At 66.5% G+C, this 44,053-nt stretch carries 39 protein-coding genes, 2 pseudogenes and 1 riboswitch; of the genes and pseudogenes, 22 read left to right on the top strand and 19 right to left on the bottom strand.

From position 1 onward, the window contains the following. The 4 genes and pseudogenes from RSO01_RS31290 to RSO01_RS31280 all read right to left on the bottom strand — a co-directional run. The coding region (locus RSO01_RS31290) for an autotransporter-associated beta strand repeat-containing protein (RefSeq protein WP_246158951.1) at positions 1 to 803 on the bottom strand (803 nt) is incomplete at its 3' end. A gap of 18 nt (positions 804 to 821) precedes the next feature. Continuing rightward, positions 822 to 1,004 (bottom strand): annotated as a pseudogene (locus RSO01_RS49990) (hypothetical protein); the annotation flags it as partial. A gap of 46 nt (positions 1,005 to 1,050) precedes the next feature. Continuing rightward, a pseudogene (locus tag RSO01_RS49985) lies at positions 1,051 to 1,419 on the bottom strand (autotransporter-associated beta strand repeat-containing protein); the annotation flags it as partial. A 761-nt stretch (positions 1,420 to 2,180) separates the two neighbouring features. Further along, entirely contained in the window at positions 2,181 to 3,791 is a 1,611-nt protein-coding gene (locus RSO01_RS31280; protein WP_170303500.1) for a tannase/feruloyl esterase family alpha/beta hydrolase, read from the bottom strand. Between the two features lie 144 nt (positions 3,792 to 3,935). Then, positions 3,936 to 4,055: riboswitch (TPP riboswitch) on the top strand. A 41-nt stretch (positions 4,056 to 4,096) separates the two neighbouring features. Between RSO01_RS31280 and thiC the strand changes: the two genes are divergently transcribed. Continuing rightward, a complete protein-coding gene (thiC, locus tag RSO01_RS31275) occupies positions 4,097 to 5,920 on the top strand; it encodes a phosphomethylpyrimidine synthase ThiC (protein ID WP_373867968.1) in 1,824 nt (607 codons plus the stop codon). Between the two features lie 136 nt (positions 5,921 to 6,056). Here the strand turns inward: thiC and RSO01_RS31270 are convergent, their stop codons facing one another. Next, entirely contained in the window at positions 6,057 to 7,358 is a 1,302-nt protein-coding gene (locus RSO01_RS31270; protein ID WP_147154483.1) for an OprD family outer membrane porin, read from the bottom strand. Positions 7,359 to 7,434: 76 nt separating this feature from the next. Continuing rightward, complete coding sequence (locus RSO01_RS31265; protein WP_147154482.1) at positions 7,435 to 8,217, bottom strand: 2-keto-4-pentenoate hydratase; 783 nt, start codon at positions 8,215 to 8,217, stop codon at positions 7,435 to 7,437. Between the two features lie 415 nt (positions 8,218 to 8,632). Here RSO01_RS31265 and RSO01_RS31260 point away from each other — a divergent pair, with 415 nt between their 5' ends. From RSO01_RS31260 to RSO01_RS31245, 4 genes are read left to right on the top strand one after another with little or no spacing between them, the layout of a single operon-like run. Further along, positions 8,633 to 9,925 carry an MdtA/MuxA family multidrug efflux RND transporter periplasmic adaptor subunit gene (locus RSO01_RS31260; protein WP_147154481.1) on the top strand — a complete coding sequence of 431 codons (1,293 nt, stop codon included), beginning with the start codon at positions 8,633 to 8,635 and terminating at the stop codon, positions 9,923 to 9,925. Between the two features lie 13 nt (positions 9,926 to 9,938). Then, entirely contained in the window at positions 9,939 to 13,103 is a 3,165-nt protein-coding gene (locus RSO01_RS31255) for a multidrug efflux RND transporter permease subunit (RefSeq protein ID WP_147154480.1), read from the top strand. Continuing rightward, positions 13,100 to 16,390, top strand: a complete 3,291-nt coding sequence (locus RSO01_RS31250) for an efflux RND transporter permease subunit (protein ID WP_147154479.1) — start codon at positions 13,100 to 13,102, stop codon at positions 16,388 to 16,390. The genes RSO01_RS31255 and RSO01_RS31250 overlap by 4 nt, the downstream gene beginning before the upstream one ends. Then, positions 16,387 to 17,952: an efflux transporter outer membrane subunit gene (locus RSO01_RS31245; RefSeq protein WP_147154478.1), complete on the top strand. Its 1,566-nt coding sequence runs from the start codon at positions 16,387 to 16,389 to the stop codon at positions 17,950 to 17,952. The genes RSO01_RS31250 and RSO01_RS31245 overlap by 4 nt, the downstream gene beginning before the upstream one ends. 3 nt (positions 17,953 to 17,955) lie before the next feature. Here RSO01_RS31245 and RSO01_RS31240 read toward each other — a convergent pair whose 3' ends face one another. From RSO01_RS31240 to RSO01_RS31230, 3 genes are read right to left on the bottom strand one after another with little or no spacing between them, the layout of a single operon-like run. Then, a complete protein-coding gene (locus RSO01_RS31240) occupies positions 17,956 to 18,927 on the bottom strand; it encodes a Bug family tripartite tricarboxylate transporter substrate binding protein (protein ID WP_147154477.1) in 972 nt (323 codons plus the stop codon). Then, positions 18,912 to 19,241: a DUF4387 domain-containing protein gene (locus RSO01_RS31235; RefSeq protein WP_147154476.1), complete on the bottom strand. Its 330-nt coding sequence runs from the start codon at positions 19,239 to 19,241 to the stop codon at positions 18,912 to 18,914. Before RSO01_RS31235 ends, RSO01_RS31240 begins: the two co-directional genes overlap by 16 nt. A gap of 2 nt (positions 19,242 to 19,243) precedes the next feature. After that, positions 19,244 to 20,611, bottom strand: coding sequence for an acyclic terpene utilization AtuA family protein (locus tag RSO01_RS31230; protein WP_147154475.1), 1,368 nt, complete (start codon positions 20,609 to 20,611; stop codon positions 19,244 to 19,246). 46 nt (positions 20,612 to 20,657) lie between these two features. On the opposite strand from RSO01_RS31230, the gene RSO01_RS31225 reads away from it, so the two are divergent. From RSO01_RS31225 to RSO01_RS31215, 3 genes are all read left to right on the top strand, one after another. After that, positions 20,658 to 21,317 carry a GntR family transcriptional regulator gene (locus tag RSO01_RS31225; RefSeq protein WP_170303499.1) on the top strand — a complete coding sequence of 220 codons (660 nt, stop codon included), beginning with the start codon at positions 20,658 to 20,660 and terminating at the stop codon, positions 21,315 to 21,317. 10 nt (positions 21,318 to 21,327) lie between these two features. Next, positions 21,328 to 22,404 (top strand): DNA polymerase IV, encoded by a 1,077-nt coding sequence (gene dinB / locus RSO01_RS31220; protein WP_147154473.1) that lies wholly within the window; start codon positions 21,328 to 21,330, stop codon positions 22,402 to 22,404. Positions 22,405 to 22,550: 146 nt separating this feature from the next. Further along, positions 22,551 to 22,865 carry a GIY-YIG nuclease family protein gene (locus RSO01_RS31215; RefSeq protein WP_147154472.1) on the top strand — a complete coding sequence of 105 codons (315 nt, stop codon included), beginning with the start codon at positions 22,551 to 22,553 and terminating at the stop codon, positions 22,863 to 22,865. A gap of 32 nt (positions 22,866 to 22,897) precedes the next feature. Here RSO01_RS31215 and RSO01_RS31210 read toward each other — a convergent pair whose 3' ends face one another. Next, complete coding sequence (locus RSO01_RS31210) at positions 22,898 to 23,806, bottom strand: aldo/keto reductase (protein WP_373867967.1); 909 nt, start codon at positions 23,804 to 23,806, stop codon at positions 22,898 to 22,900. A gap of 1 nt (position 23,807) precedes the next feature. After that, the gene (locus RSO01_RS31205) at positions 23,808 to 26,444 is read right to left on the bottom strand and encodes a hypothetical protein (RefSeq protein ID WP_147154471.1); all 2,637 of its coding nucleotides are present in this window, start codon (positions 26,442 to 26,444) and stop codon (positions 23,808 to 23,810) included. Between the two features lie 338 nt (positions 26,445 to 26,782). Here RSO01_RS31205 and RSO01_RS31200 point away from each other — a divergent pair, with 338 nt between their 5' ends. Continuing rightward, positions 26,783 to 27,178: a hypothetical protein gene (locus RSO01_RS31200; protein ID WP_147154470.1), complete on the top strand. Its 396-nt coding sequence runs from the start codon at positions 26,783 to 26,785 to the stop codon at positions 27,176 to 27,178. A 45-nt stretch (positions 27,179 to 27,223) separates the two neighbouring features. Then, positions 27,224 to 27,499, top strand: coding sequence for a hypothetical protein (locus RSO01_RS31195; RefSeq protein WP_147154469.1), 276 nt, complete (start codon positions 27,224 to 27,226; stop codon positions 27,497 to 27,499). On the opposite strand, the gene RSO01_RS31190 is transcribed toward RSO01_RS31195, so the two are convergent. Beyond that, positions 27,433 to 28,128 carry a helix-turn-helix transcriptional regulator gene (locus RSO01_RS31190; protein WP_147154468.1) on the bottom strand — a complete coding sequence of 232 codons (696 nt, stop codon included), beginning with the start codon at positions 28,126 to 28,128 and terminating at the stop codon, positions 27,433 to 27,435. The two genes, RSO01_RS31195 and RSO01_RS31190, sit on opposite strands and share 67 nt — an antisense overlap. 46 nt (positions 28,129 to 28,174) lie before the next feature. On the opposite strand from RSO01_RS31190, the gene RSO01_RS31185 reads away from it, so the two are divergent. The 3 genes from RSO01_RS31185 to RSO01_RS31175 all read left to right on the top strand — a co-directional run bounded on the left by RSO01_RS31185 (position 28,175) and on the right by RSO01_RS31175 (position 30,151). Then, the gene (locus tag RSO01_RS31185) at positions 28,175 to 29,065 is read left to right on the top strand and encodes a DMT family transporter (RefSeq protein WP_147154467.1); all 891 of its coding nucleotides are present in this window, start codon (positions 28,175 to 28,177) and stop codon (positions 29,063 to 29,065) included. Beyond that, entirely contained in the window at positions 29,062 to 29,523 is a 462-nt protein-coding gene (locus RSO01_RS31180; protein ID WP_147154466.1) for a RidA family protein, read from the top strand. The genes RSO01_RS31185 and RSO01_RS31180 overlap by 4 nt, the downstream gene beginning before the upstream one ends. 73 nt (positions 29,524 to 29,596) lie before the next feature. Next, entirely contained in the window at positions 29,597 to 30,151 is a 555-nt protein-coding gene (locus tag RSO01_RS31175; RefSeq protein WP_147154465.1) for a carboxymuconolactone decarboxylase family protein, read from the top strand. 30 nt (positions 30,152 to 30,181) lie between these two features. Here RSO01_RS31175 and RSO01_RS31170 read toward each other — a convergent pair whose 3' ends face one another. Then, on the bottom strand, positions 30,182 to 31,147 hold the full coding sequence (locus tag RSO01_RS31170) for a LysR family transcriptional regulator (RefSeq protein ID WP_281291546.1): 966 nt from the start codon (positions 31,145 to 31,147) through the stop codon (positions 30,182 to 30,184). Positions 31,148 to 31,263: 116 nt separating this feature from the next. Between RSO01_RS31170 and RSO01_RS31165 the strand changes: the two genes are divergently transcribed. After that, positions 31,264 to 32,241 (top strand): Bug family tripartite tricarboxylate transporter substrate binding protein, encoded by a 978-nt coding sequence (locus RSO01_RS31165; RefSeq protein ID WP_147154463.1) that lies wholly within the window; start codon positions 31,264 to 31,266, stop codon positions 32,239 to 32,241. 149 nt (positions 32,242 to 32,390) lie between these two features. On the opposite strand, the gene RSO01_RS31160 is transcribed toward RSO01_RS31165, so the two are convergent. From RSO01_RS31160 to RSO01_RS31150, 3 genes are all read right to left on the bottom strand, one after another. Next, positions 32,391 to 33,293 carry a hypothetical protein gene (locus tag RSO01_RS31160; RefSeq protein WP_147154462.1) on the bottom strand — a complete coding sequence of 301 codons (903 nt, stop codon included), beginning with the start codon at positions 33,291 to 33,293 and terminating at the stop codon, positions 32,391 to 32,393. A 4-nt stretch (positions 33,294 to 33,297) separates the two neighbouring features. After that, entirely contained in the window at positions 33,298 to 33,657 is a 360-nt protein-coding gene (locus RSO01_RS31155; protein WP_147154461.1) for a peptidoglycan-binding domain-containing protein, read from the bottom strand. A 133-nt stretch (positions 33,658 to 33,790) separates the two neighbouring features. Next, positions 33,791 to 35,176, bottom strand: coding sequence for a L,D-transpeptidase scaffold domain-containing protein (locus tag RSO01_RS31150; protein ID WP_147154460.1), 1,386 nt, complete (start codon positions 35,174 to 35,176; stop codon positions 33,791 to 33,793). A 615-nt stretch (positions 35,177 to 35,791) separates the two neighbouring features. Here RSO01_RS31150 and RSO01_RS31140 point away from each other — a divergent pair. The 6 genes from RSO01_RS31140 to RSO01_RS31115 all read left to right on the top strand — a co-directional run bounded on the left by RSO01_RS31140 (position 35,792) and on the right by RSO01_RS31115 (position 39,980). Next, a complete protein-coding gene (locus tag RSO01_RS31140; protein ID WP_147154459.1) occupies positions 35,792 to 36,370 on the top strand; it encodes an N-acetylmuramoyl-L-alanine amidase in 579 nt (192 codons plus the stop codon). Positions 36,371 to 36,446: 76 nt separating this feature from the next. Beyond that, positions 36,447 to 36,656 carry a TOBE domain-containing protein gene (locus RSO01_RS31135; protein ID WP_147154458.1) on the top strand — a complete coding sequence of 70 codons (210 nt, stop codon included), beginning with the start codon at positions 36,447 to 36,449 and terminating at the stop codon, positions 36,654 to 36,656. Positions 36,657 to 36,669: 13 nt separating this feature from the next. Beyond that, positions 36,670 to 37,167, top strand: a complete 498-nt coding sequence (gene tsaA / locus RSO01_RS31130; protein ID WP_147154457.1) for a tRNA (N6-threonylcarbamoyladenosine(37)-N6)-methyltransferase TrmO — start codon at positions 36,670 to 36,672, stop codon at positions 37,165 to 37,167. Beyond that, complete coding sequence (locus RSO01_RS31125) at positions 37,164 to 38,207, top strand: iron ABC transporter substrate-binding protein (RefSeq protein WP_147154456.1); 1,044 nt, start codon at positions 37,164 to 37,166, stop codon at positions 38,205 to 38,207. The genes tsaA and RSO01_RS31125 overlap by 4 nt, the downstream gene beginning before the upstream one ends. After that, entirely contained in the window at positions 38,164 to 39,213 is a 1,050-nt protein-coding gene (locus RSO01_RS31120) for a FecCD family ABC transporter permease (RefSeq protein ID WP_147154455.1), read from the top strand. Before RSO01_RS31125 ends, RSO01_RS31120 begins: the two co-directional genes overlap by 44 nt. A 2-nt stretch (positions 39,214 to 39,215) precedes the next feature. Further along, the gene (locus RSO01_RS31115; protein ID WP_308933104.1) at positions 39,216 to 39,980 is read left to right on the top strand and encodes an ABC transporter ATP-binding protein; all 765 of its coding nucleotides are present in this window, start codon (positions 39,216 to 39,218) and stop codon (positions 39,978 to 39,980) included. Here the strand turns inward: RSO01_RS31115 and RSO01_RS31110 are convergent. Continuing rightward, positions 39,974 to 40,273 carry a hypothetical protein gene (locus tag RSO01_RS31110; RefSeq protein WP_147154454.1) on the bottom strand — a complete coding sequence of 100 codons (300 nt, stop codon included), beginning with the start codon at positions 40,271 to 40,273 and terminating at the stop codon, positions 39,974 to 39,976. The genes RSO01_RS31115 and RSO01_RS31110 overlap by 7 nt on opposite strands. A 150-nt stretch (positions 40,274 to 40,423) precedes the next feature. Further along, complete coding sequence (locus RSO01_RS31105) at positions 40,424 to 40,825, bottom strand: winged helix-turn-helix domain-containing protein (RefSeq protein WP_147154453.1); 402 nt, start codon at positions 40,823 to 40,825, stop codon at positions 40,424 to 40,426. A gap of 210 nt (positions 40,826 to 41,035) precedes the next feature. Here RSO01_RS31105 and RSO01_RS31100 point away from each other — a divergent pair, with 210 nt between their 5' ends. Beyond that, entirely contained in the window at positions 41,036 to 42,334 is a 1,299-nt protein-coding gene (locus tag RSO01_RS31100) for a DUF2325 domain-containing protein (protein ID WP_147154452.1), read from the top strand. Here the strand turns inward: RSO01_RS31100 and RSO01_RS31095 are convergent. Next, positions 42,271 to 42,813 (bottom strand): DUF2478 domain-containing protein, encoded by a 543-nt coding sequence (locus RSO01_RS31095; RefSeq protein ID WP_147154451.1) that lies wholly within the window; start codon positions 42,811 to 42,813, stop codon positions 42,271 to 42,273. The genes RSO01_RS31100 and RSO01_RS31095 overlap by 64 nt on opposite strands. Before the next feature lie 200 nt (positions 42,814 to 43,013). Between RSO01_RS31095 and RSO01_RS31090 the strand changes: the two genes are divergently transcribed. Further along, the gene (locus RSO01_RS31090) at positions 43,014 to 44,009 is read left to right on the top strand and encodes an aldo/keto reductase (protein ID WP_174825969.1); all 996 of its coding nucleotides are present in this window, start codon (positions 43,014 to 43,016) and stop codon (positions 44,007 to 44,009) included. Positions 44,010 to 44,053: the final 44 nt, after the last annotated feature.

The raw sequence follows: 44,053 nt of genomic DNA, 5'->3' as shown, positions 1-44,053 counted from the left end.
CTGAGGGACACGGCGTTGCCGAGCGTCACGCCGTCGGCCGCGGCCTGCAAAGTCGTGCCATTGCCGAGGCTGAGTGCGCCCGTGCCCAGCGCTGTGTTGCCGGCGACGCCCAGGGTGGTACCGGCGCCCGACACCGTTGTGCCGCCGCCGTAGGAGTTGGTGCCGGTGAGCGTCACCGTGCCGCCGCCCTGCACCGTGACGGCGCCGGTTCCGCCGATGTTGTTGGCGACCGTGACGCCGTTGCTGCGATTGAAGGTGAGCTGCGCGTTGTTGGTCACCGCGCCGCCGCCCAACGTGCCGGTGGTGCCGCCATTGCCGACCTGCAGCGTGCCGGCCGACACCGTCGTGGTGCCGGCGTAGGTGTTGTCGGCGGTGACGATCAACACGCCATCGCCGCTCTTGACCAGGTTGCCGGTGCCGCCGACGGCGCCATCGGAGATCATCGTCGTGCCGGTGGCGGTCTGGATCGTGCCGGTGCCGGTCAGCGTGATGCCGCGGGTCATGCCGAGCGTCGCCGTCGTCTGCAGCGTGCCGCCGCTCAGCGTCAGCGCGCTGGAGCCCGCGCCGAGGTTGTTGTTGGCCGAGATCGCGAGCGTGCTGCCGCCCGACACCGTCGTACCGCCTAAGTAGCTGTTGGCCCCCGAGAACGTCACCGTCCCGCCGCCGGTCACAGTCACGGCGCCGCTACCCGACATGGCGCCGGCGTAGGTGCCGTTGCCGGCCTGGTTGAAGCTGACACTGGCGTTGTTGGTGATGGCGCCCTGCAGGCTTGTCGTCGTGCCCTGCAAGGTGCCGGCCGACACCGTGGTGCCGCCAGCGTAGGTGTTGGTGCCGCCCAGGATCAGCGTGCCGGTACCGGTCTTGGTGAAGCCGGCGCCGCCGTCGATCGCGCCGTTCAACGTCAGCGTGTTGGCCTGGCTGTCGATCGTGGCGCCGCCGTTCAGGGTGACGGCGTTGCCCAGCGTCACCGAAGCGGCGGCCTGCAGGGTGGTGTTGGCGGCCATGGGTGAGGCCGCCGGTGCCGAGCGCATTGTTGTTGCCGACGCCCAGGGTGCCGGTGCCGAGCGTCGTGCCGCCGCTGAAGTCGTTGTTGCCGGTCAGGGTCAGCGTCCCGGTGCCTTGCTTGACGATGGATCCACTTTCACGGATTCGTCCGCTGAAGGTGGTCGATTGATTGTTGCCGCCGATGGTCAGTGTCTTGGCCGCGGACGTAATGGTGTCCTGCAAGAACACCAGTCCCGACCCCGAAAGGGATCCGATCGTCGTGCCGGCGCCGGTATAGCTCTGGAAGCGTATCTCGCCACCGCTGGCCAGCGTGACGGCAGCCTGGCCGCCGCTCGACGTGTCGTAGAACCGCACCGACGTGCCACCGCCGCTCACCGTCACATTGGCATTCGCCAAGGTGGAATTGGCGCTCATATTCACCAGTGAGCCATCGGATACGCTGATGGTCGCGGTGCCGGCGCTCGAAGTCTCGTTGAAATTGACGTTGGAGCCGGCCGAGGTGATCGTGGCGTTGCCGGCAGTGGCATTGAACCGGAAGCCAATGGATCCGCTGTCTCCGGCAGTGATGGTCTGGGCAACCGCCGAGTTGTTCACGATGCCGCCGCCGCGGAATTCCAGCTCGCCGGCGCCGCTCAGGGTGAACGTGTAGGATTGCGCGTTGTTGTTGAACTGGAACGTCCCGACGCTCATGGCGCTGGTGATCGCAATGCCGGTGGCGCCGGTATTGGCAAATGTCGCAGTAGCGGCGGCCCCGGTCGGAACGGTCGCCGGGTTCCAGTTCGCTGCAGTTCCGTAGGCGCTTGTCGTGCCGACCCAAGTCTGACCGAAGGCACCGACCGGCGACAGGCATGTGCCGGCCAACAAAAAAGCGGCCAGCCGTCGCGGCTGCCGCATCGCGCTGACGAACGCCATCCCCCGAACGCTCCCCGAACTCTACCCCGCTATCTGTCTTCCAAGACAGTGCGTGGTAGATTTATTGTGCAGCACATATGGTGTAAAGCACGGCTTGGATGCAGGAGCCCCATGTTCCTGCATTGATTGAAGCGTCTGATGCAGAAGGTGAGCCGCACGCCGAAAAGTGACCATGCGGCGCTGGCGTACCCACGGTCGCAGTCGCGGGTGCGAAGCCGAGAGCCGAGTATCCGCCTCAGCAGAGTCAGGTCAACGTGGCCCGCTCAGTCGCGGCATTCGAAGCTCGCGGCATCCTCCGGATTGCCTTGGCCCTTGTAGACCGCATATTGCGGGTAGGCGCAGAGCGGCCGGCTTCGGCCGGGGAAGGCGGGGCCGGTGGCGACGATCGAATCGGGTGCCTTGCCCTGCTCGACCCAGTCGACGACGGCCTGCAGCAGGTCGAAGCGATCGAGCGTTCCGCCCGTCTGGCAATGACCCATCCCGGGGACGAGATAGGTCCTGCTCGAGTTGGCGCGCACCTGGTCGAGACCGCCCGAGCTCTTCGCCATGCCTTCGTAGTAGTCGATCGTGTCGAGGGCCGAGAACCAGGGATCGCTCACGCCATGATAGAAGAGGATCTTCCCGCCGTGGCCGAAGAAGCTGTTGAGGTTGGTCCAATTCGCCGTGGCCTGCAGCCGGTCCATGCCGTCGGCATTCATCCGGTCCTCGATGGCGTCGACATCGATGGTCTCGAAGACGTTGGGATTGACCGGGCTGCGCGCGCCGGTGACGAGGATGCCCGGGATCGCGACGCCCGAGGCGGCGACGCCGCTGTCCCACGGGAAGGGCGAATAGGAAGCAGCGCCGCGTGAGTTCCTGGGACCGGCGAAGGCCTTGGCGAGCGCGCTCGCCTGCTCGCGCGAGAGGCAGGTATCGGTCTTGGCGCCGCTGCAGGCCAGCGATGCCGGATCGAAGGTGCACTGGCGGGTGTTGAAGATCATGCCGTCCTTGAGGCCGTCCTTGGCGTCGCAGGCGGCGACGATGGCGTCGGTGACGAGCTTCTGGTCCGACGGCGAGAATGCCTTGGTCGGATCGGGTTTGCCGTTCTCACCCTTGGGCGAGACTTGCGCGAAGACATGGTTGGCCCAGGCGAGGCCGAGATTGGAGCGGCCCGTACGCATCGCCGGCGCGCCGGCGACGATGCCGTCGAACTCCGCGGGATAGCGCTGCGCGGCAATCATGCCTTCGCGGCCGCCGGTCGAGCAGCCGACGAAGTAGGAGCGTGCCGGCGCCTGGCCGTAGTAGCGGGCGATGATCGCCTTCGCCGCCATCGTCACCTTGCCGACCGAGGCCTGGGCGAAATTGAGCGCGGCCTCCTGGTCCTTCAGGAAAGAGGCATCGAACACCGCGCCTTGATGGCCGCTGTCGGTGGACACGACGGCGAAGCCGCGCGCCAGGGCGGGAACCTCGCCGATGGCCTGCGGGCCGAGCGGCGGGCGGATCGATCCGTTCAAGCCGCCGCCGCCCTGGAACAGGAACCGTCCGTTCCAGCGATCGGGAAGCGCGATCGCAAAGCCGATCGCATAGCTCTTGCCTTCGGCGCCGACGCGCCGGTCGATGACGCCTTGCACCAGGCAATTCGACGGGATCGCAACGCCCACGGTGTCCGGCAAGGGTGGGCGTATCGGCACGGTTCCGGCTGGCGCTTCCGGCACGGCCTCGGCCTTTTCGATCACCATGGTCGAGGCGGGAAAGGCGATCCCCGCCAGCGCCTCGCACTTGAGGGCCGGTGCGATCGTCGGACCGCTGTCGGCATAGGCAGCGGTCGATCCCAGGATCATCGACGCGCCGGCAAGAATGGATGCGACCGCGATCTGAATCGTCTCTCGCTGCATTGTTTCCTCCAAGGCCGACGAGAGTAGTTGATCGATTTGCCTTTGGCTCGATCGTTCCGTCGCTCCACTGCGCACGTAGTGCAAAAGCGCCGACGTTGGGGAGATCTCGGAGGTTTGCATCAGGTCGATTCAGGCCTAGAGTGACTCTTGTCCAAGGGGGGTCCCGACAAGGGGCTGAGATACCGACGGCCATCCAGGCAGCGCGGTGACCCTTTGAACCTGATCCGGGTCATGCCGGCGAAGGGACTGGATGCCTCCTTTGCACAGCTACACGCCGGGTCTCCGTCAGCCACTTGCCACGGGAGATCCTCGTCATGGACAACATCATCACACCGACCCCCAAGGTGACCACGGGACCATTGCCGGCATCCGGCAAGGTCTATGTCACGCCCGACTCCGCGCCTGATCTGCGTGTGCCTTTGCGCGAGATCGAGCTCAGCGCACCGTCGGAGCCGCGCGTGCGCGTCTACGACACGACCGGCCCCTACACCGATTCCAGCGTGACCATCGACGTTCGCCAGGGGCTGGCGCGCACGCGCCGCGCCTGGGTGCTCGAGCGGGGCGGTGTGGAGGAATATGACGGCCGGCCGATCCAGGCCATCGACAACGGCAACGTGAAGAGTTCGGTGCTGCAGCCGTTCCCCAACACGCCACGGCCGTTGCGCGGCGTCGGGGCCGTGCCGATCACCCAGTTCGAATGGGCGCGCGCGGGCGTCATCACCAAGGAAATGATCTACGTCGCCGAGCGCGAGAATCTCGGCCGCAAGGTGGCTCTCGATCTCGCCAAGGAGAGGCTGGCCGACGGCGAGAGCTTTGGCGCTGCGCTCCCCGAGTTCATCACGCCCGAGTTCGTGCGCCAGGAAGTGGCCATGGGCCGCGCCATCATCCCGGCCAACATCAATCACGGCGAGCTCGAGCCGATGGCGATCGGCCGCAACTTCCTGGTCAAGATCAACGCCAATATCGGCAACTCGGCGGTGTCCTCCTCCATGGAGGAAGAGGTCGAGAAGATGGTGTGGGCGATCCGCTGGGGCGCCGACACGGTCATGGACCTGTCGACCGGCCGCAACATCCACGACACGCGCGAGTGGATCGTGCGCAATTCGCCGGTGCCGATCGGAACGGTGCCGATCTACCAGGCGCTGGAGAAGGTCGGCGGCGATCCGACCAAGCTCTCGTGGGAGGTCTATCGCGACACGCTGATCGAGCAGTGCGAGCAGGGTGTCGACTACTTCACCATCCATGCCGGCGTGCGGCTGGCGCATGTGCCGCTGACCGCCAAGCGCCTCACCGGCATCGTGAGCCGCGGTGGCTCGATGATGGCGCAATGGTGCCTCACCGAGCATCGCGAGAGCTTCCTCTACGAGCACTTCGGCGACATTTGCGACATCATGCGCAAGTACGACGTGTCGTTCTCGCTGGGTGATGGCCTGCGACCCGGCTGCAACGCCGATGCGAACGACGCGGCGCAGTTCGCCGAGCTCGAAACCCTGGGTGAGCTCACCAAGATCGCCTGGGACAAGGGCTGCCAGGTCATGATCGAAGGCCCGGGCCACGTGCCCATGCACAAGATCAAGGCCAACATGGACAAGCAGCTGCGCGAATGCGGCGAGGCGCCGTTCTACACGCTGGGACCGCTCGTCACCGACATCGCGCCGGGCTACGACCACATCACCTCGGGCATCGGCGCCGCCATGATCGGCTGGTTCGGCACGGCGATGCTCTGCTACGTCACGCCCAAGGAGCATCTCGGTCTTCCCGACCGCGACGATGTGAAGGTGGGCGTCATCACCTACAAGATCGCCGCCCACGCCGCCGACCTCGCCAAGGGCCATCCCGCGGCGCGGCTGCGCGACGATGCACTCAGCAAGGCGCGCTTCGAGTTCCGTTGGAAGGACCAGTTCAACCTGTCGCTCGATCCGGCGACGGCGGAGAAGTTCCACGACGAGACGATGCCCAAGGAGGCGCACAAGACGGCGCACTTCTGCTCGATGTGCGGGCCGAAGTTCTGCTCCATGCGCATCACCCAGGACATCCGCGACTACGCCAAGAAGGGCATGGACGAGATGAGCGCCAAGTTCAAAGCCGGCGGCAACGCGCTCTACGTGCCGGACAAGGCGGCGGATTAAGACTTCCTCCCCGCGCTATGCGTGGGGAGGTGTCGCCGTCATACGGCGACGGAGGGGTCAGAGGCGTCAGTACTGTTGCCCGTGACCCCTCCGTCCGCTGCGCGGACACCTCCCCAGCTTCGCTGGGGAGGAAGCGCTATTTTCGTGTTCCCTTCCACGTCAGCTCGTAGTTCAGGATCAGCCGGTACTCGGTGATTGCTGTCATGTAATTGGTCTCGAACTGGTCGACGAACGCCGCGCGGGCGCGCAGGTTCAAGGGCTTCAGCCAGTCGGGCGCATCCTTCGACGCGACCTGGTAGATCAGGTCGAAGTCGTACTCGTTGATGCGGCTGAGCGGCGCACCGTTGGCCGGGTTGATGGCATTGGCGCCCAACGTCGCCGATCCCATGAAAGTCAGGCCGGGCAGATCGATGGCGGCGAAATCGAGGATCAAGCCGACCTGCCAGGCGCGTTCGCCGGCGCGGTCGAAGTCCTTGGTGATTTGCTTGGTGTAGCCGATCCACTGGCCGTAGGGCGTCTGGTACTGGTACGCGCTGCCGGTCTGGGTGAATACGCCCCACAGCGTCGCCGGTCCCCACATCAGCTCCATTTTGGAGCCGGCGGCGAAGGTGCCGAAGGGACGTCCTGTCAGAAGGTTCAGCCCATTGCTGCCCTGGACCATGAACTGGCCGGAGAAACGCGCGCGGAAGGCCTCGGTGATCGACAGCCCGACAGAGAAATCGTTGTAGTTCGAGGTCAGGATATCGGGCACGTAGTAGACCGACGACCGCAGCCGGAACGTGTCGATCTCGCCGTACTTCAGGCTGGTGAGCCACATGCCGGCCGTGACGTCGGCCGGTGCGCCGGCGCGCGCGGCCATGTTGATGAAGTAGGGCACGCCCTTGAACTTCATCGCCGCCACGTAACCCGCGAAGTAACGCACGGGATCATGATCCGGACCGAGATTGCCGCTCAGCGCATAGGCCTCGAACGTGTTCGGGATCATGCGGTCGTCGTTGGGATTGACCTCCAGCTCGTCGAGGAACTGGCGATAGCCGGTGAAGGTCTGTCCCTTGGCGCGCAGCGAGGCATAGGCCTGGCCCAGGGTGAAGAAGCCGTACTGCCCCGGCGCCAGCAGATTGGTGCCGTCCGTCGTCGGCGGCGCCCACAAGGGCTGCGTAGTGTAGCCGACCGCGCCCATCTGGAAGGTGTCGTAGAACCAGCCCGTCTTCAGGCCGATCCAGCCACCGCCCGCCCACGCCGCGTTGTTGGGCGGCGTCGGATTGGTGCGGTCGAGGAAGTAGCTGCGGATGTGGACGAGCGCCTCGGCGTCGTCATGCAGGAAGCGCTGCAGTTCGTCGCGCAGCGTATCGGCATGCGCGGCCGATAAGGCGAAGCCGATCAATACAAAGCTGGCCGCCAACCGGGCAGCCGCGACCCTGAGAAATTCCCAACCCACGGCGCCGACCTATACGACGCCGCGATGACGATTTTGCTGTGGATGCGGCGCGTCTCGATCAACGCGGCGTCGTCAGTCATGTGTAGCTTGCCGTCACTTGGCCGAACGGTCCGAAGTCGGCGACATAGGTCTCGCCCGCCTTGGGCCGCAGCATGCCGGTCAGCGTGCCGGTGCTGATCATCTGCCCGGCCTTGAGCCCGATGCCGGTGCGCGACAGCTCGTTGGCAAGCCAGGTCAGCGGCACCATGGGATGGTCGAGCGCGGCCGCGGCCGAACCGTTGCGGCGGGCGACGCCGTTGCATGACAGCACGACCTCTTGGCCCGCGATGTCGCGCTTCCTCCAGTCGTCGATCGCGGCGCCGTAGCAGAGCGTGCCGCTGCCCGCGCCGTCGGCCAGGATCGCCGGCAGCGGCGGGAAGGCCGCGTCGTGGACGAAGCGGCATTCGGCGAGCTCGATGCCGGGATGTAACGAGGCCACCGCCTCGGTGACTTCCTCGATCGTGTAGGCCTTTGCGCGCGGCGGCAGGTCGACGCCCAGCCGCGCCATGTACTCGACCTCGGGGATCGGGCTGCATTGCCGGGCGTGCTCGACACTTGTGGGTGAGGGCCTGACGTTGGGCGCGAAGACGCGGCCGTAGATCGGCGAATCGGTCCGCAGGGCCTTCTGCATCTCCTCTTTTGCGGCAGCGATCTTCCAGCCCGCGACCGCCACGCCCAGCTCTTCTTCGACCATGCGGGCGATGCGATAGGCTGTGTCCTTGTCAGCCGGGATCAGTCGAGGTTCGAGGCCGCTCTGCTGGCGACTGTCGCGGCGCAAGGTGGCGAGCAGGCGGGCGAGGTCGCGTCGTGCGTCGGTCATGGCGAGGTACTAGGCTCGCGTCCGACGCCCGGCAAACGACTTGTCTGGCCGAAGCCTTGAGCCCTGCTCAACACATGTCCTGCGGAAAACTGACCACTCTGACGCGTCGTAGCGTGCATCGGCCCGTTGGCGACACCATATGCTGTGTCCGACAGTGCATTCGGGTGCCGTATGGCACGAAAAAATTAGGCAGTCCGGACTTGCAACGATCGATAACCAAAGTTATCATTGCGGCATCGAACTCTCGCGCAAGCGACGACCGTTCGTCGCCATGCGACCTTTACGGGTGTCCGCGCGTTTCATCGAATGGCCGTCATTGGCCGCTACCTTGCGCCCATCGGACCCGCGGGGGAGGTTCTGACGAATCGGTCCGTATTGGTAAGCAGTTGGCGCGCGTTGGGGGCATAGGGACAAGATGAAGAGGCTGCGGACCCTGCTCGGGATCGGCTTGGGGCTCGCCATTGTGGCGGGCGCCGGCTGGTATATTTCGCAGAACGGAACTGTGCCCGCATCTCGTCAGGGAGCCGGCCGGTTTGGCGCCGGCATGCCGACACCCGTGGGTATCGCGACCGCGGCCAAGGGCGAAGTTCCCGTCGTGATCCGCGCGCTCGGCACCGTGGCGCCGCTGCAGACGGTGAACGTGAAGACGCAGATCACCGGCCAGCTCCTCAAGGTCGACTTCAAGGAAGGCCAGATGGTGAAGCAGGGCGACATGCTAGCGCTGGTCGATCCCCGGCCCTACGACGTCGCCCTGCAGCAGGCGATCGGCGCGCAGCAGAAGGACGAGGCGCTGCTCAAGAACGCCCAGACCGACCTCGAGCGCTACCGCAAGCTGGTCGCCCAGGATTCGATCGCCCGCCAGCAGCTCGACACCCAGCAGTCGCTGGTCCGCCAGTACGAGGCCGCCCTGGTGATGGACCAGGCCGCGGTCGATGCCGCCAAGCTCAACGTCGCCTACACCAAGATCATCGCGCCGATCACCGGCCGCATCGGCCTGCGCACCGTCGATCCCGGTAACTACGTGACGATGGGCGACGCCACTTCGATCTGCATCATCATCCAGATCCAGCCGATCTCGGTGCTGTTCACCATCCCGGAGGACACGCTGCCGCAAGTGCGCGAGCGCCTGAAAGCCGGCGCCAAGCTCGAAGTGCGCGTGCTCGACCGCGCGCAGAAGAACGAGCTCGCCATCGGCAAGCTCGACACCCACGACAACATCATCGACATCACGACCGGCACGGTGAAGCTGCGCGCGGTGTTCGACAACAAGGACGACGCGCTGTTCCCCAACCAGTTCGTCAATGTCCGCCTGCTGGTCGACACGGTGAAGGACGCCACGGTCGTTCCGGTGGCCGCCATCCAGCGCGGCACGCCCGGCACCTTCGTTTACCTGGTGAAGGCCGACGACACGGTTGAGATCCGCGTCGTCGAGCTCGGCGCCACCGACGGCGACAAGGTGCAGATCGTGAAGGGCCTGCAGCCCGGCGACCAAGTCGTGATCGACGGCACCGACCGCCTGCGCGACGGCGCCAAGATCCGCCGTCCGGGCGGCGGGCAACCGCGCGCCGCGTCGGGCCCGCCGATCGCCAACGCGCCTGATCCCAACCAAGGGGGCGGCCAGCAACAGCAGCAGAGACGTCGCCAGGCCAATGGCGGCGGCACTGGCAGCAGCCCTGGCGGCGCGGCCGCCGCCCAGCCCAACCAGTAATCCCACCCGCGACATGAATCCGTCGCGGATCTTCATCGAACGTCCGGTGGCGACCTCGCTGCTGATGGTCGCCATCATGCTCGTGGGCGCGATCGCCTACCGGTTCCTGCCGCTCTCGGCGTTGCCACAGGTCGACTACCCGACCATTCGCGTGCTGACGCTCTATCCCGGCGCCAGCCCCGAGGTCATGACCTCCTCGGTCACCGCGCCGCTCGAGCGCCAGTTTGGCCAGATGCCGGGCCTGAACCAGATGACGTCGACCAGCTCGGCCGGCGCCTCGTCGATCGTCTTGCAGTTCGACCTCAAGCTCGGCCTGGACGTCGCCGAGCAGCAGGTGCAGGCCGCCATCAACGCCGCGAGCAACCTGCTGCCCTCGGACCTGCCCTCGCCGCCGGTCTACGCCAAGATCAACCCGGCCGACGCGCCGGTGCTGACACTCGCCGTCACCTCCAAGACCGAGCCGCTGACCAAGGTCTACGACTACGTCGACACGCGGCTGGCGCAGAAGATCTCGCAGCTCCCCGGCGTCGGCCTGGTCAGCCTGGACGGCGGCCAAAAGCCCGGCGTGCGCATCCGCGCCAACCCGACCGCGCTTGCGGCCTATGGCCTGAACGTCGACGACCTGCGCACCACCATCGCCAACGCCAACGTCAATACGCCCAAGGGCAATTTCGACGGCCCGGCGCGCGCCTATACCATCAACGCCAACGACCAGATCACCGATCCCAAGCTGTTCAAGGACGTCGTCGTCGCCTATCGCAACGGCGCGCCGGTGCGGCTGAGCGACGTCGCCACGGTCGAGGAGGGGCAGGAGAACAATCGCCTGGCCGCCTGGACGAACACCACCCAGGCCGTGATCATCAACGTCCGCCGCCAGCCCGGCGCCAACGTCATCGAGGTGGTCGACAGCATCAAGCGGCTGCTGCCGCAGCTGCGTGAAACGATACCCGCCTCGATCGACATCGCAGTCCTGACCGACCGCACGACCACCATCCGCGCCTCGGTGCGCGACGTGCAGATCGAGCTCACCTTCGCCGTGATCCTGGTGGTGGCCGTGATCTTCCTGTTCCTCGGCGACTGGCGGGCGACGCTGATCCCCAGCCTGTCGGTGCCGCTGTCGCTCGTCGGCACCCTGGCGGTGATGTATCTCGCGGGCTTCAGCCTCAACAATCTCTCGATCATGGCGCTTACCATCGCCACCGGCTTCGTGGTCGACGACGCCATCGTCATGATCGAGAACATCGCCCGTTACATCGAACGCGGCGAGGATCCCAAGGAGGCCGCGCTCCGGGGCAGCAAGCAGATCGCCTTCACCGTGGTCTCGCTGACCGTGTCGCTGATCGCCGTGCTGATCCCGCTGCTGTTCATGAGCGACGTGGTCGGTCGCCTGTTCAGCGAGTTCGCCGTCACGCTCTCGGTCACCATCCTGATCTCGGCCATTGTGTCGCTGACCCTGGTGCCGATGATGTGCGCCCAGCTGCTGCGCCAGCGGACGGCGCACGCCGAGCAGACGGCGGCGCATCCGCATCCCGAAGCGGAAGCGCTCGGTGCGGGCTGGTTCGGCCGGCTGATCGGCTTGTACGACCGCTGCCTGGTCGTGGTCTTCCGCCACCAGCCGCTCACGCTCCTGATCGCAATCGGGACGATCGTGCTGACCGTGCTGCTCTACGTCGTGATCCCCAAGGGCTTCTTCCCGGTGCAGGATACCGGCCTGATCCAGGCCGTGACCGAGGCGCCGCAGTCGATCTCCTTCGAGGCCATGGCCAAGCGCCAGAACGCGCTGGCCACGGCCATCCTCGACGATCCCGACGTCGAGAGTCTCAGCTCCTTCATCGGCGTCGACGGCACCAACGCGACCTTGAATTCGGGCCGCATGCTGATCAACCTCAAGCCGCGCAGCGAGCGCAGCCTGACGGCCAGCCAGATCATCCGCCGCATCCAGCGCGATACGGCGTCGGTGCAGGGCATTTCGCTCTACATGCAGCCGGCGCAGGACCTCACGATCGATTCGACGGTGAGCCGCACGCAGTACCAGTTCGTCCTGCAGAGCCCCAAGCCCGAGGACTTCGACACCTGGGTGCCGCGCCTGATGGATCGCCTGCAGCGTCTGCCCGAGATCGTCGACGTCACCACCGACATGCAGGCCAAGGGCCTGTCGCTGTTCATCAAGATCGATCGAGATGCCGCCGCCCGCTTCGGCATCACCGCCGCCTCGGTCAACAACGTGCTGTACGACGCCTTCGGCCAGCGCATCGTCTCGACGGTCTACGGCCAGTCCAACCAGTACCGCGTGATCTACGAGGTCGAGCCGTCGATGGGCCGTTCCATCGATTCGCTCAGCAACCTCTATCTGCCCGGCGCCGGCGGCAAGCAGGTGCCGATGTCGTCCATCGCCACCTTCGAGGAACGCACGTCGCCGTTGCGGCAGGATCGGCTCGGCCAGTTCCCGGCCACCACCATCTCCTTCAACCTGGCGCCGGGCTATGCGCTGGGCCAGGCGGTCGATGCCATCCAGGCGGCGCAGCGCGAGATCGGCATGCCCTTGTCGATGACCACGCACTTCCAGGGTGCCGCGCTCGCCTTCCAGAAGTCGCTCGACAGCCAGCTGCTGCTGATCCTGGCCGCCATCGTCACGGTCTATATCGTGCTGGGAGTGCTCTACGAGAGCTACATCCATCCCATCACGATCCTGTCGACCCTGCCGTCCGCCGGCATCGGCGCGCTGCTGGCGCTGATGATGGCTGGCGCCGATCTCAGCGTCGTCGCCATCATCGGCATCGTTCTGCTGATCGGCATCGTCAAGAAGAACGCCATCATGATGATCGACTTCGCTCTGGACGCGGAGCGCAACGAAGGCAAGACGCCGCAGGAGGCTATCCACCAGGCCTGCCTGCTGCGCTTCCGGCCGATCCTCATGACCACCGTGGCCGCCCTCGTGGGCGCATTGCCGCTGATGCTGGGCAGCGGCACCGGCTCCGAATTGCGCTCGCCGCTCGGCATCACCATCGTCGGCGGCCTGATCGTCAGCCAGGTGCTGACGCTCTTCACCACGCCGGTGATCTATCTCGCCTTCGATCGCCTGGGCCGCCGCCTGCGCGGTGTGCCGCTCGACACGCCGGCCAATCCGGTGCCACGTACAGGCCCCGACCCGACGGCCGGTGAGAGGCCACTGACATGAACCTGTCGGCGCCCTTCATTGCCCGGCCGGTGGCGACGACGCTGCTGACCATCGGCATTGCGCTGGCGGGCCTGGTCGCCTTCCTGAAGCTGCCGGTGTCACCGCTGCCCAAGGTCGATTTCCCGACCATCCAGGTCTCGGCCAGCCTGCCCGGCGCGTCGCCCGAGACCGTGGCCACCAGCCTGACCACGCCGCTCGAGCGGGCGCTCGGTGCCATCGCCGGTGTCACCGAGATCACCTCGATGAGCACCGTTGGTAATTCGCGCATCACTCTGCAGTTCGACCTGTCCAGGAGCATCGACGGGGCGGCGCGCGACGTGCAGGCGGCCATCAATGCCGCCCGCATGGAGATGCCGAGCGACCTGCCGAGCAATCCGCAGTATCGCAAGATCAACCCGGCCGACGCGCCGGCTGTCGTGCTGGCCGTCACGTCCGACACGCTGGGCCAGGGCCGCCTGTTCGACGCCGCCTCCAACATCCTGCAGCAGAAGCTCAGCCAGGTGACGGGCGTCGGCCAGGTGGTGCTGGGCGGCAGCTCGTTGCCTGCGGTGCGCGTGGAAATCAATCCGACGGCGCTCAACAAGTACCAGATCGGCCTCGAGAGCGTGCGCGCCGCCCTGGCCGCCGCCAATGCCAACTCGCCCAAGGGTGCGCTCGAGGACGGCGAGCGACGCTTCCAGATCTATTCCAACGACCAGGCAACCACGGCGGCGGAGTACCGGCCGCTGATCATCGCCTGGCGCAACGGCGCGCCGGTCCGGCTGTCCGAAGTGGCCGAGGTCATCGACGCCACCGAGAACATCCGCAACGAGGGCCAGGCCAACGGCAAGCGCTCGGTGCTGGTGATCATCTACCTGCAGCCCAACGCCAACGTCATCGAGACGGTCGACGAGGTGAGGGGCCTGCTGCCTGAGCTTCAGGCGGCATTGCCCAACGACGTCGACCTGCAGGTCGTGAGCGACCGCACCGTCACCATCCGCGGCTCCCTGAAGGAGGTCGAGCACGCGCTGCTGATCAGCATCATCCTGGTCGTGCTGGTGACCTTCGCCTTCCTGCGCTCGGCCCGCGCCGGCTTCGTCGCCGCCGTGGCCGTGCCGGTGTCGCTGATCGCCACCTTCGGCGGCATGTACCTGCTGGACTACAGCATCAACAACCTGTCGCTGATGGCCATGGCGATCGCCGCGGGGTTCGTGGTCGACGACGCCATCATCGTGCTGGAGAACGTCTCGCGCCATATCGAGGCCGGCATGGGCCGCATCGATGCGGCCCTTCAGGGCGCGCGCGAGGTCGGCTTCACCGTGGTGTCGATGAGCGTGTCGCTGATCGCGGTGTTCATCCCCATCCTGCTGATGCAGGGCATCGTCGGCCGCCTGTTCCGCGAATTCGCCGTCACGCTGTCGCTTGCCATCGTGATCTCGATGGTGGTGTCGCTCACCACCACGCCGATGATGTGTGCCTACGTGCTGCGGCCGCACGACACCACGCGGCCGCCCGGCCGCTTCTTCCGCTGGAGCGAGCGGGGCTTTGCCGCCCTGCAGCGCTGGTACGGCGGGAGCCTGCGCTTCGTGCTGCGCCATCCGCTGGCGACCATGCTGGTGTTCCTGGCGACGGTGATCCTGAACATCGATCTCTACGTCACCATCCCCAAAGGCTTCTTCCCGCAGCAGGACACCGGCCGCATCGTCGGTGGCATCCGCGCCGACCAGAGCATCTCCTTCCAGGCCATGCGCCGGAAGTTCCGGCAGTTCATGGAGATCGTGCGCCAGGATCCGGCGATCGAAAGCGTGGCGGGCTTCACCGGCGGCTTCTCGACCAATTCGGGCTTCGTGTTCGCCACGCTGAAGCCCTTGAACGAGCGCAAGATCTCGGCCGACCAGGTGATTGCCCGGCTGCGGCCCAAGCTATCCCAGGTCCCGGGCGCCAACCTGTTCATGGCGGCGGTGCAGGACATCCGGGTCGGCGGCCGCCAGAGCAACGCGCAGTACCAGTTCACCCTGCAGGCCGATTCGCTGCCCGACCTCTATACCTGGGCGCCGAAGCTCACCGAGGCCCTGCGCCAGGATCAGTCGGTCATCACCGACGTCGATTCCGACCAGCAGCAGCGCGGCCTGCAGGTCAACCTCACCATCGATCGCGACGCGGCGGCCCGGCTCGGCGTGTCGACGCGCTCGATCTCCTCGACGCTGTACGATGCCTTCGGCCAGCGCCAGGTCTCGACCATCTACAATGCGCTGAACCAGTATCACGTCGTCATGGAGGTGGCGCCCGAGTACTGGGAGAACCCCGAGCGGCTGAAGGACATCTATGTCTCGACGACCGGCGGCGCGATCAGCGGTGCCCAGGCGACTGGCGCCATCGTCGCGACCACGCCGCTGGCCGCCGGCGCCGTCGATCCGACGGCGGCCGTGCGCAATCAGCGCACCAACGCGATCGCGGTCTCCGGCCGCGGGTCGGCCTCGACGGGGGCGGCGGTCAGCACCACGGCCGAGACGATGATTCCGTTGTCGCAGCTCGTGAAGTACGAGTTCGGCACGACGCCGCTTGCCGTCAATCACCAGGGCCTGTTCGTCGCCAGCACGATCTCCTTCAACCTGGTCCCGGGCAAGACGCTCTCCGACGCCGTCGCCTATGTGAACGCCACCATGCACGAGATCGGCATGCCGGCCACCATCCACGGCTCGTTCCAGGGCACGGCGCGCGCCTTCCAGCAGAATTTGAGCAGCCAGCTCCTGCTGGTGCTGGCGGCGCTGGCCGCCGTCTATATCGTGCTCGGCATCCTCTACGAGAGCTACATCCATCCCATCACCATCCTGTCGACCCTGCCGTCGGCCGGCATCGGCGCCTTGCTGGCGCTCAAGATCACCAATGTGGAGTTCAGCCTGATCGCCATGATCGGCGTGCTGCTGCTGATCGGCATCGTCAAGAAGAACGCCATCATGATGATCGACGTGGCGCTCGACCGCGAACGCAGCGAGGGCCTCGATCCCGCCGAGGCGATCCATCAGGCGGCCGTGCTGCGCTTCCGTCCCATCCTGATGACGACCATGGCCGCGATCCTGGGCGCCCTGCCGCTCGCCATCGGCTTTGGCGACGGCGCGGAGTTGCGCCAGCCGCTCGGAATCTCGATCATCGGCGGCCTGTTCGTCAGCCAGATCCTCACGCTCTATACGACGCCGGTGATCTACCTCTATCTCGACCGCTTCCGCCGACGCGACCGCGATCGCCCCAGCCGCGTTGCCCGTGCCCTCGGAAGTCATGGGGGAACGCCGGGTCCGGCAACAGCATGATGTCACCGCGTTACGTTCTGGCGTTCGCCTCGGTTCTTGCGGCCGGCGGCTGCATGGTCGGCCCTGACTACAAGCGGCCGCCGCCGGCCGATCCGCCGTCGCTTGCCTTCAAGGAGACGACGGGGCCAGTGGTCGGTGCGGCCGCCAACTTCCAGCCGGCCATGCCGCGTGACGCCATCGATCGCGGCCCGTGGTGGTCGATGTACGACGATCAGACGCTCGACCGGCTGGCGGCGATGATCGACATCTCCAACCAGACGCTGATGCAGGCCGAAGCCGCCTATCGCCAGGCGCGCGCGCTGGTGCGCCAGGATTCGTCCGGCCTCTATCCCACGGTCACGGGCAACGCCGGCTACACCCAGAGTGGCAGCGGCAGCGGCGGCGGCCGCAGTACGGCGGGTGGCGTCATCGCAGGCTCAGGCAGCGCCGGGCAGTTCACCGCCGGCCCGAGCTTGAACTGGGAGATCGACCTGTGGGGTCGCATTCGCCGCCAGGTCGAAAGCGATTCTGCGGCGGCCCAGGCGAGTGCCGCGGACCTCGCCAATGCGCGGCTGTCGGCGCAGGCCAACATGGCGATCAACTACTTCTCCATGCGCATCTCCGAGCAGCGCATCAGGGTCTTCCAGGAGTCGGTGGCCGCCTTCACGCGCTCGGCCGAGATCGTGCAGAACCAGCTCGATGCCGGCATCGTCAGCCGCGTCGACCTCGCCCAGGCGCAGACCCAGCTCGAGCAGACCCGCGCCCAGTTGGTCGCTGAGAACATCAACCGTGCCACCTTCGAGCATGCGGTCGCCGTCCTGGCCGGCAAGGCGCCGGCCGAGCTCAGCGTCGCGCCCGGGCCGGTGCCGCCGGAGATACCGACCATCGAGCCCGGGATCCCCTCGACGCTCCTGGAACGGCGGCCCGACATCGCCGCGGCCGAGCGCCAGATGGCGGCGGCCAACGCCCAGATCGGCGTGGCCATTGCCGCCTACTATCCCAACATCTCTCTCGCCAGCACGGTCACCATGGTGGGCAGCAGCCTCAACGCGCTGCTCACCCTCAGTAACGCGGTTTGGTCGGTCGGCCCGCAGTTGGCGGCGACGCTGATCGATGGCGGCGCGCTCAAGGCGCAGGTCGAGGGTGCCAGGGCGCGCTATGATTCCCAGGTCGCGCTCTATCGCCAGACCATCCTGGTCGCGTTCCAGCAGGTCGAGGATGCGCTGGTGCAGCAGCGCGTGCTGGAGCAACAGGAGCGGGTGCAACGCGCCGCCGTCGCCGCCGCCCGCCTCGCCGAGCGGCTGTCGCTCAACCAGTACCAGCTGGGCACCGTGCCCTACACGACGGTGGTGCAGACCCAGACCGCGGCGCTGTCGGCCGAGCAGACCCTGCTGACGATCCGGCTCAGCCGGCTGACCACCAGCGCCAACCTGGTGCTGGCGCTGGGTGGCGGCTGGCGCGACACCGACCTGCCGGCGCCCTATCCGGTCGGCGGCATCAACCAGACGCCACAGCCGCCGATGCCGACGCCGCAGAGCCTGGAGCCCGAGAAGCCGTGGTGGAGATTCTGGTCGCGCTCGTGAGCGCTATTCCAGCTTGATGCCCGTGCGCTTGATGAAAGCCTGCCAGCGCTCGACCTCGGCGCGGATGGTGTCCATGAAGGCCTGAGAGGAGCCGCCGACGGTGATCACGCCGTCCTCGGCCAGGCGTCCGGAGACTTCCGGGCTTTTCAGCACTGCGTCGAGCTCGGCATTCAGCTTGCTCACGATGGCGTCGGGAATGTCCTTGGGGCCGATCATGCCGTGCCACAGCCCGAAGTTGACCGTCGGATAGCCCTGCTCGGTGTACGAGGGAATGTCGGGCGCGGCGGCCAGCCTTTTGGTCGTGCTGATGGCAAGTCCGCGCAGCTTGCCGCTTTTGATGTAGGGCAGCATGGTCGTCGTGCCGCCGCTCAGCATCTCGAGGTTCCCTGCCAGCAGGTCGGCGAGGGCGGGCGCGGTGCCGCGATAGGGCACATGGGTCGCCTTGATGCCGGCCGCATCGAGGAAGAACTCGGTGGCGAGATGAACCAGTCCACCCGGCCCGCTCGAGCCGTAGCTCAGTTTTCCCGGCTCGCGCTTGCACAGCGCCACCAGCTCGCCCAGCGTCTTCACCGGCACCGCCGCGCCGACGCAGAGCACGCTCGGCTCCTCGGTGAACTGGCCGATCGCCACGATGTCGTTCAGCGAATCGAACGACGGCTTGTGCAGGATCGAGTTGATGGCATAGCTGCCTGAGATGGTGAGGTAGGTGTAGCCATCGGGCGGTGACTTGATGGCGGCTTCGGCGCCGAGATTGCCGCCGGCGCCCGGCTTGTTCTCGACCAGCATGGTCTGGCCGAGCCGCGCCGTGAGCTTCTCGGCAACCAGCCGGCTGGTAAAGTCGGAACCGCCGCCCGGCGCGAAGGGGGCGATCAGCTTGATCGGCCGGTTGGGCCAGGCCTGCGCCTCGGCGCGTCCGGCGAGCGCAACCGCTGCGCCCGCCAGAAGCGTGCGCCTGCCGATCATGACGCGGGCCACGGCACGCGGATCTCCTGAAGCGGCACGTGCTGCTGGGCGGCATGCATGTCGGTCTCGCCGACACCGCCCTGGGCGCGCGGCCGCGGCAGGGTGATCTTCACAGCGTTCACGAGTTCGAAGAAGCCGAAGGTGATGATGGCCTGCGTCGGCACGTTGTAGAGCTGCGACACCAGCTCCTTGGTGATCACGCCGCTCCTTTTCACCGCCTCGAAATCCTCGCGCGTCTTGAACACGATATCGAGGGTGATCTCGAAGGGTCCGGCATTCTTGCTGCGGATCACCTTGGCGATGTCGCGCAGGGGCGTGTCGACCACGGTCAGATCTCCTCGTATTTGATCGGGAACAGCGCCGTCGGGCTGTCGACCGTCATGAGGTGATAGACATTGAACTCGCAGGCCTGGCCCAGCGGGATTTCCAGCGGCGTGAAGGGCGAGGCGAGGTTGCCCGCCGTGGCGATGCGACCGGGATAGGGTGCATGCATCAGGCTGGTGCGCGCCTTGCCGCAGATCGCGGTGGCGAGCGACTGGGTCGCCGCCGCGACCTCGACGATGATGCAAAGCTCGTGCGCCGGCGTCTTCACCGGCTCGAGCTCGCCCATCACGCCGTTCTTGCCGTAGATGTGGGGGATGATGCGATAGGCTTCCTCCGGAACCTCGGCGAAGTAGGCGCGCGTGCCGGCGATGACCTTGGCCAGGATCCCGTCGATCTGGGCGATGAAGATCGGATCGCGCGCGCCGGCGATGAAGATGCTGCGATAGCCCGAGGTCTTCGCGCCCTCGAGCTTCACCGTGTAGTGCTTGCTGGGCTCGAAGCGGCTGCCCGAGACGCGCACGCGCCGGTCGGTCACCTGCTCGTACTTGCACTGCGACAGGTCGAGCATGCCGCCGGGCCCGGCCAGCAGGAAGGGATGGGTCTTTTCGTAGAGCGTGTGGGCCGCCACCGAGGCCGTGGTGCAGCGCTCATTGGGATTGAGCGGCTCGATCTCGAAATGGTCGCGCCTGAGGTAGCCCATGACGTTGCGGCCGACCGGCTCGGCGCAGAGGGCGCCGCATTCCATGATCTTGCCCATGTGCCAGGCGAGCGCGGGATCGAAGCCGGCACGGATGGCCATCGCCGCGGTCGGTGAGGGATCGTACGAGCGGCCGCTCACCACCACGTCGACGCCTTCACTTTCGTCGAGCGCCTTGAGGAACGGCTCAGCGCCCATCTGCGCCACGACGACGGTCGCAGCGTCGACCTCTCTGGGATCGAGCGGCGGCACCGGGCCCAGCGGCTCGACGCGGCCGGCCTTCAGTTCCTTCTGGATGTGGCCCTTGTCGATGTCGGCGTAGATCGAGGCGAGCTTGAAATGCCAGCCGCGCTTGTTCGCGATCTCGACGATGATGTCGCGGAAGACGTCGACATGCAGGTTGGTGCCGTCGCCGCCGGCCGAGGAGATCAGCAGTGGCACCTTGGCCGCGCGCTGGCCCTCGAGCAGGACCTCGATGTCCTTCACATAGGCCTCGCGGCTGCACGTCATCTCGCCCAGCCCGAGCTTCTGTGGCCCTGAATCCGTCGAACCGGAATCGATGGTAATGGCATGCGGCTTCTGCGCCAGGCCGAGTTTGAAGTGATCGACCGGGAAGCCATAGCCCAGCATGCCCGATGGCGTGAGGATGCGAATTTCGTCGTTGCTGGCGGTCATATCGGAGCTTCCGTTTGTGGAATACCGATGGTATACCATCGGTACAATGGACACGCTAGTCCCCGACGATCTGGAGCAGGCCGAGGGCCAGAAGCTTTCGGGCGTGGCCTACGGCGCGCTCCTCGACATGATCCTGCGCGGCGCCATCGCGGCCGGCGAACCGGTGACGGAACGACTGATCGCGGCACGGCTCGGCATGTCGCGCACACCCGTGCGCGAAGCCGTCCGCCGCCTGGAAGGCGAGGGCACGCTGCAGCGCCAGCGCGGTGGGGCGCTGGTCGTGCAGCCTTATTCCATGGAGACCTTCCTGCACGCGCTGGCCGTGCGGCGTCTGCTCGAAGGCGAGGCCGCGCGCCTGGCCGCGGGCAAGATCGACTCCACGGTACTCGCCGAGATGCGCGAGCGCATCGCGCGCCTGCGTCGCGAGGGGCTGGGTGGCGCCCGCCAGGACGACCGCGACTTTCATGCCGCCATCGCCCAGGCCTCGGGCAATCCCGTGCTCGCGACCACGATCGGCGACCTGCGCAAGCGCACCGCCATGTTCCGCCTTGGCCGTTTGCCCGAACGCCTCGACCAGGTCTGCGACGAGCACCTCGCGATCGTCGATGCCCTGGCCGGCGGCGACGGCGAGACGGCGCGCGCGGCCATGCAGGGCCATATCGACAACGTCCGCGCTCACCTTCTGCAACGGCTGACGGCGATCTAAGATCGCCGGCATGGCGGAGGAGATCCGCAAGATCATCCATATCGACATGGACGCCTTCTACGCGTCCGTGGAGCAGCGTGACGCCCCCGAATTGCGCGGCAAGCCCGTGGCCGTCGGCGGCCGCCAGCGCGGTGTGGTCATGGCGGCGTCCTACGAGGCGCGCAAGTTCGGCGTGCGCTCGGCTATGCCGTCGGCCACGGCTCATCGGCTGTGTGCGGAGCTGGTGTTCGTGAAGCCGCGCTTCGACGTCTATAAGGAGGTCTCGCGCCAGATCCGCGAGATCTTCCTGGAATACACGCCGCTCGTGGAACCGCTGTCGCTCGACGAGGCCTATCTCGACGTCACCACCAACCTCAAGAACATGCCGCTGGCGAGCGACATCGCCCGCGAGATCCGCGCCCGCATCCTCGAGCGCACCGGCCTCACCGCCTCGGCCGGCATCTCCTACAACAAATTCCTGGCCAAGCTCGCGTCGGACCATCGCAAGCCCAACGGCCAGACGGTGATCCCGCCCGAAAAAGGCGCGCGCTTCGTCGAGGACCTGCCGGTTGCGAAGTTCCACGGCATCGGCCCCAAGACCGCAGAGAAGATGAACCGGCTCGGCATCCATACCGGCGCCGATCTCAGGACGCAGTCGCTGGAATTCCTGGAGCAGTACTTCGGCAAGGCCGGCACCTGGTACTTCGCCATCGCCCGCGGCCAGGACGATCGCCGGGTGGTGCCCAACCGGCCGCGCAAGTCGGTCGGCTCGGAGACGACCTTCATGGAGGATCTCGGCCGGCAGGCCGAGGTCGAGCAGGGCGTGGCCTCCGTGCTGGACGACGTCTGGTCGTACTGCGAGCGCACCGGCGTGCTGGGCCGCACGGTGACGGTGAAGATCAAGTACGCCGATTTCCAGATCGTCACCCGCAGCCGGACGCTCAACGAGCCTGTCACCAGCCGCGAGCTCCTGGAGCGCACCAGCGTCGAGCTGGTGCGTTCGATCTTCCCCTTGGAGAAGCGCGTCCGCCTGCTCGGCGTCTCCCTGCACAACCTGCAGATCCGCGGCGAACCAGTCGCCGAACCGCAGATGACGCTGGAGTTCTAGGTAGGCGTCGATCCATGCACCCTGTCGTCCCGAGCGAAGCGAGGGACCTTTAAGACCACAGAAAAGACGCTTCGGCCCCTTAGGTTCAGAAGATGTGATGACGGCCTTGCTGTCATCCCGAGCGCAGCGAGGGACCTTTCGGGCCAATGCATGCCTACTACGTCTATGTCCTCACGAACGTGAAGCGGAACGTGATGTACATCGGCGTGACGAACGATCTTGAGAGACGAGTTGCTGATCACTGCGATGGAAGAGGTGGCGCCTTCACGCGCAGGTATCGTCTCAATACGCTCGTTCATGTCGAGGAGTTTCAATACATTGACGAGGCGATCGCCCGTGAGAAGGAGATCAAAGGCTGGCGGCGATCAAAGAAGGATGCCCTGGTTGAGGCATCCAATCCGACGTGGGCTGATTTAGCCGATCACGGCGTAGCGAAAGGTCCCTCGCTACGCTCGGGATGACAGCTTTGTCGTGGCCGCTGTCGTGCGCCGATCTAAACCCCGACCTCTGCGACCATCTTCTTCAGCATGGCAGCATCCGGATACTCGCCGAGCCCCGCCTGCACGTTGTCGCGCATGTGCTCGGGCTTGCCGGTGCCGGGGATGACGCAGGTCACCGCCGGGTTGGCCAGCACGAACTTCAGCAGCAATTGCGCCCAGCTCGTGCAGCCGATCTCGCCCGCCCAGTCCGGCAGCTTGCGCGATAGAAGCTTGCGCAAGAGCCCGCCGCCGCCGAACGGCTGGTTGACGAGCACGGCGATGCCGCGCTCGGCGGCCAGCGGCAGCAGGCGGCGTTCGACGGCGCGGTCGTCGAGCGCGTAGTTGAGCTGCACGAAGTCCCACTTCTCGGCGCGCATCACTGCTTCCAGCTCGTCGTGGGCGCTCTGCGTGTAGTGCGTGATGCCGAGATAGCGGATGCGCTTGTCGGCCTTCCAGGCGCGCAAGGTCGGCAGATGGGCGCGCCAGTCGAGCAGGTTGTGGATCTGCATCAGCTCGACATGGTCGGTCTTGAGCAGCGACAGCGAGCGCGTCATCTGCTCGATGCCGCTGTCGCGGCCCGACGTCCACACCTTGGTGGCGATGAAGGCCTTGTTGCGCGTGCCGGCTGCGGCCAGCAGGTCGCCGATCACGCCCTCGGCCGCGCCATACATGGGCGAGGTGTCGATCACCGAGCCGCCTGCCTCGAACAGGATGTTCAGCACCTCGGCGAGCGGCGCGCGCTCCTCGGGCCGGCGGCCGACATCGAAAGTCCGCCAGGTGCCGCAGCCGACGACGGGCAGCATCTCGCCGGAGGAGGGGATCTTGCGCTGATGCATGCGGGTTCCTGTCTGCGCAGACGCGCGCCCCGCCGCCAACACGGTGGCGCCGGCAAGTCCCAGCAGGGCGGAACGCGTCAAGGTCATGTCATGCCAGTGAGATCTGATAGGCCTGCCCGGCAACCCGGACGTCGGCGGGACGTCCATTCAGGGTCACGCGCGGCGGCTCGGCAAGTCCCGAGATCGTGAAGGAGCGGGCCGCGTCGCTCTCCTGGCCGGGCTTCAGCGCGTGACTGATATCGCAGGCCTTCTCCCACGGCCGATATTCGACGCGCAGCAGCCCGACCTTGCCGTCGGCCTGCAACACTGTGCCGTCGCGTGCGGTGAGGTGGAAGGCCTGCAGGTCGGGCAGCGGGTTGTAGCCCACCACGGCGCCGCGCCCAGGTCCGATGAGGGGATCGGCGATCAGGTAGGCCTTGCGGCCGGGCTCGGTGACCAGCACCGCGCCCGCCTTCTCGAGCCGCCCGCTGGTGCCCTGCTGAGCCCAGCTCGTGTCGCGCTCCAGGCCGGCCGGCAGATAAGGCCAGGCGCCGTTCAATCGCCGATAGGGGATGGCGCCCTGCTGGGCGCCGGCGTCGATCGGAAAGTGATCGATGCTGGATTGCGAAAAGTCCGTGGTGAAGCCTGCTTCCAAAAGGTCGCCGCCGCTGCGATAGGCGACGTCGAGCTGGCGCTTGCTCTCGTTCCAGTCCGCCTTGAGCACGGCGGCATCGATGTGACGGACGAAGCCCTCGAAGCTGCCATGCTGCTGGGCATCGCCCATCTCCAGGACCAGGCCGCCATGGGTGCGCGTGGTGATCGCCCTGAGGTCGAGGCTTTGGGCCGCGATCGGCTGCTCGCGCCGGAGATTGAACATCGAGATCGTGAGCGCCGGCGCCACCATCGCGCCGGTCGGCTCGACCTTGCCCGGGATGCCGGCCGCGATCTCGATCTCGACATTGCGGCCGAGATCGGACGCCGGCAACGGCAGGATCGCGAGGTAGCTCACGCCGTCATGCACGAGGATGCGCTGGCCACCTTTCAGGCGATGCGGAAAGGACTCGATCTTCTTGCCGTCGGCATACAGCACCCAGCTCCGCGGCTGCGAGAAGTTCCAGAGCCCGACGACGGTCGCCAGCCGCGTGACGTCCTGGTCGCCCAGTGTTGCCAAGAATTTGTCGCGGTTGGTGTACGGCTTGGCGAAGATGATGGCGCGGTTGCGGCTCTGGAAGGTGAGCGTCAGCCCGGCCGCGTTGGCCAGGCCGTCGCTTGTCGTCGTGAGGTCGGGACCGTTGGCCGCATAGCGCACCGTGAGCGTGCCGAGATCTTTCAGGCCCGTCGCCACCTTGGGCTCGCGCACCCACTGGCCCAAGACATCGACCGTGCGGCCGCGAATGTCGGTGCTGGCAAGACCGTGCCAGGCGCCGAGCCAGACGCGCCGCCACAGCGGCGGCTTGAAGTTGCCGCGCATGGTCTCGGCCGAGGTCTCCTCGAACGGCACCGGCTTGTCGTCGATCAGCCCCGCCACCCAATCCGGCGTCCAGGACGAATGCAGGCTCTGGATGGCGGCACGGCCCGGCGGAAAATCGTAGCCCCACACCGGCATGCCCTCGACCTTCGCGGTCGCTGGCATGTCGAGGTAGTTCGCCACGCCCTTGGCTGAAGAGGCATGCACCGCGCCGTAGACGCCGTCCTGCTCGACCAGCACGCCGCTGATGCGCGCGCGACCCGATGAGGAGACGAAGCGGCGCAGCTTGGGATGATGGACGCCGACAAGCATCTCCATGGTGCGGTCGACCAGGATGCGGCCCATCAGGCGGTCGATCGGCAGCGGCGCATAGTCGGCGAACATCTTCTGCGCACTGAGCGTGATCGAAAGATAGTAGTGATCGAGCATTTCCTGGGTCGTGCCGTCCAGGAACGCCCAGAAGCGCAGCGGCAGTGTCTCCAGCCCATGCCGTCCGTCGGCCATGGGATAGGCGCCGTCGATCATGGCGCCGCCCAGCAGAGCGCCCATGGCGGCGGTGTGGTTGAAGTTCTGGGTGCTGACCGCAAGTTGTAGCCGTCGCGGAAGAACGAGGCGCGGCCGCGCCAGTCGTGATTGCGCCGCCAGTAGTCGATGGCCGCGGCTCTGCGGATGGACGAAGGCGCTGGTCTCGAGGTCGGGCTGCAGCCAGGCCCGCCAGTAGTTCTTCATGTGGTCCTGCACCGGCGCCGGCAGCAGGTCGCGGAACACGTGCCAGACCAGGAGCTCGTCGGCGATGCTCCAGCCCAGCCAGTAACGCGGCGGCATCGCCAGCACCTCGCGCAGCCGGCCCTGATAGGCCTTGTAGCCTTCCTCGCCCGCGACGTGGGACCAGTTGCTGACCTGATCGCCGCCGACCTTCTGCAGTTCGCCGATGCGCGCGAGCTGCCAGGCGAGGTGCGAGTCGGGCCGTCCCTGCAGACCGGGTGCGAGGGCGCGCGCCGCCCGCTCGACGATCTCCTGCGGTGTGAACATCAGCGCCGTCGGCCGCGAGCCGTCGGCAGTGAGCAGCGCCTTGCGGTCGAGCCGCGCCGGCACGGTGACGGCGACGGTGCCGCCGCCCGTGATCGGCCGGCAGGTCAGGAGCAGGCGCGGATTGGTGAAGCGAAGCCCATGGCCGCCGGTCGGCATTGCCCATTCGTAGGCATCGGACTGGCGATAGCGCGAATCGTAAGTCTCGACTTTGCGCAGCAGGAAGCCGCACTGCTCGAGCAAGAGCAATCGGGCGCCAGCCTCCTTGGCCAAAACGTCGGTCGCCAGCAGGCGCGTGATGTCGAAGCGCGCCTGTCAGCGACAGCTCCTGCGGCTCCATCAGGTCAGGGTAGCGGTCGCGCTCGAGATCGGTGGCGCCGTAGCGCGCCCAGTAGCGGCGGCCGTTGACGCTGGCATCGAAGGTGGGACCGCTTGCCTTGTCGGCGATCCAGGGCTGCCGCAGGGGCCAGGCATGGACATGCCAGGTGGGCGAATCCTCCGTCCATAGCTTCTGACCCAGCCCGTCACGCCAGGTGTAACCGGCCGGCACGATCTCATAGCCGTCGTACTGCAAGGACAGCTCGGCCTTGAGCAGGATCCTTCCCTTGCGCAGCAGGATGGCGATGGCATCGGCTGCGTCGGGAAAGCGCAGCAGCACCGAACGATGCACCGCATCGACGGTGCGGCCGCCCATGATCGGCGTGTCCCAGTCGCGGCCGTCGATGGTCGCGGTCTCGCTGTCACTGACGTCAAACAACTCCTCGCCGCGTGCTTGCACTGACGACGGCATTGCACTCGCACCTGCTGCAGCGGCGGTGCGTATGAACATTGCCCGGGTGAGTCGAAGGGTCATCTCGTTTTCATTGTTTCGTCATGTCGACGACGGCGCCAGCGGAGAAAAAAATCCGACCGCCATATTGATGCCGTACGCGCGTTATTTGCTCGATGTACTGAGTGATTTGGCAGCCTTCGCCATTGCCTGATCGTCGCATCGTGACCATGTACAGATCGAGCAGGAGGTTCAGCCTATGATGCAGCCCATCGCCGAACCATTCGTCGTTGAAGTGTGGGGCAAGCTCGCCGGTGTCGTCTTGAAAGAGGGCGGTGCGTTCCGCTTCCATGCCGTCGCTCCGCCGTTCCGCGAGCTCGACGGCGCGGAGTTCGCCATACCGGGTCTGGCCCGGTTGGCCGCGGCGCGGCTCGATCCTCACACCCGCTCCCCTCATATCCTCGCCCCTCACACCCTTGACGGCGGGCGTTCCTTGGGCAGCGCCAGCCATTCGGCCAGCAGCTTGCCGTTGTGATCCTGGAAGCGCGCCGCCAGCATGCGTGAGCTGGCGATGCGCTCGACCCGGAAGTTGCGCAGGTCCTTCCGCAGCTCGCACCAGGCGCCCACCAGGCTGACATCGACGTAATAGGCCATGGCCAGCGGCCAGATCGTGCGCCGCGTGCGATGGCCCTTCTCGTCGACATAGCCAATGCGCAGCTTGCGCCGGTCGCGGATGGCGGCGCGCATCTGCGCCATGTCGACCTTGGGCGCCACGGCATCGCCGCGCGACACGTACACCGGCGCGTCGGCGACATGACCGCGCAGGCTTTCCGGCAGCACGACCGTCACCTTGTCGAGCACGCGCGCCGCCGCATGTTGCAGCTCGGAGTCGCGCACGCGCTGCACCATGCGCGCGCCCACCGCGATCGCCTCGATCTCGTCGATGGTGAACATCAGGGGAGGCAGGTCGAAGCCCTTGCGCAGCACATAGCCCAGGCCGGGCGCGCCCTCGATCGGCACGCGGCGCGCCTGCAGGGTTGCCACGTCGCGATAGATGGTGCGCACCGTGACTTCCAGCTCCTCGGCAAGCGCCGCGGCGGTCACCGGCTTCCTGGCGGTGCGGAGGACCTGGATGACGTCGAACAGGCGGTCAGCGCGGCGCATGCTCCTGACATAACGTTGTCAGGAGCGCTCCGCTAGGGTCTTCGCCATGAGCACTGTTGCGGATGGCGCTATGGCTCGGCGCGAGGCGGCGGACCCATGGCACGGCACGGCCGTGGTCCTGCTGTCGGCCTTCGCCTTCAGCACGGCCGGCCTGTTCACCCGCCTGGTCGAGACCGACGTCTGGACCATGCTGTTCTGGCGCGGGTTGTTCGGCGGCCTGTTGATCGCGGCCTATGTCGTCTGGCGCGACGGCGCCGGCACGATTGCCGCGATCCGTCGCATCGGCCGGCCCGGCCTTGTCGCCGCCGGCTGCTCGACCGCGGCCACCATCTGCTTCATCAACGCCTTGCGCGAGACATCGGTGGCCGACGTGCTGGTGATCAATGCCACCGCGCCGTTCATCACCGCGGCCATGGCCTGGGCCTGGACCGGTGCGCGCGAGCGCCGCGCCACCTTGATGGCAAGCGGCGTGGCGCTGCTCGGCGTCGTCGTCATGGTCGTGCCCACGCTCGGAACCGGCCGGCTGCTGGGCAACCTGCTGGCCTTCGCCATGACCGTCCTGATCTCGGGCATGATGGTGGTGATGCGGCATCATCGCGATGTCGACATGCTGCCGGCGGCGTCGCTGTCGGCCTTCCTGTGCGCCCTGGTCGTGTGGCCGTGGGCGTCGCCCTTGGCGGTGACGGCCACGGACTTCGGCTGGCTGGTCCTGTTCGGCACGACTCAGTTCGGGCTCGGCCAGCTCCTGCTCACCATCGGCCTGCGCTCGGTGTCGGCCACCCGGTCAGCCCTGATCGGCGCGCTCGAGACGCCCCTGGCGCCGGCCATCGTCTGGGTCGTCCTGGGCGAGGTGCCGGCCGTCATGACCTGCGTCGGCGGCGCCATCGTGCTCGCCGCCGTCTTCGGCGACCTGCTGGCGGCCAAGGAGAAATCATGAGTGCAGAACAACGCCTGACGGAGCTCGGGCTCGACCTGCCGCCGCCGCCCAAGTCCGCCGGCAACTATGTGGCCGGCGTGCAGACCGGCAATCTCCTGTTCCTGTCGGGCTGCGGGCCACAGCGCGCCGACGGCAGCACCGTGCGGGGCAAGCTCGGCGCCGACCTCGATGTTGCCGAGGGCTATGAGGCGGCGCGTATCGCGGGGCTTGCCATGCTGGCGCGCATCCGCTCGCTCACGGGCTCGCTCGATCGCGTGGCCCGGATCGTCAAGGCGCTGGGCATGGTCAATGCCGCGCCTGACTTCACCGAGCAGCCCAAGGTGATCAACGGCTTTTCTGATCTCATGGTCGAGGTCTTCGGCGAGCCGGGCCGCGGGGCGCGCGCCGCCGTCGGCATGGCGACCTTGAGCGGCGGCATGGCGGTCGAGATCGAGATGGTGATCGAGTTGAAACCGTGATGCGGAAGGCGAGGGGTCGCGCCTGCCCGGCAACGCGCTAGATTGCCGGTCCTGTACTCACGGAGGGGAAACGGTGATCAAGCGCAAGCAACGCATTCCCATGCGCGATCTGTCGACCATGGCGGCGGAGGACCGCGCCAATGTCGAGAAGAACGCCATGAACGGCCAGGTCTTCAACATCTTCAAGGTGCTGGCGCATCATCCGCAGCTCGTGAAGCGCTGGACGCCGTTTGCCGGGCACATCCTCAGCAAGCAGACCTTGCCGTTCCGCGACCGCGAGCTCCTGATCCTGCGCATCGGCTGGCTGAACCAGGCCGAGTACGAGTTCGCCCAGCACGAGCTCATAGCCAAGCGCGGCGGTGTCTCCGACGAGGACATTGCGCTCCTGAAGGAAGGACCCAAGGCCAAAGGCTGGAGCGAGCACGAAGCGGCGCTGCTGCAGGTCGCCGACGACCTCTACGACAACTCCGTCGTTTCCGACGCGACCTGGGCGACCTTGTCGAAGAAGTATTCGACCGAGCAGCTCATGGACGCCGTCTTCACCGTCGGCCAATACAATCTCGTGTCGTGGGCCCTGAATTCCTTTGGCGTGCCGCTCGACGACTTCCTGCCCAAGGGCGGACCTTAGCTGGCCTTGGAAAGAAAGCGAGACTAGGGCCTAGCTTGGCCGGCCAGACGTCTCGAGATCGGTGATCCACTTTCGGACGTCGCGGGTACACTCGACGAAGCGCTCCGCGGCGGGACTCAGAGTCCGATTTTTGAGTTTGACTATTGAGAGTGGCCAGGACCGGAGCGGCAAGTTTACTGGCAGGACTGCGAACGAGTTGAGACGTGCCCACGATCGCGGATAGGCGCTGAGGAAGGCCTCGTTCTTGAGGAAGTGTGCGCCGAGGTGCACGCTGAAAGTGACTATACTTACTTTCGGCACGCCGAGCCCTCTCGCTGCGAACGCCTGCGCGATCCACTCGTAATTCCAGGTTCCAGGCGGCGCGAGGATCCAGGGCTGGTCCGCAAGTTCGGCCAGGTCTATTTTGCGACGGCGCTCCCAGCTTGTGTGGCGGCCAGCCGTTACAACGAGCGGATCATCGAAAAGCGTTTCCACATGCAAGTCGTCGGTGAAATCGTCTCGCGACAGCGGGGTCGGCCAGCGCGCCAGGATAAGATCGTATTTGCGGCTCCGTAGCTCCTCGGCAAACCGTATCGAAGGCGAAGGGACGTCCTCCACATGGAGCACGACGCGCGGATATTTCTTTGAGAAGTTTTCTACGATCCAGGGCAGCGCTGTTGCGGCGATCGATTCCGGACAGCCGATCGTCACCTCGCCCGTCGTCGGATCGGACAGAAATTGGATGTCCTTGACGCTTTGTCTCAATTCATCGAACACCGCGACGCTTCTTTTGAGCAGCGCATTTCCATAAATCGTCGGTTCCACGCCGCGCGGACTGCGATCGAGGAGCCGGACGGCAAGGATGTGTTCGAGATTGGCGATTGCTTCCGACACGGCCGGCTGTGACATCGCCAGCTCGCGCGCAGCTTTCGCCATGCTACGTGATCTCGCTACGGTCGAGAGGATGTACAGGTCACGCACGCGCAGGCGCCTGCCCAGCCTGCTCTCCCACTCCATGGTCACCTTAGCCATAGGTTGTACCTATAGGGCTAGAGCCAGATTCACGATAGGGCCTATACCCCTCGGCGTCGTAGATTCAATGGAAATCGCTTCATACCTGCGGCCAAAACCCGATGCGGTTCTTTCGACGAAATCTTCTGCACTTCGCCGGCGCCGCTGCCACAACGTCGACGTTTTCACGGGTCGCCTACGCTGACGGCTATCCGACGAAACCGGTTCGGCTGATCGTTGGCTTCCCTCCGGGAGGCGGCACCGACGTCGCTGCGCGCTTGATCGGGCAATGGTTGTCAGAGCGGCTCGGACAGCCGGTGGTCATCGACAACCGGCCGGGTGCTGGCAGCACCATCGCCACCGAAGTGGCCGCTCGTGCGGACGCAGACGGTTATACCCTTCTTTTGGTCAGTACCGCCCACGCCATCAACGCAACTTTGTACGACCGCCTCAACTACGACTTTGCTCGCGACATCGCACCCGTCGCCGGGTTCATGCGCGTGCCAAATGTCCTGGTCGTCAATCCTTCCCTTCCGGTCAAGAGCCTTCCGGAATTCATGGAATTTGCCAGGGCCCATCCGGCCAAGATCAACGTGGCTTCTGGCGGCAACGGCACGTCACAGCATCTGTCTGGCGAGTTATTCAAGATGATGACCGGCTTGAACATCGTCCACGTGCCTTATCGCGGCGCGGCACCGGCATTGGCCGACCTCGTCGGAGGTCAGGTGCAGGTCATGTTTGGAGACATGCCTTCGACGCTGGAATTCATCAGGGCCAGAAAGCTGCGCGGCCTTGCGATCACAACGGCGGCACGATCAGAAGTGTTACCCGATCTTCCGACCGTGAGCGAGTTCGTGCCCAACTACGAATCCAGCGCCTGGTATGGCATCGGCGCTCCCAAAAACACACCGGCCAAGATCGTGGAGAGGATCAACAGGGAACTCAGCACTGCAGTCGCCGACCCGAAGATGAGGGAGCGACTTGTCATATTAGGCGGCACGCCGCTTGAGGGCACTCCTTCGGACTTCGCCAGGCTAGTCGCCATCGAAATCGAAAAATGGGCTGAGGTCGTGCGGTTCTCCGGCGCCAAGGTGGAGTGACTACAACTCAGCAGCTTCGGCCTAGGTTGGCGCGCCGCCTCGCCCACTACCAGGGTCGCGGCCATTCGCCGAGGCCGGCCTATGTCCCGCGCGACGAATACCGCGCGCGTTCCCGCTGACGCTCGACCTGCGCTGCGCGTTCTGAGGCGTCAGGTGAAGAAATTGGTGCGGAAGCCCGGCGGCCAGTGTTTTGATTGCCTGAGCAGCGGCGCGCGGCGGCGGTTGTAGATCGCGTTGACGGCGTCCTCGTCCTGCTTGTTGGCGGTCGGCCGCGAGCGCGCGACAACGATGTTGGAGGACGTGTCGGCCGGGTTCGGCGCGCCCTTGACGAAGACGCCCTCGAGAATGTCGACGCGCCGCGTGGTGGCGGTCGGCTTGCCGGTGCGCACCGACCAGGTGAATTCGACGATCCAGTCCGCCGCCCAGTTGAAGCGGCCGAGGATCTGGACAGGCGCGGTCGCGTTGGCGCGCGTCACGAGATAGACGTTGAATTTCTGCGCGCGCGCCGCCATGGCGAGAAAATTGCGCGCGCCGGTGAGGCTGTTCTGGAACCGGTAAGGGATCGTGTTGTTGGGGTGGTCGCCGAAGCGCACCTTCACGTTGAAGCCGGTTTTCGGCGTGGTGACGCGGTCGGTCTGCAGCGTCGCGAAATCGAAGATCTTGTCGTCGATCGTCTGTCCGGGGCCCGACTGCACGTCGAGCGAGGGATTGGCGGTGAAGCCGGCCTTGAGGTCGAGGTTGCAGGAGCCCTCGCTGTCGCGCCGGCCCGCATAGACGAATTCGTAGAACATCAGCTCCGTCGTCTGCACCATGCCGATCTGGCGGTCGCCGATGTCGAACTCGTTGGCGGTGGCATCGAGAAACACGCTGCCTTCGAGCTCGACCGCGTCGAACAGCTTCACCTTGCCGGCGGGCGAGCGGTCGCCGGCCGTGAGATTCGCGCCCTTGGTGCAGTGGAGCAGCGCGAATTGCGTGCCGGTGTGGCAGGCCGCGGTTGCGCCGCTGGTGGTCCAGGCGATCTTGGCGGTGGAGGCGTCGAGATTGATGGCCATGACGCTACGAGAGCCCCTTCGGTTTGTCGCTGCTGAAGGCGTCCGCGCGCGCCTGCACCGCGCTTTGCGCGGCGCAGGCCTTGTCGAGCCGCTCCATGGTATGCGCGCCCACGATCCCGTCGGCGACGAGCCCGTTGGCCTTCTGGAACGCCATCACCGTCTTGAGCGTCTCCGCCCCGAAGATGCCGTCGGGCAGGCTCGCGCCGTTCTTTGTCGAGATCGGCATCGCAAAGCCGAGGTCGATGAGCGCGAGCTGCAGCACATGCACGCCGTCCCCATGGGAGCCCCGACGCAGCGGCGGACTGTTCGTGGAGGCGCGCACGATGTCGGGCTCGCTGGAAAAGCGGGCGCATTGGAGGGCCATGGCGCATCCTCTGTCGGGGCGCGAACACTCGCGCCGCAAATGTCTGCGGGATGATGGCACATCGCGACCTGGTGTCGTAGGCCCTGAATTCCTGCGGCGTGCCGCTCGACGACTTCCTCCCGCGGAACGGGCCTCAGCGTTCCGCCACCGCGCGCCCCTTCGGATCCAGGTACTTCCAGATTGCCGCGTCGCGTCGGTATGAATCGGCGCGATACTGCAGCTTGCCATCGGCATCCGCGAACGCGGTCTCGTACACCACGAATACCGGCACAGGCTTTGGCAGGGCGCGTCGGGTGGTGTCGCCGGTCGCGATCGTTTCGTTGATTGAATCGATCGGTTCCCGCATCAGCAGAGCGGCCAACTGACGTGGGTTCTCCACCCTGATGCATCCATGACTGATGCGGCGCCCGTTGAGGCTGAACAGGTGCTTGCCCGGAGTGTCGTGCAGGTAGACGTCGAACCGGTTCCTCATGTCGAAGATCAGTTGCCCGAGCCCTGAGTTGGCTCCTGCCCGCTGCTGCAGGCTGCCATCGGGCAGCATGACGATGTTGCGCTTGGCCAGATAAGTCGGGTCGAGACGGGCCTTGGGCATGATCTCCTGGTTGGTGATGTCGTCCGGGATGTTCCAGGGCGGATTGAACCAGACGGCCTCGATCGGGACTTCGAATTCCGGGCTCTGATTGCGCACGTCGTCCTGGCCGACAATGACCCGCGTGGAGAAAATCGGCCGATCGTCGCGGTACAGGACCAGCCGCTCATCGGCGGCGTTGACCCAGACACGGTCCGCCGGCAGTCGCCGCGGCAGCCAGCGTTCGCGTTCGAGGTTTACCGCAATCTCGCGCATACGCGGCGTTGCGGTCGTGCCTCCGCCCGCGCGAGCGTCCTTCAAAGCCTGGCGCAGCAGCCGGTAGGTCGGCGTCGTCGGCGCCAGCGCTTCGATCACGGCGGCGGGATCGGGGCTGCCGATAGCCTTGTCGAGAACGGCAGCGGCATCGACCGGGTCAGGGGTCAAAGCGTGGTCATCTCTTCGGCGCTCGAGCGGCATGTACCCGCGCGCCAGCGCGTCGGCATAGGAAAGGAAGGCGTCGGACAGCAACAGCTCGCGATCGACTGTCGGCAATGTTGGCGACTGCAGCAGATTTGCGTGGAACAGGTCAGGGGAGAGGCCATGTTCGCCGGCGCGCGACACCGCATCGATCAGTGCATTCGCCTGGCCCTGCCGGGCCGTCCAGACCGGCGCAAAGCCATGGCGCGCGTAGAAGCGTTTCAGCAATTCGACGTTCAGCCGTTCACCCGCGACGACCGACTTGGGCGCGTTCTCGATCAGTTCGCTGAATTTGACATCGCCATGCGCCACCGTCGGGCGTGACGGCGCCGCGGCCAGAGCTACGGGCCGCTCCTTGCCCGCTGCAGGCGCTGCCGGCTCGGTCGTCGAACAGGCAGCGGTGGCGAGCACAATCGCGACGGCGGCTACCGGTCCGACGCGTGCCAGAAGGCCTCGCTGATACAAAGCTTTCACGCCATGATCCCTAGAACAATCGTGCCGTCGAGAACCAGCTTGCTTTAAGTGGCAGGAAAAGCAAGATTTTCACTTGGCGGGTCGGCCGCCGTGGTCGATGTGGAGCGTTGCGGCGGCGGAGGCCGATATATTTGTGTCCAAGCGGTGGAACCGGAACCGCCCCTTCAACGTTGCCGTCAGCCATTTACCGATTGTTTCCGGTTGTTGTAGAGTTCTCGAGTACCTCAACTTGTGGAGGATACGATGTCCGATGTTGCCAAAAAGATGGCTCGCACCACGGTGCTTGCCATTCTGATTCCAGCGGCTCTGCTCGCGGCCTGCTCACAGCCGGCCCCGCCGCCGCCGCCACCGCAGCCGCAGGCCGTCGCTCCGCCGCCGCCTCCGCCTCCTCCGCCGCGTGTCCGCGGCTAACCTGCAGTAAAAGACTCAGGGATCCAATCCTCGAGAGCTGCGTAAGCTAAAGCCGCCCTGTGCTGGTCTGCACAGGGTCCGGCTTCGGGCGCGAGCGTGCGCCTGCAGTGGTCTCGTCTCTGCGTGGGAAACGCCACAGTCATGGTAGCGCCAGCGCTGCCAAATGGCTTGGGGCACTTCTCTCGCAACCGATGAGGTCGAGCCATGAGCACCGACGGTTTTCCCGGGGCGATCTGGATCCCCGCGCATACCGACCGCTACGCCCGCAGAGACTCCCGTACCATCGACGAGATCGTCCTTCACATCACCGAAGGCGGAACGGACAAGGCCGAGATCACGGCCCACAACGCATTCGGCGGCCCGAAGTACCTCCAGGGCGGGAAATGGATGCAGCAGGCCGCCCACTACATCGTCGGGCGGGACGGCACCGTCGTGCAGTGCGTGCGCCACAAGGACGTCGCCTATCACGCGGGGACCGCAAACGACTGGACGGTCGGCATCGAGCACAACACGCGCGGAGGCGGCAGCAGCAAGGACACGAAGCTGACCGCTGCGCAGTATATGAAGTCGGCGGAGCTGGTTCTGTGGCTGTGCAGGATGCTCGGCTTTGCCGCGGACCGCTATCACATATCCGGTCACTCGGAAGTCGATCCCGGCACGACGCACTCGAGCTGCCCAGGTCGCGTGCTCAACTGGGACCTCTATATGGCGGCCCTCTCCGATCAGCAGGAGATCGCGCAGGGACGGACGCCGATGCGATTGTGGAATGACAATGAAATCTAGGCCGTGATTTGCCTTCGGGTCTTCGGGGCGATATAGGCAACTGAATACAACGCCTGTATCGCCAGAGGAGACCCTCGTGAAGATCAGCGCCAGGAACCGCCTGAAAGGCCGCGTCATCGAGGTCAAGAAGGGCGCCACCACCGCGCATGTGCGGCTCGATGTGAACGGCACCACGGTCACGGCCTCGATCACCAACGAGGCAGTCGACGAACTCGGTCTGAAGGTCGGCCAGGACGCCTACGCCATCATCAAGGCCTCGGACGTCATGGTCGGCCTCGACGGCTGATGGTCCGGGGCTGATGGTCCGGCTGAACGAGGTCCGTTCTGGCGAGGTCGCGATCGACCTGCCTGAGCGCACCGACGCCGAGCTCTATTTCATCGGCCGCATCCACACGCCGTGGACCGATCGGCTGACCTGCCCGCGCCAGGGCCGCGCCGATGGCCCGACCTGCCGCATCGAAATGTTCGCCCCCTGGGACAAGGGCCTCGACAGCATCACCGAGTTCGAGCGGCTGGAAGTGCTCTACTGGCTGCATGAATCACGGCGCGACCTTGCCCTGCAAAGCCCGCGCAGCGACGGCCAGGCGCGCGGCGTGTTCTCACTGCGCACGCCGGTCAGGCCCAATCCCATCGGCACGTCGATCGTGCAGCTCCTCAAGGTCGAGGGCCCGATGCTGTTCGTCCGCGGCCTCGATTGCCTGGACGGCACGCCGCTGATCGACCTCAAACCTGACCGCAGCCGGTTCGCGCCATTGGCGCCGGCGCAGGCTGGCGATTTCCAGGTCGGCGACCCGTGAAGACCAGCCGGCGTGCGGCTCTTGCACTGCTTGGCGCCGGCCTGCTGGCACGGCCCTCGTGGGCGCAAGCCCGTACCATCACCGATTCAGCCGGACGCAAGGTCGTCCTGCCCGATCGCATCAATCGCGTGTTCGTTGCCGGGCCGCCGGCATCGGTGCTGGTCTATACGCTCGCGCCCGATGCGATGGTGGGCTGGATCCGCCTGCCGACGGCGGCGGAGAAGGAATTCCTGACAGCGCCGGCGCGCGACCTGCCCGAGACCGGCCGGCTTACCGGCCGCGGCGACACAATGAGCCTGGAGCGCCTGGTCGCGGCCAAGCCCGATCTCGTGGTCGACTTCGGTTCGGTGACGGACACCTACATGTCGCTTGCCAATCGCGTGCAGGAGCAGACGGGCATTCCTTATGTGCTGATCGACGGTACGTTTGCCGCCACGCCGGCATCGCTGCGCCTCGCCGGCGACATCCTGGGCCGGTCGGCGCGCGCCGCCGAACTCGCTGATTATGCCGACAAGTCCTTCGCCAACGTCGATGCCGTGCTGGCGCGCGTGCCGGCGGGCAAGCGGCCACGCGTCTATCTGGCGCGTGGCCCCGAAGGCCTGGAGACGGGTGGGCGCGGCTCCATCAACACCGAGATCATCGAGCGCGCGGCCGGCGTCAACGTTGCCGAGGGCCTGGGCGGACGCGGCAACACCGCCAACGCCTCGCTCGAACAGATCATCGCCTGGCAGCCCGATGTCATCGTCACGCTCGATGGGGCTTTCCATCAGGCCGTGAAGAGCAAGCCCGGTTGGGACCAGGTGCGCGCCGTCGCCGAGAACAAGGTCTTCCTCGCCCCCAGCCTGCCGTGGGGCTGGATCGACGCGCCGCCGTCGCTCAATCGTCTGATTGGCCTGCGCTGGCTGCTCGCCACCTTCTATCCGACAGAATCGGGCATCGACCTCAACGCCGACACGCGCGCCTTCTACGCCTTGTTCTACGGCGTTAAGCTCGACGATGCCCAGCTCGATCGACTCCTCGGTGGTGCGGCCGCGCGCTGACGCGCGCCGCAGCGCCGTCGTCATCGGCGGCCTTCTGGTCATCCTGCTGTTGGCCGTGCTGCTGGCGGCCATGCTCGGGCCGTATCCGCTGACTCCCGGCGAGGTCATCGCCGCGATCGCGCGACGCGTGATCGGCACTGCCCAGCCAGGCCCGGTCGATACCGTCCTGTTCCAGATCCGCCTGCCGCGCGTGGCGGCCGCCCTGCTGGTCGGTGCGGCGTTGGCTGCGGCGGGCGCGAGCTACCAGACGCTGTTCCGCAATCCCCTGGTCTCGCCCGACATCCTGGGCGTCTCGGCCGGCGCAGGCTTTGGCGCCGTGCTGGGCATCCTGCTGTCGTTGCCGGTTTTCGCCATTCAGGGGCTGGGCTTCGTCACCGGCATGATCACCGTCGGCATCGTCTACACACTTGCCCGTGCGCTGCGCAGCCAGAACGAGATTTTGGTGCTGGTGCTGGCCGGCATCGTCGTCGGTGCGTTGGCCGGCGCCGGCATCTCACTGGTGAAGATTCTAGCCGATCCCTACAACCAGCTTCCCGCCATCACCTTCTGGCTGCTGGGCAGCCTGTCCGGCATCAAGGTCGCCGACATGCAGACCGTGGCGCCGCTGGTGCTCCTGGGGCTGGTGCCGCTCGGACTGCTGCGCTGGCGCATCGGCGTGCTGTCGCTGGGCGACGACGAGGCCAAGGCGCTGGGCGTCAACGTGCGCTTCGTGCGCGGCGTGGTGATCCTGGCGGCCACGCTGATCACCGCCACCGCCGTCTCGGTATCGGGCGTCATCGGCTGGATCGGTCTCGTGATCCCGCACATGGCCCGCCTGCTGGTCGGCCCGCGTTACGACCGCGTCCTGCCGGTGGCCGCGCTGATGGGGGCCGCCTTCCTGGTTCTGATCGACACCGTGGCGCGTACGGCGGCGCGCATCGAAATCCCACTCGGCCTGCTGACCGCGCTGTTCGGCGCACCGGTCTTCGTCTGGCTGCTGGCGCGCGGCCGGCGCATGTGGAGCTGAATGTGCTCGGCGCCCGCGGTCTTTCGATCGGCTACGACGGCCGCACCGTCGCGGCGGGCATCGACCTCACGGTGGCGCGCGGCGACGTCTTATGCCTGCTCGGTCCCAACGGCGCGGGCAAGACCACGCTGTTCAAGACGCTGCTCGGCCTGCTCCCGCCGATCGCGGGTGACGTCACGGTCGGCGAGCGGCCACTCGGCTCGCTCACGCGCGCCGAGCTCGCAAAGTCGATGGCCTATGTCCCGCAGGCCCAGGTCATGGAGTTCGCCTATACCGTGCTCGACCTCGTGCTGATGGGCCGCACCGCGCATCTCGGGCCGTTCTCGGCGCCGGGCCGGCGCGACCACGAGCGCGCGCACGCGGCCCTCGCCGATCTCGGCATCGCCGATCTCGCCGACGCCGAGGCCAACCGCATTTCGGGCGGCCAGCGCCAGCTCTGCCTGGTGGCGCGTGCTCTGGCCCAGGATGCGCCGCTGCTGGTGATGGACGAGCCGACCGCCAGCCTCGATCTCGGCAACCGCCTGCTGGTGCTGGAGCGCGTGCGCGCGCTCAAGGCGCAGAACTATGGCGTCGTCTTCTCGACCCACGATCCCGACCAGGCGCGCGAGCTCGCGACCACGGTTGCGGTCATCGCCGGCGGCAGGCTCGCAGCCTATGGCGCGCCCCAGGACACGGTCACCGGGCCGATCCTGTCGGCGGTCTATGGAGTCGATGTCGTGGTCGAGCGCACCGAGAGCGGTCGCCACGTGGTGGCGCCACGTTATTGAATCTGGCGCGGGTCGGACTTGGCCACGGCGGCGAGCAGGAAATGGGCAAGCTTTTCGACCGCGCTTGCCGGCAGCGACAGTCCGACCGTTGCGGGCCCGATGCCGACCGCGAGCAGCGTCTCGCCCGAGGGCAGGGGACCGACATGAAGGGAATCTGTCGGCACCAGCGACAGCGGCGCGTCTTCCGTCGCCGGATTGCGTGGCAGGGAGCGGCCGAGCAGCAGCAGGAGGGTATGAGCCGCTGCAGGTCGGCGCCGGGAATGCTGAGCGTCGCGCGCCGGCCATCGCGACACTGCACGGTGCGGGAAACCGTGTTCAGGTCGGGGTCGGATTCGCCGGTGACCTCGCTGGCCTGCGCCAGGTCGATCGGGCTTTCGGGGTCTTCGTCCAGGGGCGCCATCGCTGTATCCGAAAGGATACAACGGCGTCGCGCGGATCACCAGTCAATGCAGCTTCTGCCCGGCGGGTGCCGACAGGAGGCGCGACAGGGTGCGCATTTCCGGGGTCGAGGCGCCGTAGGCGCGGCGTTCCATCTCGCGATACAAGCGCACGATGTCGTTGCCGGTCTCGGTGACGACCGCGCCGCCGCCGCCGCCGCCGCCGGTCTGGGCGGTGACCACCGGCTCGCGGAACATGTGGTTCAGCTCGTCGATCAGCAGCCAGGCCTGCCGGTAGGACATGGCGAGCGCCCGGCCGGCCGCCGAGATCGATCCGGTTTCGTTGATGAGCTCGAGCAGGCGGACCTTGCCCGGCCCGATCGAGCGTTCGCCGCCGAAGTCGATGCGCAGATGCAGCGACGTCTTTTCGGCAGCCTTCGGTGTCTTCCTGACGGTGACTTTTCCCATCAGCCCATCCCAGCAATTGTCTTGCCGGGATTATGCGTTGGCGGGCGGCGGGAAGCCAGATGCCGTCAGGCTGCCGGATAGCCGATCACGGCCATTGTCGAGCTGCAGGGGCAGGGAGCAACGCCGCCCTCCTGGCGGACAGGCTTGCCGCCGGCGTCGCGTCTTGACACTATCGCTATATCCGTTTGACTATATCGATATGGTTTGCCCGTGACAGCCATCCCTCGCCTCGATCCATTGGCCGTGCGCATCCAGACCGGCGCCGGCTTGCACGGCACGCGCCTGTCGCCGCTGCCCCTGCGCATGATCGAGCCGCAACTGGACCTGGCGAGCCAAGGCCGGGCGCGCCGCACCAGGATCTGGGAACTGTCCAATCACCTTCACTGCTCGATCGTCGGTACCTGCCTGTCAACGGCCGAGCTGCGCCAGGTCGTGGCGAAGACGGGCCCGGCGGCTGACGGCTCCTCGGAGCACGACCTTCACCATCGCGGCGTGACGCTCGCCGGCCAGCGCGACGGCGCGGCCAAGCTTCTGCACAAGGCGCTCGACCGCAAGCATCGCGCCGCAATCGCGCGCTTCGACAAGGCGGGCACGGTCGACGAGGTGCGCACCGAGTGGCGCGAGGCCGTCAAGCGTGGCGATATCCCTGGCGGCTATTGGGCCGCGATGACGCATCCGGCAGCCAGCGACGCGCTGGTGCGCGAGGTCTTCGGCGAGGTCCACATGCTCTCCCATCTGGTGGGAGCGGCCAATCGCGCCGACATCCGCAAGCTTGCCGAGCTCGAGGCCGAGAATGACCGCCTGCGCGCCAAGCTTGCCCGCCAGCAGGACCAGTTGCGTGACGGCCTCACGCGGCGCGATGCCAGGATCCAGGAGCTGAACGACCTGCTGGCCCGTCGCATCGGCGAGGAAGCTGCTGCCGGGCAACCTGACGATGCCTCGGAGCGCGCCGCCCTTGAAGGTCTGGTCGCGAGCCTGGAGCAGCGCCTGCGATCTGAAGGCAACCGTCGTATCGCTGTCGAAGAACGGCTGGCGCGCCGTACCGAAGAGCTGGCCCGCGAGCGCGAGCAGCATGCCGCATCGCGTCACCAGGAGGCAGTCCTGCGTGAGGAGTTGGAGGCCATCGAGCCGGACATTGCTTCGCAGGCCGCCGAAGGCGAGGCGTCACCGGCCTCGCTGGCCGGCCTGTCGCTGCTGTATGTCGGCGGCCGCACCGACCGGCTTGGCCATCTGCGGACGCTGAGCGAGCAACGTGGCGTGACGTTCCTGCATCACGATGGCGGCGTCGATGACCGTAGCGGCCTTCTGGCTGGCCTTGTGAGCCGCGCTGACGTCGTCATGTTCCCGGTCGACTGCGTCAGCCACGAGGCGGTGACGATCGTCAAGCGTCTGTGCCGCCAGACCGCCAAGCGCTATGTGCCGTTGCGGAGCAGTGGCACGAGTTCCTACGTCGCGGCGCTTGCCCGGTCGGCGGGCGAGCGCACGGATCGCCACCAAGCGTCGATCTGATCGGCGTCCGCCGGCATGGTCACTGAGAGCGGTGCGGCATAGTCCTGCCACGCGGCCATATAGGCTGGCGAAACGGACGTCAGGACGGGAATGCCGGCTTCGATGGCGGCAGTGAAGGCATCGCGCAGCCCGCCGCCGTTCTTCTCGAGATTGCCGAACTTGCTCAACACCACGAGGTCGCAGCCCGCTGCCACGTCGCGTTGAACGGTCCCGGCCGCCGCCAGCGCGCCGGCGCCGGCAAGGTGGCAGCCCTTCGCGGCTGGGCCGAGATCCTGGAAGATCTGGAAGCGCTCGCCGCTGGCCAAGCTGACCAGATAGCCCGCGGTACAGGCGCGATCGGGCAGGCCGTGATCCTCGGCGATCACGCCCGCGAGGCGCGATGACGACCGCCAGCGCTCGGCCAGCGAGCGGAATAGGGCCTGCACTTCGGCGCTCGGCGCGCCTTGCACGACGGCAATCTTCTTGGCGGGCTCGGCCATCTCACCCTCCGGCTGGTCTGCTTCGCGAAGGGTGATCGCTGGCCCGCCGACCGTCAACGCTATATTCGCTTCGCTATCACGGTCTGGCGGCCCCAAGATGCCGTTCCAATTTCTGCGCGAGGCTTTCCTGCTCGCCTGTCGACCCTGTCGCCTACCGCACCCGATGCCCGCTAGGATGCGGGAAAGGAGCACGAATCGTCATGCAACACGTAAAGCTCGGCCGGACCGGCCTGCGGGTGTCGAGGCTCTGCCTCGGGACGATGACCTTCGGCCTGCAATGCGACGCAGCGCAGAGCAACGCCATCCTCGACGCCGCGGCAGCAGGCGGCGTCGACTTCCTCGATACCGCCGACGTCTACCCGTTGGGCGGCGGCCACAACACCAAGGGCCGCACCGAGCAGATCGTCGGCGACTGGCTCAGGGGCAAGCGCCACGACTTCATCCTTGCCACCAAATGCGTCGGCCAGATGGGACCCAAGCCGTGGGACCTCGGCATGTCGCGCAAGCACATCCTCGACGCCATCGAGACCTCGCTGAAGCGGCTCGGCACCGACTACATCGATCTCTACCAGCTGCACGGCTACGACGCGCACACGCCGATCGACGAGGCGCTGGAGGCGCTCGACACGGTCGTGCGCTCGGGCAAGGCGCGCTATGTCGGCGTCTCCAACTGGCCGGCCTACAAGGTGGCGCGGGCGCTGGGCCGCAGCGAGCTGAAAAATCTCGTGCGCATCGATTCGGTGCAGCCGCGCTACAACCTCCTCTTCCGCAGCTTCGAGCGCGACCTGCTGCCGCTCTGCAGCGAGGAGACGATCGCAGTGATCCCCTACAATCCGCTGGCCGGCGGCCTGCTGACCGGCAAGCACGATCCCAAGGCCGCGGCACCCGAGGGCTCGCGCTTCCAGCTCGGCACCGCCGGACCGCGCTATCGCGAGCGCTACTGGCACGAGCAGGAATTCTCGACCATCGAAGCGCTGCGCAAGGTCGCGGCCGAGGCCGGGATGAACATGGCGACGCTCGCCATGCGCTGGGTCCTGTCGAACCCGGCCATCACCGCGCCCATCATCGGCGCCAGCCGGCCCGAGCAGCTGGCCGACAGCCTGGCGGCGGCCGAGCAGGGGGCATTGCCGAAGGATCTGAAGACCAAGCTCGATGAGATCACGGCGGAATGGCGCGCTGTGGACGCCGAGCGCTGACGGGGTGACAGCTTGCGGTTGCCTGCACTGCTGGCACGGTACCC

Origin of the sequence: Reyranella soli (assembly GCF_007992495.1) — a bacterium.
Lineage (GTDB): Bacteria > Pseudomonadota > Alphaproteobacteria > Reyranellales > Reyranellaceae > Reyranella > Reyranella soli.
Note: the sequence above shows the minus strand (reverse complement) of the source record. Positions and strands in the feature narration are given on the sequence as shown.

Bases quoted from the DNA above. Each gene is read 5' to 3' on its own strand.
- RSO01_RS31140 (WP_147154459.1), top strand. From the start codon at position 35,792: ATGAGCACCGACGGTTTTCCCGGGGCGATCTGGATCCCCGCGCATACC.
- RSO01_RS31190 (WP_147154468.1), bottom strand. From the start codon at position 28,128: ATGCGCCGCGCTGACCGCCTGTTCGACGTCATCCAGGTCCTCCGCACC.
- RSO01_RS31155 (WP_147154461.1), bottom strand. From the start codon at position 33,657: ATGGCCCTCCAATGCGCCCGCTTTTCCAGCGAGCCCGACATCGTGCGC.
- RSO01_RS31090 (WP_174825969.1), top strand. From the start codon at position 43,014: ATGCAACACGTAAAGCTCGGCCGGACCGGCCTGCGGGTGTCGAGGCTC.
- RSO01_RS31185 (WP_147154467.1), top strand. From the start codon at position 28,175: ATGAGCACTGTTGCGGATGGCGCTATGGCTCGGCGCGAGGCGGCGGAC.
- RSO01_RS31210 (WP_373867967.1), bottom strand. From the start codon at position 23,806: ATGACCTTGACGCGTTCCGCCCTGCTGGGACTTGCCGGCGCCACCGTG.
- RSO01_RS31250 (WP_147154479.1), top strand. From the start codon at position 13,100: ATGAACCTGTCGGCGCCCTTCATTGCCCGGCCGGTGGCGACGACGCTG.
- RSO01_RS31160 (WP_147154462.1), bottom strand. From the start codon at position 33,293: ATGGCCATCAATCTCGACGCCTCCACCGCCAAGATCGCCTGGACCACC.
- RSO01_RS31255 (WP_147154480.1), top strand. From the start codon at position 9,939: ATGAATCCGTCGCGGATCTTCATCGAACGTCCGGTGGCGACCTCGCTG.
- RSO01_RS31180 (WP_147154466.1), top strand. From the start codon at position 29,062: ATGAGTGCAGAACAACGCCTGACGGAGCTCGGGCTCGACCTGCCGCCG.
- dinB (WP_147154473.1), top strand. From the start codon at position 21,328: ATGGCGGAGGAGATCCGCAAGATCATCCATATCGACATGGACGCCTTC.
- RSO01_RS31280 (WP_170303500.1), bottom strand. From the start codon at position 3,791: ATGCAGCGAGAGACGATTCAGATCGCGGTCGCATCCATTCTTGCCGGC.
- RSO01_RS31105 (WP_147154453.1), bottom strand. From the start codon at position 40,825: ATGGGAAAAGTCACCGTCAGGAAGACACCGAAGGCTGCCGAAAAGACG.
- RSO01_RS31260 (WP_147154481.1), top strand. From the start codon at position 8,633: ATGAAGAGGCTGCGGACCCTGCTCGGGATCGGCTTGGGGCTCGCCATT.
- RSO01_RS31225 (WP_170303499.1), top strand. From the start codon at position 20,658: ATGGACACGCTAGTCCCCGACGATCTGGAGCAGGCCGAGGGCCAGAAG.
- RSO01_RS31195 (WP_147154469.1), top strand. From the start codon at position 27,224: ATGATGCAGCCCATCGCCGAACCATTCGTCGTTGAAGTGTGGGGCAAG.
- RSO01_RS31120 (WP_147154455.1), top strand. From the start codon at position 38,164: ATGCCCAGCTCGATCGACTCCTCGGTGGTGCGGCCGCGCGCTGACGCG.
- RSO01_RS31215 (WP_147154472.1), top strand. From the start codon at position 22,551: ATGCATGCCTACTACGTCTATGTCCTCACGAACGTGAAGCGGAACGTG.
- RSO01_RS31095 (WP_147154451.1), bottom strand. From the start codon at position 42,813: ATGGCCGAGCCCGCCAAGAAGATTGCCGTCGTGCAAGGCGCGCCGAGC.
- RSO01_RS31165 (WP_147154463.1), top strand. From the start codon at position 31,264: ATGCGGTTCTTTCGACGAAATCTTCTGCACTTCGCCGGCGCCGCTGCC.
- RSO01_RS31170 (WP_281291546.1), bottom strand. From the start codon at position 31,147: ATGGAGTGGGAGAGCAGGCTGGGCAGGCGCCTGCGCGTGCGTGACCTG.
- tsaA (WP_147154457.1), top strand. From the start codon at position 36,670: ATGGTCCGGCTGAACGAGGTCCGTTCTGGCGAGGTCGCGATCGACCTG.
- RSO01_RS31230 (WP_147154475.1), bottom strand. From the start codon at position 20,611: ATGACCGCCAGCAACGACGAAATTCGCATCCTCACGCCATCGGGCATG.
- RSO01_RS31265 (WP_147154482.1), bottom strand. From the start codon at position 8,217: ATGACCGACGCACGACGCGACCTCGCCCGCCTGCTCGCCACCTTGCGC.
- RSO01_RS31245 (WP_147154478.1), top strand. From the start codon at position 16,387: ATGATGTCACCGCGTTACGTTCTGGCGTTCGCCTCGGTTCTTGCGGCC.